This is a genomic window from [Clostridium] scindens (assembly GCF_019597925.1).
Taxonomy (GTDB): domain Bacteria; phylum Bacillota; class Clostridia; order Lachnospirales; family Lachnospiraceae; genus Clostridium_AP.
The window spans coordinates 3,518,770-3,576,440 of the sequence record NZ_CP080442.1; the positions used below are offsets into that span (position 1 = coordinate 3,518,770).

Here is a 57,671-nt window from a genome sequence, read left to right on the forward strand (position 1 = left end):
GATCTTCCACCTTCAGGACGGTGTCGCCGATCTTCGCATTCCTCTTCGGAAACATATCGGTCATCTCCCGTCCTACCATCAGGTTAACCAGCCTCTGCTTATCGAATCCCGACGTCTCCACTGTATCTACATAAGTACCATCCTTGAGAACCGTGATATGCTCGCTTAACTGAAAGATCTCTTCCAGACGGTGCGAAATATAGATCACGCTTACGCCCTGATCCTTTAGCTTATGGATGACTTCAAATAGTTTTTCTATCTCAGAAAATGTCAGAACTGCCGTTGGCTCGTCGAATACAAGTATTTTCGCGTCTCTGGTCAGACACTTGCAGATTTCGACCACTTGCTGGTATGCAACGCTCAGGCTGCCACATTTTGCATTCGGGTTAATATCGGAAAATCCTAGTTTTTCAAGCTGCTCCCTTGCATCCGCCCTTAACTTCTTCCAGTTAATCGTTGCCTTTCCTGCCGAGAGCTTATCTATAAAGATATTCTCCGCCACCGTCAAGTCCGGCGCGAGCATGAATTCCTGATAGATAATCGCAACGCCCAGATCCTTGGACTCTTTTGGATTTGTAATCTTGACTTCCCTGCCATCTATAAAAATCTGTCCGCTATCCCTCTGATATGCGCCAGACAAAATCTTCATCAGCGTAGATTTGCCGGCACCGTTCTCTCCTATAAGAGCATGAATCTCGCCAGGCTCAACTTTTAAAGAAACGTCTGTAAGAGCCTTAACTCCGCCAAAGCGTTTTGTGATATTTTTCATTTCAAGTCTATACTGCCCTTCCATACACTCACCTCCACACATGATCCAATGATTCAAAAAAAGTCCTCCTCGTTATAAGGAGGACTTAATGATTATTTAGAAGCCGTATTCATAACGCTCGTCAACATTGTCTTTGGTAACGCAGACAGCCTCTGTCATCGTTACTTCATCGTAGCTTTCCGGATCTTTTCCATCAACCAGGATTTCCTTTGCAATGTTTGTTGCCGTGATCGCTACCTGCCATGGAGAGTTCTCGCCTGTGCAGTAGTATTCGCCGGATTTGCACTCTGTTGTTCCATTTATGTAGTCATATGCTTCCAGCGCGCCATCCGCTGCCGCTACATAGTGGATGCCTGTAAGTCCCGCGTCATCTGCTGCCTGCATGCCGCCGAATAACATCTGGTCATTCTCTGCAAACATGGTGTTAAGCTTGTCCTTCGTCTTTACCACAAGGTCATTGGCATCGTTCAAAATATCATTTACTGTCCAGTTGCCCCAGCCCTGTCCAGCGATGGTGAATTTTGCTTCTTCGTTCGTGTAAGAGCCCTTATTCAGTAACTGGTCATCAGCGTCTTTCGTCAGCTTCCATGCTTCGTCTTCGGAGATTCCAAGCCTCTGCTCCAGAACGCCGCAGATCAGTCCCTGGCGTCTCTCTGTTCCTGCAACATTTCCTTTTTCGCCGGAAAGCATGATGGAGTAGATCTCCTCATCGCCCATAGATTCTGCAAATGATTTGCCGCAAAGACGTCCATTCTGCTTATTGTCAGAATATACGGTGGTCACGCAGTAACTTCCGTCATTCACGCCAGAGTCGATATTGATAACCGGAATTCCTGCATCATGAGCGGCCTGCTCATCTGCGATTACGTTGTCCGGGTCAATACAGTCGCAGAAGACCATATCATACTTCTGAGAAATAAATGTCTCGAAGTTTTCAGACTGTTTTGCAACATCCATATCCGCATTCAGCACGACTACATCAGAAGCCTTGTCAACAAGTCCGATCTCTGCGCATTTCTCCTGAACTGCTTTGGTCAATGTTACGAAGTAAGGACCATCCTGGGTCTTCATGGCAATGCCAATCTTGTACTTGCCACCTTTGTCGTCACTCTTCTTCGCATCTTTGGAATCGTCGGAGCCTTTATCTGATCCTCCGCATCCAACTGCCATCGACGCTACCATTGCTACACATAGCAGCACGCCCAATAACTTTTTCTTCATACTTTTTTTCCTCCTTTTTTGTTTTACGTATATATTTCTAACGTTGTTATATCATGATGTTATAACATTGCTTCATATTTGTCAACAACTTTTTCTCCATATAACGATCATTTTTTATGAAAAATAACGTTAATAAAAAGACAATCTTTTTTATTTTTTAGTTATTTTCACTGTTTTATTTTCTCATTGGTCGCATTTTATTGTGCAATATAGTCATTTTTTAATATTGTTTTGATTTTTCTAACTTTATAAAAAACAATGACGGGCACCTATACATTTCTGTACAGATGCCCGTTCCTTCTTTCTTCTTTTATACGCATGTAAAACATCCATCTACGATAATGTCCGTTCCTGATGTAAATGAGGCTGAATCAGACAGCAGGTAGATGACTGCTCCGCACAGTTCATCCGGCGTGCCATACCTTCCATATGGCGTAAGGTCCATCCAGCGCTCCTGCCAATCCGGATTCACATGGCATGTCAGTTCCGTGTACATATATCCAGGACTGATGCAGTTTACGCGGATTCCGTCCTTACAATATTCTACCGCGAGAGACTTGGTCATCTGAATGACCGCTGCTTTTGACGCATTATAAGATGCCTGCTCCTGAGGCCAGTTTACAATGTGGCCGGACATAGATGCCGTATTGCAGATGGCCCCCTTCTTTCCCTTCCCCTTCAGATACCTGGCAAATTCAGACGCCATATAATATTCTCCGTTCAGATTCACATTGATTACCTTGGCCCACTCTACCGGCGTTACGTCATAGGCAGACTTATGTAATACGATGCCCGCATTGTTAAACAGAAGATCCAGCCCGCCCATATCAGCATCCGCCTGCTCGATCGCGGCCTTTACCTGAACCGGATCCGTGACATCCACGCCATAGGCTGCCGTCTTCTTTCCTGTAGCCTCTGCAATTTCTTTTGCGGTCTTTCTGGCCTTTTCCTCCTGCATATCAAAGATGGCGATGTTGGCTCCGACTTCCGCCATGCGCATAGCAACCACGCTTCCGATCCCCTGCGCGCCTCCTGTAACAATTGCTGTCTTTCCTTCTAATGAAAATAATTTTTCCAGTGCGTTCATGTTTTCTCTCCTTTACTGTTTCTAGTTTCTAGTTGTTCACAATTTTATTATGTAGTTATGTTATAACATTATCTTCTATTTGTCAACATTCTCATTTGGCAAGATGGATATTGACATTTTTCTATAATCGCAATATAATGTTACTATGTAATGACATTGTTATGCAAGCACATTGCGAAGCGAGATTTACAACTACTAATTAATAAGAAAGGATGATTAATCCAATGGCAAATGTATATCAACCAGCAACTGCACCAACTCTATATTTTATCGGCGTTACCACTGGACAGTCTTCCATTATGAAAGTGTTCCCCAAATGGGCCGATGCACTTGGATTAAAGGATGCTGTCATCAAGGGGATTGATTTCGCCCCTCATTCTTCTGCAGAGGAGTACCGGGAAGCCGTCACTTTTATCAAAAATGATCCGCTCTCTCTTGGAGCGCTCGTCACCACTCATAAAATCGACTTGTTCAACACCTGCAAGGACTTATTTGAATATGTGGATCCTTATGCCGAGAGATTGGGAGAAGTCTCTTCCATTTCCAAAAAAGGCGGAAAACTCTGTGCTCATGCCAAAGATCCTATTTCCAGCGGAATGGCGCTTGAAAACTTTGTTCCAGCCAACTATTGGACCCAATACGACGGGGATGTGCTGCTGCTTGGAGCAGGCGGAAGCACTCTTGCTATGTCCGTATATTTTGCGCAGGAGCAGTTCGGCGCTAACGTTCCTAAGCGTATCATCATCGCTAACCGAAGCGTTCCGAGACTGGAGTCTGCACAAGCCATTCTCGACGGAATCAATCCAAAGATTCATTTTGAATACATACACAATCCTACGCCTGCGGATAACGACAAGACGCTGGCTTCCCTGAAGCCCCACTCTCTTATCGTCAACGCCACAGGATTAGGCAAGGACGGCCCAGGATCTCCCCTGACGGATGACTGCGTATTCCCGGAGGACAGCCTGGTATGGGAAATCAATTACCGCGGAGACTTGCTTTTCAAGCGCCAGGCCGAAGCGCAGGCACAATCCAGGCGGCTCCACGTGGAAGATGGCTGGATCTACTTCATTCACGGATGGACCCAGGTGATCTCCGAAGTATTTCAAATCGACATCAAGGGCGAACTGCTTGAGAAATTAAGCGAGATTGCCAAATCATAAGGAGGCATAAGACAATGAATCAATTTAATTGGGATACCAGTTTCCAGGTAGATTTCGACCTTGTGACAGGACTTTCAAAGACCGCCGAAACTACCAAACGATATCTTTCACAGATGAAGGATATGTACTATGACGCGGATGCCGTAAATGAGGTATTAAAAAGCGGCGATCCCCTGGTCTATGAGTTTCATGAACTGGGATGTCCGGAGCGGGCCGGGGATCTGGCATTTGGAACCACGATCCTCTACCCTGGAATCATCGGAAATGAATACTTTATGACCAAGGGACATTTCCACACCATCCTTGATACCGCGGAGGTATATTATACCCTGGATGGAGAGGGCTATATGGTTATGGAGAATCCGGAGGGAGATACCATGGAACTTCCTTTGAAAAAGGGCGAGGCTCTCTACGTGCCCAGGCGTTACGCGCACCGGTCAGTCAACACGGGAACTGTGCCGCTTGTAATGTTCTATACCTTTGCGGCGGATGCCGGACACGATTATGGCACCATCGAGACCAAAGGCTACCGCAAGTTAATTGTCCGGGACGCAGGCAAGCCATCCGTCATAGACAATCCTCATTGGAAATAGGGAAGATATTATGAAAGAAATTATCACCGTTACCGGGCGGATAGCCCCGGAAGAACTAGGCTTCTGCCAATGCCATGAGCATATCGCCATGAGCAAAGGCATATCCTATCAGATCAATCCAGCACTATGCATGGATGATATGGAAAAGAGCCTGGAAGAAGCAAAGCGTTTTCATCTGGCAGGAGGCCAGTCTTTCATAGAAGCCCAGCCATGCGGCGCAAACCGCATGGCTTTAGAACTTAGAAGACTTTCGGAGGACTCCGGCGTGCATATCATTGCCTCCACCGGCTTCCATAAACTGTGCTTCTATCCAAAAGAGCACTGGATCCGCACCCTGCCTCCTTCTGATCTGGAAGAAGTATTCGTGCGGGAGCTGACGGAAGGAATGTTTGTCGATGCCGACCAGGGAATGCCGCAGACTCCGTGCGATGCCAGGGCTGGCATCATCAAGACCGCTTATGACACGGAAGAATTAAGCCCGCGCTACAAGGAACTGTTCCGGGCCGCCGCCAGGGCCGCCCTGCGCACCCATCGCATCCTCATGATCCATGTGGAGCAAGGAACGAATCCAGTGCTGCTCCAGGATTACTTGCTGAACCTCGGCATCCGTCCACAGGATCTGATGTTCTGCCATATGGACCGCGCCTGCCCGAATCTGGAACTTCACAGACGTATCCTCTCCAAAGGCTCCTACCTGGAATTTGACACTATCGGACGCTTCAAGTATCACAGCGATGCGCATGAAATTCAGTTATTCAAGGCTCTGATAAACGCCGGATACGAAAGCCAGCTGCTGTATTCGCTGGATACCACCCGTACGAGGCTCAGATCCTATGTACCGGATGCCATAGGACTTGATTACATTCTTACCGTATTCAACCAGTTATTAAGAGATTCCGGCGTTTCCGCGGAAACCATCCATCTGATTTCCGTCGAAAACCCGAAACGTATATTAACCCAGTAATATGCGCCTGCATATTACATCCATTACAAGGAGCGAATCATTATGAGTGAAACAAATCTATTCGAACAAGTTGCCGCAAAAAAAATCATTCCCGTTGTCAAATTAGACCGCGTATCGGATGCAAAGCCTCTTGGGGAGGCATTGTGCAAAGGCGGGCTGCCTGTGGCGGAGGTCACCTTCCGTACCGGAGCCGCTGAAGAATCCATCCGCATTATGAGAAAGGAATTTCCTGACATGATGGTTGGCGCAGGCACAGTCCTGAATGTGGAACAAGCCAGACGCGCGCTGGACGCTGGCGCGACATTCCTGGTAGCCCCGGGATTTTGCCGGTCTGTCGTGGAATTTGCGATAGACAATCATCTTCCAGTCTTTCCAGGAACCTGCACCCCATCCGAAGTAATGGCCGCAATGGAGTATAATCTGCCGGTAGTAAAATTCTTCCCTGCCGTACAATGCGGAGGACTTGGAACGATCAAGGCGCTTGCAGCCCCATTTCCGTCCCTGAAGTTCATGCCAACCGGAGGAATCAACGCTTCGAATGTACTGGAATTCCTGGCTTTTGATAAGATTATCGCCTGCGGAGGCAGCTGGATGGTAAAAGACAGCCTTATTAACGAAGGAAACTTTGAAGAGATCGCGCGTCTGACCGCCGAGGCGGTCACGCTCGTATCCAGATAACGTATCCGCAAGCAACAATGACAGGAGGCACGCTTATTATGAGAATATTAGTTACGCCAACTTCTTTGCAGCCTGGCAAAGGCTCTAAGGCGTTGGAAACCTTAAAAGCATTTTCCGATGATCTTGTATTCAACGAACTCGGCCGTCCTCTTACAGAGGACGAGCTGATTCCCTTATTAAAAGACTGCGACGGATACGTTGCCGGGCTGGATTCTATCACCCAGAAGGTAATAGATGCCTGCGGCCATCTCAAGGTCATCTCCCGTTATGGCGCGGGTTATGACCGCGTGGATATTGCGGCCGCCAAGGCAAAAGGCATCCCGGTTGCAAACACGCCTGGCGTCAACGCCGAAGCCGTGGGAGAGCTTACATTTGCCCTGATCCTGGCCGTGGCAAGACGCATTCCCTATCTCAATGATTCCACCAGAAATGGGGAGTGGGTACGCAGCACCGGAATGGAACTGAAAGGAAAGACGATCGGAATCATGGGACTTGGCGCCATCGGCAAAGTAACCGCCCGCTGCGCCAAAGGATTCGAAATGAACGTCATTGCCTATGACCCCTTCATCAATGAGGCCTACTGCGCCGAACACGATATCGGCATACGCGCTTTTGATGAACTCGTGCAGCAGGCGGATGTCATCGCCCTTCACCTGCCCCTCATGGATTCAACCAGACATTTGATCAATAGAGAAGCCATTGCCAATATGAAGCCAGGCACGATCCTTATCAACGCTTCCAGAGGTGGCATCATCGATGAGGCTGCCGCTTACGAGGCACTAAAGTCAGGAAAACTTGGCGGCCTGGGACTCGACGCTTTTGAAATCGAGCCTCCTACAGGCTCCCCGCTGTTCGAGCTTAACAACGTGGTGGTAACGCCCCATACAGGCGCTCATACCCAGGAGGCCACCGATCATATGGCCAGCGGAGCAATCAAGAATCTGATTGATATCTTAAGCGGAAATGAATGCCCATATATTGTAAATAAGTAAAGTAAGACGTCCCGGAAGTAATTCTAATAACTTCCGGGACGTCTTACTTCATATATTCACATTTCAGGATTACAAATGTCTTGCCATCTTCTTAAATGCATCTTCCAGCGCAAAATAGCAGGTTTCAAAGGCCTCTTTCACGGATCCATACGCTTCTACTGCCCCGGAATCCGGAGTATGTACGGATTCAATATTGATGAATCTGTCGATAGCGGTAAAGTCTTTAAAGATCCCCCGTTCCCACGCCGCCGATCACCGCCGCGCCCATGGAACTGCCTTCTTCCAGGAGGGATGGAACCTTGATCCTGGCATTGTATATATCTGCCATGATCTGCCTCCACACAGCCCCCTTGGCTCCGCCCCCCACTACCGTGATCTCCTTGATATCCATCTGCGTCCTCAGAATATCAAGGCAGATGGAAAGGTTCATGGTGACGCCTTCCAGCACGCTTCTTAGCAAATCGCCCCTGATGGTTTCCGGCTTGATGCCGATCCAGGCGCCTTTCGCGTCCGGGTTCCAGCGAGGCGCGCGCTCTCCCAGCAGGTATGGCAGGAAGATGAGCCCGTTTGCTCCCACCGTGCTTTTTTCAATCTGTTCATTCATATAGGTATATGGAGAGGTTCCTTCTTCTTTTGCCTTATAGGATTCCATGCTGCAAACCGTATTCTTCAGCCAGTTATATGCCCCTCCCGCATACTGCATGGTTCCGTTTGGCGCGTACATACCCGGAATCACATGCGCCCAGGTTACCGTGCGCATCTGCGCATCAAAGATCGGCTTCTCTGCCGTCGTCGTAATCCATGCGGATGTGCCCATGCAGCAGTAGGTCTTGCCCGGCGATATGGATCCGCATCCGATATTCGCCACGACTCCGTCTCCTCCGCCCATAACGACCGGCGTTCCTTCTGCCAGGCCTGTCGCCCGTGCCGCTTCTTTTGTCACGCCGCCAGCCACGAAGGTGGAAGGCTTGATCTGCGGAAGCTTATCTGGGTCAATCCCTGTAATCTTCAATATTTCTTCCGACCACTGGAACGTTTTCAAGTCAAAGCACGCGACGCTGTTGGCATCGGAAGGCTCTGTGTAAAACTTCCCGGTCAGCTTAAATACGATATAATCCTTCGCATTGAGAGTCTTGTAGGTCTGCTCGTATATCTCAGGCTCGTTGTCCCGCACCCACATTAATTTCTGGATTCCGTAGGACGCTGTATTTCGGTGTCCTACGATATGGTAAAAATCCTGCTGGCTGATATGCTCTTCAATCTGTGCCACCTGCTTCTGCGCCCTCTGGTCCGCCCAGATAATCGAGGGGCGAAGCGGCGTTCCGTTTCGATCTACGCACAGGCATCCCATCATCTGGCCGCTGAAGCTGATCGCGCCGATCTCTCTGGGATCAACCCCTGTAGACTGGATCAGGCTGCTGCTTGTCCTGCATACTGCGTTCCACCAGTCATCCGCATTCTGCTCCACCCATGTATCATTAAAATAGTGGGCATCATACGAAAACACTTCGCTCTTTATCAACCGTCCGTCCTCTGAAAATAATGTGGCCTTGTTCCCTGAAGTCCCAAGGTCATGTGCCAAGATATACCTCAACCGTCTGTTCCTCCTTAACTTTTATTCTCCGGAAACACGGTTACCTCAAATTTATTACGGTCCCCGCGATATCTGGACAAGGTATATTCGATTGGCTTTCCAAATGCGTTATATCCAATGGAAACAAAATATTGAATGGGCTTTCCCCGCTTCATATCCAGCAATTTCACATCTTCTGCCTTAGCCTCTATGGCTTCCACCGTACGCTCGATCCTGAATATCCTTGTCTCGTCCTTCTGTGAAAGAATGCTGTATAACTGTTCTTTTACCAAGTCATGGCTTAATAAGAAATCACATTCTTTGTATGGAAGGTAGGTCTTCGTAGTTACGATGGGTTCGCCGTCTGCCATTCGTTTCCGGTACAAAAAGATGACGGAGTCGCTTTCCCTTAGTTCCAGCGCCTTCAGGACCGAATCCTCAGCCTCCGTCCCCTTAAGCGTCTTTAGTTCCAGCACTTCCGTACTCGGCGTCATGCCCGACCGGTACATCTGGTCATTAAAACTTTCAATCTTGCGTATGAATTCCTGGGTGATCTTTGGCTGGGCCACAAAAGTCCCTTTGCTCTTCACCCGGTACAGACGTCCTTCCTGAACCAGTTCTGTAATAGCCTGTCTTACCGTAGTCCGGCTGATCTGGAATGCGTCGCTGATTTCCTTCTCCGTGGGGATCAAGTCTCCGCTCTTATAACGTCCTTCTTTGATCTCCGCCAAAATCAGTTCCTTCAATTGAAAATATAATGGAATCGGAACCGACTTATCAATTCTATTTGTCTTGTCTAACATTGCAATATCCTCCTGATATTCGAATATATTTGATTAAGGATATTGTAACATATTGGAAATTCTCCCGCAAGCATATCGACCACTTTGTATAATCGTAACTATGTAATGATATTATAACATAATACAGGCGGAATTCAATGATTTTTTCAGTATTTTTTTCGTTTATAATGTTTTCCATCCTCTTGTCTTACCAAAAAGTACATGATATAATTATTGTTATAACATTACTATCTTGTAACCTGATAAAATAAGATTATGGAAAAGGAGTTATCAGCATGGCAAAAATGACACAGGCAATTATGACGGAACCAGGAAATATCATCTACCAGGAGGTGGATATCCCCGAGGTGAAGCCGGATCAGATCAAAGTAAAGATGAAGCGGATCGGAATCTGCGGATCCGATATACATGTCAATCACGGAAAGCACCCTTATACCAGCTATCCAGTCGTCCAGGGACACGAAGTCAGCGCAGAGGTGGTGGAGACGGGCAAGGATGTGACAAACTGCAAGGTAGGCGACAAAGTGACCATTCAGCCACAGGTGGTATGCGGCAAGTGCTATCCTTGCACGCACGGAATGTACAATGACTGCGAAGTACTGAAGGTCATGGGATTCCAGACTACCGGAATGGCCAGCGATTATTTTGTAGTAGATGCCAATAAGGCGCTGGTACTTCCAGAAGAGATGTCCTGGGATCATGGCGCGATGATCGAGCCGCTGGCTGTCGCTGTCCATGCCGTACGCCGCTATGCCGCTGACATGACCGGTAAAAAGGCTGTCGTGCTGGGCGGAGGACCAATCGGCAACCTCGTTGCACAGACCGCAAAAGCGCTGGGCGCAGAGGTCGTGCTTCTATCAGAACTCAGTGCTTATAGGCTTGATACCGCTAAGAAGTGCGGGATCGCCACGGTCAATCCGTCTGAGGAAGATCTGCTTGAAGCCATCATCGAAGCTTGCGGGGAAGACCGGGCTGATGTCATCTTCGAATGTATTGGAATCAACCCAACCATGAAGCAGGCGATCGCATATGCAAGAAAGGGAAGCCATATCGTAGTCGTAGGCGTATTTGGAGATCTGGCCACCGTAGATATGGCAGCCGTCCAGGATCACGAACTGACGCTTCTTGGAAGCGCGATGTACCGGGAAGAAGACTACATCAAGGCAATCGAGCTGGTGGCCGCCGGAAAGATCGAATTCGAGGCCTTGATCACCCACCGTTTTGGATTCCGGGAGTTCAAGAAAGGATATGATACCATCGACCTGGAAAAGGACAAGGCTATGAAGGTCATGATCAACATGGAAGCATAATTCTAAGAATGCCGCGCGTCAGGCCATGGGGCCTGCCACGCGGCATCTTTCGTCTATCTCTTGGCATCATTTACGTATTCAAAGGACGCATGGTTATCCACGATATCAAATATCTGGCTTCCCTTCTCCCAAAGTTGGTATCGGATCCTGCATACAGGGCTTTCTCTTATAATCCTCGTCATGCTGCCCTGCCGCGGCGCGCTCAGCCCATAGGACCGCTCTCCCAGCTTGGTCACCTTTAAGCACAGTTTTCCTTGTCTTACTACCGCTTCGCTGGCGCTAAGCCTTGTAACTTTCGCCCCCAGATAGGTGGCAAGCCGGTAGGTCCGTCCCGGAACCTCTATCTGGCAGATGCATCCTCGGAAGCACCACCTTCCAATCGGTACGTCAGCTACAGAAAGCATCAGGCTTCCTTTCTTTTTCTCCGTAAAGATACATTGCGTCCAGAGATACTCCTTTGGGAAAGAACTTCCCCAGTCTGTCTCTATATACCCCAGCCCCTCGTCCAGATCCACTTCCCTTCCATTTATCAGCAGCCCTCCTCTGGTTCTGTGCATCATGCTCAGAACGCCGTGATTGCATTCTAGAAACGGAACTCTTTTAAACGGCCCCATAATATCCTTCTTTAACTTGGCAAACGGGCCATAAGAGATATTTCCATAGACGGATACGTCTTTGTTCTTCAGATTGACCCAGATGCCTTTTTCCGTAAACAGGTTCTCCCCGATCATCACCCGGAAGCGTCTTCTCTCGATCGTACATTGGGAGGCGGGATAGGAAAAGCACCAGGAGCCTTCTTCTGTTATCATTTGTATAGATGCCGTCCATTTCCCCTGCTCATCCGCGTGGATCGCTGGGATGAAGGCAATCATCCTGCCCTCTGCCTGGTGCTTCAGGTACCACCCTTCAAAATATGGATATTTTTTCTTCTTTCCATGATAATATCTTGTCACCGTCTATCGCCTCCTTTACAGATTCCTTTTTGTGCCGGGCCATCCAGCAGATTCCCCCGGGCATCAAATCTTGAGCCATGGCACGGACAGTCATACGTCCCTTCTTCCGGATTTAAGGACAGCTGGCATCCCATATGGGAGCATCGGGTTGTCCTGATGTTTTCTTTCGCGTCCGCGGAAAGTTTTGACGTGCCGGCAAGATTAGCCGCCGCATGGGCGCCTTCTAAGGCCATGTTCCCCATTCCCTTAAGGCCAGGCATTCTCTGGGGGGAGAATACCTCTTCATAGGGGCTGATTCTTCCGCATATCTGCTCGGAGAGAATCATGGCAGCCACCATAGAGGAGGTCATTCCCCATTTCTTAAATCCTGTGGCCACGTACCAGTTTTTCCTGCTGCCGCTGTATCTCCCAATATACGGAATATCGTCCAGGGGCATGCAGTCCTGCGCCGACCATCGGTAGGCTTCTTTGCTTTCCGGCCAGTACTCGCCCGCCCTTTTGATTAGCCGCTCATACTCCCCGCCATTCGGGTTCTCTCCGGTCCTGTGTCCTTCCCCGCCCACTAGCAGCATTCCTCCCGCGCTTCGAACCGACAGGCTTCCCGGATCGATGCCAAGATACATTCCTTCGGTCAAAGGCGCATTTTCAAGGGCGATCACATAACTGCGTTCCTGATGCATCCGCATAAAATAATGTCCCGGGATGATCGGGAACGGATAGTGGCATGCAAACACAATGTTGGAAGCCTTTACATTTCCGCGGTCTGTCTGCACCCCGTCAGAAGTCGCCTTTTGCACCTTCGTATGTTCAAATACTTCCACTTCCTCTGAAACGGCCTTTAAAAACTTAAGCGGATGGAACCTTCCCTGCCCGTCAAACCGGAGGGCTCCCTGAATCGGGAAAGGCAGTTCTGTCTTTTCCGTCCATCTTGCCGCGATCCCAAGTCTTACAGCCGCCATGAATTCATTATGAAGCCTTTGCCCCTGGTCCTGCGTATACAGATACGATGAGCAGTCCTCCCAGTCGCACTCGATATTCATCTTATGAATGACTGATCTGTATTCCTCGATCGCTTTTTCATTTGCCTGCGCATATTGGCGGGCCTGCTTCTCTCCCTTGGCCTTGATCAGGTCCGCATAGATCAGATCATGCTGGGACGTGACTTTGGCCGTCGTGTTCCTGGTCTGTCCGCTTCCAATACGCCCGGCCTCCAGAACGATGCATTCCTTCCCTTTCTGCTTCAGGAAGTATGCAGTCAGGATTCCCGCCATTCCTCCGCCAATGATCACCGTATCAATATTCATATCTCCCGGAAGGCAATGCCGTTCCCTGATCGTTGCCGTATCCATCCAGTAGGACTTATTTGTCATAGTCTTCACCTCTCAGATAGGATGCGCAGCAGCTGGTAAATATATGCAGCCGAAGAATATTTGAATTGTTTAAGACATGAGGGCATGTTATAATTTAACATATTATCTGTTAGCAAAAGGGATGGCTTTGCCAATATCTTCGTTCTCATACTTCAAGCCTGTAATGGACATGGTCACCTCCTTCAAGAGATGCAGGGATGTATATCACCTGTATGTCTGTTTCTTTATATAATGAACCAGGAGGTAAATTCATGAAAAATCGCATTTTATTAAAAACAAATTTATTTGTGTGCTTCGTAATCATCGTCGGATTCCTTCTGACCGCGATACTCAGTTACGAGTCCAACTACAGCACATCAATTAAAAATATCGAGCAAGTATCCACCTTGACATCAGAAGGAATCTACTATCAGATAAACTCTATGTTTACGAAGCCGGTAAACATTTCCATGACTATGGCCAATGATAACCTGTTAAGAGAGTTCCTCTCCAAAGAAGAGGGCCATCTCGATGATCCGGCTTATCTGGATACGCTTCAAGGGTATTTAAACTCTTACCAGGAAAAGTACCACTATGATTCCGTGTTTCTCGTTTCCGCCGCCACCTCACGGTATTACAACTTCAATGGCCTGGACCGGGTACTGGAAAAAGGGGATCCGGAAAATGCATGGTACTATGACCGTATGCTAGGATCAGACGATGAATATGGCATAAATGTAGATAATGACGAGGTGGAAGGAGCCGGCAATGCAATTACCGTCTTCGTCAACTGCAAGATACACAGGAATGACGGAACCCTCCTTGGCGTAGTGGGCGTGGGAGTGAGGATTGATTCCCTGCAGCGCACGCTGAAGAAGTATCAGGATCAGTTCAATATGAGCGCCTATCTGATCAATGACTCCGGCAAGATCGAAGTATCCCCCCAATATTCCGGCTATGAAGAAGTGAACCTGTTTGACATGGTCTTCCACGAGAAGGATAACAAGGAGCGAATCCTGTCCTGGAAGGAAGAAGGCACTGCCTTTAAGGCATGGAACCTGGACAAAAACGGAGAGAAGCAGAATTACATCGTGGCAAGATATCTCCCGGAACTCCAATGGCATCTGGTCGTAGCGAGGGATACTTCGGAATTGATGGAGAAACTGAGCCGGCAATTCATCCTCACCGTAACCGTCATCCTCATCATCCTTTCTCTGATCCTGCTGCTGATCACCCGCGTGATCCGGCGCTTTAACACGCAGATCGTACAATTGACCCAATCGGTAGAGGAAGAGCGGCGCGCGGTGTTTGAAAAGGCCACCGGGCAGATGTTTGAAAATATCTACGAGCTGGACGTTAGCAATAACTGTCCGGCCAACCAGGCTACGGAAGCGTATTTTGAAAGCCTGGGGGCTCCCCACGGCACCTCTTTTGATGAGGCGCTGCGCATCATCGCGCAAAAGCAGATCAAGGAAGAGTTCCGCCAGGGCTACATTGATACCTTCCTCCCGGAAAATGTAATGAAGGCATATGAACAAGGCATCGAAGGCCTTCAATATGAATTTATGACTACGAAAGACGGGGAGCATTACTACTGGATGCGGATCACGGCCCGCATCGTAAAATGGGAACTAGACCAGTCCATCCACATGCTGGTATACCGGCAGAATATTGATGCTGAAAAGCGGCAGGAACAGAAGATGCTAAGGCTGGCCCAGACCGATGAGATGACCGGCCTTCTGACGAAGACGGCCACTCAGCGTCGGGCTATGCAAGAACTTGCCAGTTCCCCGAATGACTGCTTCGCTTTCTTCATCTTTGACATCGACAACTTCAAGCAGGCCAATGACCTGTATGGCCATGCTTTCGGCGATTCTGTCATCCTGGCATTCGCCGCCACCATCCGGGATAATTTCCGGAGCAATGACATCTTAGGAAGAATCGGAGGAGACGAATTTGTAGCCTTTTTGCGAATACAGGATTATGAATGGGCAAAGCAGAAAGCCAGTTCCCTATGCAAGGCGCTCAGCAGCGAGCATGCCTGGGGCTCCATGACCTGGCACGTATCCGCAAGCATTGGAGTCGCTTTTTCGCCGCAGCACGGCACGGATTATGACACGCTCTACCAGAACGCAGACGCCGCGCTGTATGAGACCAAGGAACGCGGGCGCGGAGGCTACACGGTTTATCAAGAAAAAGGCCTTTCTAAGGGATCAGACTATCCGCCAAGCATGTAGCATGCCCGTCCACACAAGGACAAAATAATTGGCCAGCGCTTAACGACGCTGGCCTTTACTTTGTCCCCAATAACCGTAAGACAGATGTATTATTTTTCTAAAGAAAAATCAAGTTTGTCCCGTTCTGCTCCGTTCACAATAATCGCAATGGAATGGATGCCCGGATAATGCCTTCTTGTACTCAGATCTTTGAAAGAATGTTTTTTCTCATAAGATCTTTCCTCGTTTTCTTTTAATGTCACTTCTGATATCTTGAATCGTTTCCTGGATCTTCTTCCATTCGATTTCACATAATCAATCCCATATTCCAGTCTGGCTTTTACTTCTTTTTCTGCTAATACCGAGAACGAAAAAGCTATGCTATCCCCAATCGAAATCGATGTCTTGTCTAACACGAATTCCAACAGTTTTACGGACGCTGTATCGTCGAATTCAAAAAACGCCATTGCTTCGCTATCCGCCTTTTTAAGCAGGGTACGGCAGCCGTGCTTTACTATCCAGTCGGTATGATCGGTCATTCCATACCACTTCCTAGCTATGCCCAGCACCAGATCCGGATGTGTTTTTGAGATATCGTTCAAATTATTCGCAACGCTCTTTCTAACATAGGCGGAGGAATCATTTTTTAACTGTTCTAATATGGGGATGATGGGCGTGGGATCCTTTTTAAAACTGTCCAGCACCTGTCCCCAGGGCAGCTGCGGACGGCAGCCCTCGCTCGCCAGCCTTCTTACGTGTTCGCTTTCATGCTTAGACCAGGCATACATCTGAGCCATCATGCGTGTTTCATCTTTTCGCAGAAATGCTCGCACCGCGAACTCGGCAGACCAATATTGCGTAGTTCTTTCCAGCGCATTGATCGATACTTCCCAGTCCTCCAGTCCGTATACTTCAATAAAATCAGGAAAGAAATAAGCGTATGAGAATCCGTGAACCGCTTGTTCAAGAATTTCCAGCGCCTTTTGATATTCCCGGGGCAACAGTACGCCCAAATTCGTGCTTATTTTTCTGCACCTTGCTTTTAATTGCAGATCATCCCACGTCTCATCTATCGTCATCTCTAAGAACTCGTCTGCCTGAAAGGAAGGATAGATCTCCTTGATGGCGATTGCAACTGCATTAAGCGACTCATAATCATACATGTTCTTCAATGGTTCCGACAATCTGATATCCTCCTTCCATATAAATTCCTGGATTGTTAAATATTATAGCCCTTTTCAGTTCCTAACGCAACAGAGGCCTATGCCATTCACTATGGAAAGAAGTTGACGGCAAATATTATTTTCTTTAGCGAATGAATTGTATTTTAAGCCTATTTTATATATAATGATCTTGGGTGAGCACCTACCGGCAGTCAGGCTATTTCTGGCTGCCGGTTTTGCTTTTTCCCTTTCCTCAATCATTCAGCATGAATCATCATAAGGAGGGTGCTTAAATTGAATCTATATGTTCCAATCTTTATCGTCGTTCTGTCAAATACCTTGTACCATATTTGCGCTAAGTCAACGCCAGATGGAATCAACACCTTTGCCTCGCTCTCTATCTCCTATACGGTTGGAGCCGTCGCTTCTGTGCTCATGTATTTTCTTACACAGAAAAACGCAGATTTGATCGCAGAATATCGGCACCTAAACTGGAGCAGTTTTGCCTTGGGGCTTTCTGTGGTGGGACTTGAAGCTGGTTTTATTCTGATGTATAAGGCCGGATGGAATATTAGCACGGCTCAAATCGTTCAAAGTGTTATTCTTGCGGTAGTACTCATTTTTGTGGGATGTCTTTTATATAAGGAAATAATCACCGTCCAAAAAATCGTCGGCATCCTTATCTGCCTGGGCGGCCTGTATCTAATTAATAAATAGGAATGCAGCAGGTCCTTTAGTCTCCGTTTTTCTTCTGCCAGCGCACGGTATCTTTCAGCGTCTCATACAGATCCCGTGGCTGGTATCCCAGATCCCGGACGGCCTTCTCATGGGAAAATTTGTCATTGCTTTTTAACGCATAGAGGGAGTAGCCGGTATAGAGCGGACGCTCCTTCCTGCGCCTTGCGTGCCACTGCATCAGAGGGGCTGCAAGATGCGCCATCCAGGACGGAATGACCGGGATTCTTCTGCCTCCCGCTATTCTTCGTACCATCTTCAATACCTCCTGGATCTCATAATGACGGTTTGATAGGATGTAGCATTCGCCGCTCTTTCCTTTTTCCGCGGCCATAAGGCAGCCATAAGCCACATCCCGGACATCGACAAGATCATATCCGCCCTTTACGCATACTGGAATCCGGCCGCCAAGATAATCGGTCACCAGCTGGACCAGATGATTGCCCGAATGATCGTAAGGGCCAATAATCCCGGACGGCTGGACGATTACCGCATCCAGCCCGCCTTGTACCGCCGCCAGCACTGCCTGCGTGGCTTCTGCCTTTGTTCTGGCATATCCTCCCACTACCTTCTCCGGAGAAAATTCTTTGATCTCTTTTAGGACTGACATGCTGTCCGTATCCGGAATCGCATGGACAGAACTGACGTATACCAGCCGCCGTACGCTATATTCCCGGCACAGCGCAATTACGTTCTTGGTTCCATTTACATTCACTTCATAGAGAAGCGGCGAGACTTTTTCGGATATGTCGACGATCCCTGCCGTATGGAAGACATATGCTTCTTTCCCTTCCAGATCTTCAAACAACGGCCGCAGAGACTCTATGTCGCGGATATCGCCTTTAACGTACCGGACCCGGCCATCGTCCTCTATCTCTTCTCCCGGCAAGATCAGGCCGCGGATATCCGCCTCCTGCTTTCTAAGCAGCCGGATCAAAGTGTTTCCCAGATGTCCATTGGCCCCGGTAACAATATAGATTTTCTTCATATCAAACACTTCTTTCACTTTTTGAACACAGTGTTGTTTATCTTCTATATCTGTATTATAATATTCCTAACAGTTTACTTCAATCGACAACTTATATAGGGTTTGGATGATAAACGACAGATCCTACATTCTCTGTACAGTCAGGAGGAAATCTCATGAGAAAAAACGACCAGCGCATAAGGCTTACTAAGATGCTGATCCGCCGGGCATTCTTGGATCTGCTGCGCACGAAGCCTATGCAGGGCATCTCCATCAAGGAACTATGCACGGCAGCGGGCATCAACAGGGGAACCTTCTATTCCCACTATACGGATATCTATGATTTGCTGGAGCAGATTGAAGACGATATGATGCATGATTTCCAGGAGGCGTTAAAGCCTTTGCTGGATTCCGGTGAAAAGGAACTGACCCCGCTAAAGATCACGACCGGCATCTTCCAGTGCCTGAAAGAAAACGCCGATATCTGCGCCGTCACCCTTGGCGCATACGGGGATAAAAATTTCGCGACCCAGTTATTAAACATAGGCCGCGAAAACTGTGTGGAAAGTTATGCAAAATATTTTGCCGGCGCCACTCCTAAACAGATCGAATACTACTATTCTTTCGTAAGTTCCGGCTGCATCGGACTGCTTGAAAAATGGCTTGCCGACGGCATGACTTGCAGCGCCGAAGAAATCGCTGAAATTGCGGAGAACATCATGATGAGCGGGATTCACTTCTTATCAGACAAACAGTAGTCTGACACAATTACTTATTTTCAATCTCCATAATCATGTCCACCCTCGTCTGATGGCGTCCGCCCTCAAACTCTGCATCCAGCCATGCCTTCACGATGTCCTTCGCCAGCTCCATCCCTACGATGCGGGCCCCGAAGGCCAGGATATTCGTATTGTTGTGCTGTCTGGATAGTCTTGCCGTTGCCGGCTCGGAACATACAGCCGCACGGATGCCCTTCACTTTGTTGGCAGCCAGAGAGATCCCCACTCCGGTTCCACAGATCAGAATTCCCAGATCTACTTCCTTCGATACTACTGCCCTGGCAACTGCCTCTCCGTATTCCGGATAGTTGCAGCTTTCCTTCTTATCGGTGCCGTAATTTACCACTTCATAGCCCAGTGATTTCAGATAATCTGCTACCTCAAACTTCATGTCCACCGCGGCATGGTCATTGCCGATTCCTATCTTCATTGCTGTACCCTCTCTTCCATTTGTCATCTTTTTATATTATAATGTGAAAGTGTTAAATTAGCAACACGCCAATATCTAATTTGAAGGAGAATCTATATGGTCAAATTAATCGCAAGCGATCTGGACGGTACCCTGCTAAAGAACGGGGCTCAGGAACTTCCTCCACAAGTCTGCGGCCTGATCCTTAAGTTAAAGGAGAAGGGCATCCATTTTGCCGCCGCCAGCGGAAGGCAGCTTCACAGCATAAAGAATCTCTTTGCCCCCGTCAAGGATCAGATCTCTTATATCACCGAGAATGGGTCCTTATGCATATCCGAAGACGGAACCGTCCTTTCAAAAGGATTGATCCAAAGAGAACTGGGACTTGAGATATTCCGGGCCGCGAAGGAATATGGAGACTGCCATTGTCTCCTGTCCTGCGAGTCCAAATGCTACACGGATTCTGCCGACAAGGCATTTCTTGATTATCTAATCAATGATATGCACAACGATATGGGAATCGTCGATGATCTAAGTAGTATAACGGAGCCCTTTCTGAAGGTTGCCGTCTGCGACTTCGAAGGCACCAAGAATCTTATGCCTTACTTCAAGGAACGGTTTGATGGGGAGATCAAAGTGGTGACTTCCGGTAATCTCTGGGTGGACTTTATCGCTCCTAACGCCAACAAAGGCACTGCCTTAAAAGATCTGGCAGAGTACATGCATATCAAGCCGGAGGAAATCATTGCTTTCGGTGATCAGTATAACGACACCGAGATGCTGCAGTTTGCAGGCATCAGTTATGCTATGTCCGGGGGCGCGCCGGGCATCTCCTACTACTCTACCTATGTAACGGACTCTGTAGAAGAAGTGCTGGCAGACCTTGCTGCTTCAGTATAATATGCTGCGGGACGGCTGAAATCATTCAGCCGTCCCGCAGCATATTTGTCTTTCAATCTTTCATCAGCGGGGCCACCGCTTCTCTTTTGGCAGCAGTTCCCGGAACTTGTTATGAGGCTCTTCCTGATACCAGTAGGCAACGCTGGAGAGATCATCCTGTCTCTCGAACAGCCCTTTATGTCCCACCCCGATCTGCTGGACCGTGACTTTCAGGTCTTCCTCAAAGAAGATGGGGTCTGCCACATGCCACCGGTAAAATCCGCGCATGGGCGGGCAGTCGTCATTGTGGTACGGATTGTGGATCAGATCGTCATGGCGGGAGTAGTAAGGATATCCCAGGTAGGGCGTGCTGTAAGTATGCTCCACCGTCCTCCCTCCTTCCTGGGAGGCAAAACTCCAGGAGCCGCCGAAGTAATCTTCCATCCCCGTACCGCAGATCGTGGGATACTCCTGATCTTTGTCGATGTAGAACTTGACTTCCCCCTCGCCCCACCAGTATCTCTGGAGGGTGGACAGGGCGATATAGGTGCCCGCGTAATGTCCCGGCCCTTGAATCCCGTCTATGATCACATAGTCTTTCCCGATTTCCGTCAGTGCCTGTCTTCGGAAGCTTGCATGGAAGTAAGCGGCATTCTCCGGCAGTTCCTCGTACAGGCAATAGTCAATCTGGTAGAAAAAGGCCGGAATCGGGTTCGCATGCTGGTTCTCCAGGGTAATTCTTGCCTTCTTCCGAAAAGGCATCTGGAAATAAGTATTCAGGCCCCTGGATGGAACCACCGTCACCGCGCTTGAATTGACCAGGCACTCTTTTCCAAACCCGCAGCAGAAGAAGTCTCCCAGAGGCACTTCCACTGATGGGTTCTCTTCTTCGTCCCAGTACATCCGAAGCACCAGGTCTCTCAGCACGAAGCAGTCCCCTTCCGAAGTCTGATTATCCACTGTTATCCATATATGGGTAATGATTCCGGGGCCTTCCATCTCTCCCAGCAAGGCAGTCTCCCCAGGCCTGATGTCCTTAAGGCAAGGGCTTCCCTTCCGGGAAGGGCCAAGCGGGCTTGCGGCCATTCCGCCCCGCCCCTTCTCTCCATATCTGTTTTCCGCGTTGATGGCCCTGCTCCTTCCCCTGGTCAGGTAGGGAAGCGCGCCCAGGCCTTCCGGCAATTGCAGATGCATCCTATCATATCCTTTCATTCTTTATACCTATCCCTTCGTCGCTCCCATGGTCATTCCTGCCGTCACCCATTTATTCAAGGCAAAATAGATGACAAGCGGCGGAAGAATGGAGATCGCGATCGCTGCAAAAGTAGACCCCCAGTCCACGTTGCCAAACGCGCCTACATAGTCCTTGAGGCCCAGAGCGACCGTCTTTGCCTCCGTGTCGCTGATGAACGTGTTAGCAAATATAAAGTCATTCCAGATCAGGATGCTGTACATGGACGCGATGGTGATGACCGTATTTCTCGCAAGCGGGAATACAATCTGCAGGAATGTCCGGTAAGGCGAGCAGCCATCGACGATGGACGCCTCGATCAGCTCGTTCGGCACGAAGTCATAGAAGTTTACGAACATCATGACCGAAAGCGGAAGCGCGAATCCTACTTGTGGAAGGATCAGCGAAAAACTGGTATTTAAGATTCCCATGTCGCTGTAGAAAATGAACAGAGGAATCAGCGTGATCTGTACGGGAACCATAATGCCGAAGGTAAAGAAAGAATAGATCTTCTTCGTCCCCCTTACCTTGAACTTAGATAAGGCATATCCAGCCGTAGCGCTCAGTACCACGATCAGAAGAAGGGAGATGCCCGTCACCTTCAAGCTGTTCCACATATAGGTTCCGATCTTCCCGTCGGAGAGCACCTTGACAAAGTTCTCAAAGGTGACCGACTTTGGCAGGGCAAACGGCGCGGAGGCCAGTTCCACCGACGGCTTCACGCTGGCTATGAACAGCCAGATGACCGGATAGATCTGTATGATCAGAAAGAGTATGATGAAAACAGCGAATACAATCTTTACAATCTTTTTCTTCATCTTCTGCTCCTCCTTAGCCTGGCCCGTTCCTTCTGGAGCCGTTTTTCTTCCTTCTCTTCTTTTGACGTAAATAGTTTCCGCAAGGTAAATACTACCAGGATGCTTTCAATAATAATGAATACCGCCAGGGCGCTTCCGTATCCGTACTGGTTGCTGGAAAACGCCTTCTTATACATGTAGGTGGACATCAGTTCGCTGGCATTTCCTGGTCCCCCGCTGGTCAGAAGGAATGGTATGTCGAACCCTCTAAGCGCGCCGGTCAGGCACATGGTCAGCGTCAGCAGGATGATATCCTTGATCAGCGGCAGCTTGATCCGAAACAGGATCTGCATCTCGGACGCGCCGTCCACTTTGGCCGCCTCATATACGGATGGATCCAGAGACACCAGGGCCGCATAGAAGATTACCATGTACATGCCCGTGAATCTCCATCCTTCCGGCACGGAGACTGCTGCCAGGGCCGTCCCCACATTCGCCAGCCAGGAAGTCACCATATGATCAAGTCCTATGAACTGCAGAAACTGGTTCAGAAGTCCCATGGGCTCTGTAGAATAAACGCTTCTGAAAAGCTGGGCAATGGCTACCGTCGTAATAATGCAAGGCACGTAGTACAGCGTCTTGACCAGGGTCACCCGCTTCGTCATATATGTAAGCAGGATTGCAAAAAGCAAGCCTATGGATAACTGCATGACAACCACGATCACTAAATAGATCAGATTGTTGAAAAATGACGTGAAGAATACCTTGTCATGGAACATATCAATATAGTTGGACAGGCCCACGAACTCTTTGTCCCCGATGCCGTTCCACTTCATGAAGCTCATCCGTATGGATTCTTCAATCGGGTAGAATACAGCCAGTATATAAAACAAAAGGCCTGGCAGCAAAAATGCAAAAAAAGCCTTCTTATTCCTAATAATTCCCATCTCGCCCTCCTATCGTGCAAGAAATGCTGTCCGGGGGTTTTTCACTCCCCGGACAACTAATTATATGTCTATTTCGCGTTTGCGGCAATGGAATCATCTACCAGCTTGCAGAATTCATCCACAGTAATATCGCCGGACGCCAAGAGCAGCAGATTGTCCTGTATAATTGTGTTTGTGTCGGAATCCAGATACGTATCCCAAGGCTTCAGGAAGTTCTCTCCTGTGCTCTGCATATCTTCCTGAATCCGCAGGTATAAGTCGGAATAGTCCACGTCTTCGGAAAGTTCTGCCTTGATTGGAGACATCTGCTGTTTTGCGGCATATAGTTCTCCGTAGTTGTCGATGACATACAGAACGAAATCTTTCGTCTTCTCATCAAAGGTCTCCGCATTGAATGCCATGCCGATTCCAGAGTTTACGCAGAACTCATTTGCCTGCGTCTTGGCTCCGTCCACGGTCGGAAGATAGAAGTAGTCAATCTTGCCCTGATCGTATGCTTCCTGCATTGCCTCGATTTCCCAGTCGCCGATATAGTACATTGCTGACTTTCCATCCAGGAACATGGACTGTGCCGTTGCATAGTCGGTAGCCGCAAAGCCGTCGTTAAAGTACTGTCCGATCTCTGCTACGAACTCGGCGCCTTCCTTGCCGATCTCGCTGTCCATCTTTTCTTTGCCGTCTCTTAAGCCGATGATGAAGTCATTTGCGCTGGCCCGAAATGGCATCATAGCCAGATATCTCTGAACCGGCCATCTGTCCACGCCGTCTACGGAGATCGGCGTCACGCCGTTATCCTTCAATGTCTTGCACACGTTCAGCCACTCATCCATCGTCGTCGGAGGAGTCAGGTTGTATTTCTCAAAGATCTCCTTATTGTACCAGGTCATTTCCACATGGTATTCCAGCGGCAGCGTATACATGGTGCCGTCTGTGAACTCCTGGTACTTAAGCGCTGTTGGGTAGAATGCGTCATACTTGTCATTCTCTGTCAGGAATTCCTTCACATCCACCAGTTTTCCGGCATCCACCAGTTCCTTGCAGTATGGGTCGGCATCAATATCGATGATGTCCGGCATATTTCCTCCGGCGATCAATGTCTTTAATTTCTGGAGATAGGATGGCCTGTCGGCTGTGGTCTCAATCTCAATCTTCCATTTTCCGCCCTTTTCCTTGCTGTACTGCTCTGAAATCTCCCGCATTACCTGGTCGATGGCTCCGTCTACCGGTCTGGAAGTCAGCCATTTTACCGTGGTGACTCCGTCCTTGCTTTCTGATTCCTTCTTTTCTCCCTTGCCGCATCCTGCTGCCAGGGCCGCTACCATGCTGACAGCCAGCAATACGCTTACTACTTTCTTTTTCATACTCTTTCTCCTTTATCTTGTTTTTACTACATAGTTGCTCATTTTCACATTCCCCTGTATCACGTAGATTCCGGCATATCCGCCCTTATGGTCGTACATGCGGGTCGACAGGGCTACCTCATCATTGATATACACGATACAGATATCCTCTTCCCGGACGATCAGGATGTGGTAGTCTTTGGTTCTTGGCAGCATCCTGGCGGTCTCCACCTGATAAGGAACATCTCCCTTGATCTGCCACTGGTATGCCCCCTGCTCTGATCTGGGCCACATATCCCAGGCCACTTCGCCTCTGCGCTCGTTCATCTTCAGGAAATACCCCCGCTCCATCTTGGAGTCCACATGCAGGGCCACGCCAAATTCAAAGGCTTCTTCCACATGGATGTCCATCTCCACCGAGAAGCAGTCCTTGGGAATCTCATAGAGTGCAGCCCCAAGCGTCTCGCTTGCCAGGCTGACCGCGTTCTCTTTCTCTTCTGCCTTGCCGTTATAGATGGTGACAGGACGCCGCGGAAACTCTCTGGAATAGAACTCTCTAAGTGCCGGAACCGCCCGGACTTTCAGTTCCCCTGTGCCTTCCTCCTGGACCAGTTCGTGGAACACCATGGTTCCGCCCCATTCCCACGGGCCGAAGTCCCGGTTTCCATACTTGCTGGCGATCCATCCAAAAGCATATCTTCTCGTCCCGTCAGAGGCAGTCTTGATCGCATAGTCGGCTCTGGTATCAAACACATCGTCATCCGGAATCCTCCAGGGCCCCTTAAGGCTCTTGCTGATCCGGTAATGCGTGGTGAATCGGTCTGAGAACGTGGAATATACCAGGTACCAGTAATCTCCCATCCGGAATACTTCCGGGCACTCCATGGTCACATACATATCCGGAGCATAGAATGGCTCTTCATAAGTCCAGTGCGTCAGATCCTCTGACTTGCACAGGGCAACGCACCCTCCTCTTAACTGGCCTCCATCCTTTTGCCTGGCCGCCAGCAGCATGTAATAGCAGCCTTCCTCCTCATTCCAGAATACATAAGGATCCCTCCAGTCGAATTCCTCATACCTTACGCCGTCCGCGACAAAGAGGAAGTCCTCCATCGTCTCCAGATGCAAGGGATCCGTTCCCGTTGCCTGCATCACGGACTGCACGCTTTTGCCGTTTATCTTGATGTCCGCGTTAAAGGCTGTGTAAAACGCATGGTAGATGCCGTCCTTATCCTTAATGACTGAGCCTGTGTAAATATTCTTATTCGGCTTATCGTCTCCTCCTCTCTCTATCGCTTCCCCTTTGTATTCCAGGTTCACGAAGTCTTTCGTCGTAACAAGATGCCAGGTAGTCTCTTCCGCATATTCTTTGTCCTTTATGCGTGGGTCATGCAGATAAAATCCGTAAAATATGCCGTCTTCCCAATAGGGGATCAGATCTCCCACCCAGGCATGCTCTGGCTTATAAAATAATTTTTCCATAGTCACCCTTTCTTCCATAAAACATTTTGCACGAATTAATTCTTTCATTTATTCGTGCTTTTTATGTTACAATCTTACCATGTGCACACTTATTTTTCAATTAAATTTGTGCATTTCTATTCTTTTCCATTTTTTATACATAAAGAAAAACGCCGTTTTATGCAACATTTACATTTATCCAAACGACTTTTGTGCATTTCGTGCATTTTTGCTTTTTCTTTAGTTTTTACTTTCCATACCGTGCATAAAATGTTACAATACAATCAGGAGGTGTAGATATGAAATGCACGATTAAGCAATTGGCCGAAGAATTGGAACTGTCAAGGAACACGGTATCAAAGGCCTTGAAGAACAGCAGCGAGGTATCTTCCAAGACAAAGCAGACTGTCTTGAGCAAAGCCCGGGAACTGGGCTATAAGAATATAGATGAATCACTTCTGAATTCTGAAGCTGAGGATAACGAAGAATCTCCAGCCATCGTCAACAATGGCTCCATTCTCTTTCTCACCCGGACCTACGCGCCGGATTCAGAATTCTGGACCACCGTGCTGGCAGGCATCGAGTCTATTTTATCCGCCGCACACTACCATCTGATTATCGGGATTATGTCGGAGAGCGACTTGAAGCATCTGGAATTTCCCGCTTCTTTACAGAATCCTTCCGTGAAGGGAGTGATCATTGTGGATATCTGTGACGAACTGGTTTGCGACGCGCTGCTTCAGTATCATCTGCCGATCGTCACGGTTGACATGCCAAAAAATGACACGGATGCCTTGAGGCATATCGATGTGATCACGATGGAAAATAAATCCAACATTCACCGTATGGTGACTCAATTAATCGAAAAGGGCGCGGAACGTTTCAGTTTTGTCGGGGACATCTATTCAAGCAATGTAGGCCGGGGATTCCAGGAACGTTACGAAGCGCTCCTGGAATGCCTGGATGAGAAGCATCTGGAACTGGATGCCAAATGCTGCCTGCTCCATGATACGGCCGAGGACTTCCGGGATTTCCAATTCGTGGTGAAGAAGCTGCAGGTTATGCCATCCCTGCCGGACGTCTTTATTTGCGGAAACGACTGGATGGCAATCCAGCTGATGTATGCGCTTCAGTTCCTTGGCTATCAGATTCCCAAGGACGTAAGCGTGGTGGGCTTCGATGACATCCCCGCTTCCGAGCGTATCACGCCCGCGCTGACTACCATCCATACGCCAAAGAAATACTTAGGGATCGCGGCCGCAAGACAGATGCTGGAACGCATCCAGTATCCGGATTCCCCCCGCGTCTATTCGGAATACGCTACGGAATTGATCATCCGCGACTCCACAAGGTAGTCCCGCAGAAAGGAGCGTTGATTTGGAACATCACAATCTTATGGACAGCCGCTTCTTTTCCTTTTTTACCAGGCTGGCTGACCTGATCCTGTTAAACTTTATATTTCTCCTGACCTGCCTGCCCATCGTCACCATCGGGGCTTCTTTTGCAGCGCTTTACCAGGTTGGCGCCGCCATGGCGGATGGCCGGGAATCCTATATCGTCCGCAGCTATCTTGCAGAGTGGAAGAAAAACTTTAAGCAGGGAACCATGGTATGGGCGCTCTGCGCGGCCCTGCTTCTCTTGTGCCGTGTAAACCTCTCTATACTGCCCTCCATGCCGCCGGGCTTTGTAAAGATTTTTCTGGCCTGCTTCCAGTTCTGCACCTTGTTCTTTCTGTATGGAATTGCTTTGTATTCCTTTTCCATGCCTCCTATCTATAAGGCTTCATTAGGAAGCATGCTTAAGAACGCGCTGGTGCTGCTGTTTAAATATCTGCCCTGCACGCTTCTGTGCCTGTGCATCCAGGCCTTGCCATTTGCCGTGTCCCTGCTGGCTCCCAGGTGGGCCGGTCTGGTTCTTTCTATTCAAATGGCCGCAGGCTTTTCTACGATCGCCTATATCCAGTCCCTGATCCTGCTCCATGTATATAAAAAGCAGGCATAATTTTCTATCGTAATGCAAAAAGGACGAGGCACATTGCCCCGTCCTTTTTCTAAAGACTTTCTTTATGCTGCTTTTTCTTTTCTCTGGCTTATGAGAGTCTTGACTCCGTCAATTGCCAGGATGACAGCCAGCACGATCAGAAGTGCTGACAGGATGGTACGTACGTAGCACCAGCCAACTCCTGCCGCTCCTGCCGCAATTCCCGCAATATTAGACTTCAGAGTAAATATGAGTGATGTAATTGTTACCACCAGCATGAATGCCATTGGGAACAGGAACATCTTGTTGTTCTTCCCTGCCTTTCCAAGCCAGGTTGCAACCGCCAGAAGTCCAAGCGCCGCAAGCAGCTGGTTGGCCGCGCCGAATAATGGCCAGATGTTGGCATATCCGGTAAGTCCAAGGCCGATTCCAAGGATGACGGTGATAATCGTAGCAACATAAGGATTGGTCAGGACCTTCTTATAACCGGTAACATCCTTGATGTCCTCTCCTGGATTCAGCCAGAATTCCTGGAACATATAACGAGCAAGACGCGTCGCGGTATCCAGGGATGTCAGGCAGAATACGGATACGGTCAATACAAGCAAGGTATAGGCAACCTTTTCCGTCGCCGCAAGGCCAGGGATGGTGCTGAGCATCTTGGAAATGCCTGTCGCGAATACAACGGTAGGTGTTACCGTCTCGCCGGATGCATAGTTTGCCCAGATGTATCCTACTGCGCACAGGGAGATGATTGCCAGCGCGCACTCGATCAACATTCCGCCGTAAGCGATCGGCTGCGCGTCCTTCTCGCTGTTGAGCTGTTTTGCCGTCGTACCGGAACCAACCAATGAATGGAATCCTGAGATAGCCCCGCACGCGATCGTTACGAACAATGCCGGGAACATATATCCAAGGGATGTTCCTGTAGGCATCAAAGTATCTTTAAACCCTGTGAACGCCGGAATATCCATAGTGGCTCCACCTGAGATGCCGCAGCCAACGATTCCGACAACCGCTACGATCATCATGAAGTAAAGCAAGAATGAACTTAAGTAGTCACGCGGCTGTAGCAGGATCCATACCGGAGCTACGGACGCAACTAGAATATAGATGCCCACGATGATCATCCATGCCGTGTTGCTCAGATACAGCGGATGCCAGTTCAGGCCGATCACCATGCACACTACGATGGCAGCCACGCCGATGATCGTTGATACGCCAAGTCCGGCGTTGCGGCGGTATACCAGGAATCCGAACGCAACAGCGATCACGATAAACAGAATGGAAATCATAGCGGTCGTTGCATTGGCCGCGCTTGCTGCCATGTCTACCGCTCCGCTCTCCGTATAAGTTGCCATGAATGTATTTGCCACGATAGAGGCGAACGCTGCCACTACCAGGATTAATGTAAGGTAAGAGAAGATCAGGAACAACTTCTTTGCCTTGCCTCCCATTGCATCGGCAATAACCTCGCCGATAGACTGTCCTTTATGGCGGATAGAAGCAAACAGCGCTCCAAAATCATGTACCGCACCGAAGAAAATTCCTCCGATCAGTACCCATAAGAGCACTGGCACCCATCCGAATACAGCAGCCTGGATAGGTCCGTTGATCGGGCCGGCTCCTGCGATAGATGAGAAATGATGTCCCATCAGCACCGGAGCTTTTGCGGGAACATAATCCACGCCGTCCTCTTCCGTGTGTGAAGGAGTTTCTCTTGATGGATCAATTCCCCACTGTTTTGCAAGCCATTTGCCGTATGTAAGATATGCAACGGCCAGGATCGCAATACCAATAACTAGTACTAGAATACCATTCATACTTAATTCCTCCTCATTCCTTCGTTTTGTATGGTATGCTAAAAAGGTCAGATAATTCCGGCCTTTGTATAGCCTTTCACAAGGTCTTTTGCCGCCCGGTTGCCGAATACTTTATGATTCTCAAGATCAAAGACAAGAAGTCTTGCCTCGCTGTATCCCCGGATGGCAAACCGATAGTTCTTCACATATCCGAAACTTTTCACTATCTTCTTTACTTGATCCGACACCCCATGGCCGGCGATGAACACGCCTGTCATATAAGTGTACATATGGTCTTTTTCCGGACATTTCTTCTCGCCCCGCACCAGCGTTGGCTCTATGTATGTCACGATCTGCCGGCGGAATCTCTCGATATCCTGAACCGTCAGTTCCTCAAGCACGCGGAAAAACACATGCTCGAAACAATTCGCCCGCCAAAGTTCAGCCTTCTTAATGAGGACATACTTGGCGCTGGTTACATTGAAGCTGGCATGTGCGTCATAGATGTCCCCGTCGACATCATAGGCTCGGTCTATATCGTAGCTGGACTGATACGAATCAAGCAGTTTTTCTAATAGATTTACGCCTGTCATATTTAATTTTCTCCTTAGTATCACTTTACTGCGATAAACTATTTATTAAAATCCTATAAAATAATAGCACTTTTCTCAAAAAAATGCAACACTTTTAGAGCGCACTCTTTAATTTGTTTGAGCATCAAATAAAGTTTTACAATACAAAAAGAGCGGCCGATGATAGCATCAGCCGCTCTTCTTAAAATTATGGATTCACTTTATATTTACAGTCTCCTGTCGTCAGCACGTCAACCACGTTCTGCGCCGCCATCAGGCTCATCTTGCTGCTGGCCTCTTTCGTTGCCGCTCCTGCGTGGGGCGTAAGAATACAGTTGGGGAGCGTCATAAGCGGGCTGTCATAAGGCGGCTCATCTACCGTCGCGTCCAGTCCCGCGCCCCGGATGCTGCCGGACTTCAGCGCTTCGTACAGCGCCTCTTCATTGATGATTCCGCCGCGGGCCGTGTTGACGATCACCGCGTCATTCTTCATCATGTCAAATTCCCTGGCGCCAATCATATCTTTTGTCTCCGGCGTCAGCGGAGAATGGATGGTGATGAAATCGGATTCCTTAAGCAGGGTAGAAAGATCCACGTACTTGGCATTGCATTCTTTCTTAAATGCCTCGTTCTCGTAGATATCATAACAGAGAATCTTCATATCGAATCCCCTGCACCTTCTGGCTACCCCCTGGCCAATCCTTCCGGTTCCGATCACGCCCAAGGTTTTCTGCCACATCTCGACTCCCTGGGGGCGCGCCTGGGCCCTGCCCTTCATAGCCGCATCCATAGCCGCCACATTGCGGGCCGCGTCCAGCATCAAAGTTACCGCCAGGTCTGCCACAGAGTCTCCGTTGGCTCCCGGGGTTATCGTAACCAGGATCCCTTTCCTGTTCGCAGCCTCTACATCTACCTTGTCATATCCTACCCCGTAACGGGAGATGACCTTCAGTCTTTCGGCCGAGTCGATCAATTCCCCGGAATACGCATCCAGCCCTGCGATCACCGCATCTGCCGCCATGATTTCCTTTTTTATCTGTTCGTCAAATGCGGCATCTCCTGCCGCAAGCCTTACGACATCGCATCCATGCTCCTCTAAAAGCCTCAACGCCTGATCGTCCGCCTTTCCAAACGACCTGGCTGTTACAATTACTTTATACTTGCCCATGTTCTTCCTCCGCTATTACTTGCCTATTGTCTGCCATTCTGTATGGAAGTGCCCTTCCTGATCCTTCCGCATATACGTGTGGGCGCCGAAACAGTCCCGCAGCGCCTGGACGAATCTGACCGGCATATCCTTCCTACGGTAATAATCATAATAATGAAGCGCGGCCGCAAACCCTGTCGGCGCCATTCCCGCGGCTTCCGCCTTCACCACTACATCGCGAAGCGATGGCTCCAGCTTCCGCAGGCTTTTAAATGCCTCAGATAAGATCAGAGGCGCGGCCGTTTCCTTTGCCGCCTCTTTGATATCTCCCAGCAGGCTGCTTCGTATGATGCACCCTGCCTTCCAAAGATCCGCGAGGGCGGCCAGATCGATCTCCCAGCCATTGTCATCGGATGCCTTGCGGATCAATTCCATCCCCTGGCTATATGACAGCGCTATGGCGAGAAGAAGCGCGTCTCCTAACGTCTCTTCTGCCTGATCAAGTTCCATCTTACTGGCTGACGCATTCAGGATAGCCGCGCCGGCAAGGCGCTCTTCCTTCTTTGCCGAAAAACTGCGCGCAAGGACAGACTCATAGATGCCCGGCGTATATACGCCTCTTTCTATGGCCTCGCAAAGCGTCCACTTCCCGGTGCCTTTCTGTTCCGCTACATCCAGAATCCTGTCAATCAGCGGCACGCCGTCCTCCTCGTATTGTTCCATCACCTGAACGCTGATGTCGATCAGGTAAGAATCCAGCCGCGTCCGCTGCCAGGCTTTGAATACTGCAAGGACCGCCTCATGGGTCATGGAAAGTCCGCTTCGCATAAGCATGTAGGCCTCCGCAATCAGTTCCAGGATGGCATACTCGATTCCGTTATGCACCATCTTCACATAATGGCCGCTTCCCCCCCCCTGGCCGACATAGGCGCAGCAAGGCTTTCCATCTGCCGTTGCCGCGATTGCCCTCAGAATCTTCTCGCCTGCACGGTAGCCTTCATAACTTCCGCCGGGCATAATGCTGGGGCCGTACAATGCTCCAAGCCTTCCGCCTGATATGCCGCATCCCACATAGCGAATTCCTTTCTCTTCCAAGGCGTGGCACCGTCTGTCGGTGTCCTTATAATAGGAATTGCCTCCATCAAAGATCACATCCCCTGGCTCAAGCGACGGAACCAGCGAAGAGAGCACGGCATCCACCGGACTTCCGGCGGTGATCATCAGAAAAATCTTTCTTGGCCGGGCAAGGGACTGGATCAGTTCCGCCTCCGTGTCGCATACCTTGCACGTTTCCTCATATCCATCCGTCTCGAACCTCTTGCGTTCTTCTTCGGACACGCTGTATACCGCGGTTCTAACCCCATGGTCCAGCATATTCCTCGCTATGCCTGCCCCCATGACGCCCAGCCCATATACGCCTATCTCATACTGCATCATCTTTTTCTCCTTATCTGACCAGGTATCCGCCATCTACAGGGATAATGGCGCCATTCAGGTAATCGGATGCCTCAGAAGCCAGGAATACGCAGGGGCCTTTCATATCATCCCCGGTTCCCCATTTTTTTGCGGGAATCCGCTCCGTGATAGACTGGTATCTTGGGTTGGCAGGATCCATCAGCGCCGTATTCATCTCGGTCGCCATATAGCCTGGTGCCAGGGCATTGACGTTGATCCCTTTTTCCGCCCACTCGTTGCAGAATGCTTTGGTCAGCTGAGCCACAGCGCCCTTGGAAGCCGCATAGGCAGGTACTGTATAGCCGCCGAAGAAGGACAGCATGGACGCGATATTGATGATCTTTCCCTTGCTGTTCTGTGCCATGAACTGCTTAGCTGCCAACTGGCACATGTAGAATACCGCATTCAGGTTCACGTTCATTACAAAGTCCCAGTCCTCCTTGGGGAATTCCTCGCTCTTATGCCTGCGCTGCACGCCCGCTCCGTTTACCAGGATATCCAGGCGGCCGCCCAGCATTTCTACAGCCTGGCTGAATTTTACCTTCCGGTCCTCTTCCTCTGTGAGATTGGCAATTACCGCATGGCAGTCATAGCCCTGGGCGCATTTCTCCTTTGCAACTTCTTCTGCCTTTGGATTGACGTCGATGATGCAGACCTTAGCTCCTGCCTCCATCAGCCCTTCTGCCATGCCAAGGCTTAAGCCCTGGGCCGCTCCTGTAACGATTGCATTCTTGCCTGTCAGATCTGTATAATTCTTCATAATTCTTCTTCCTCTTTTCTGCTTATTTTACAAGTTTTACTGCCTCTTCGGTTAATTCCCTGATCTTATCAAATTCCCCGGCATTGATGTAGGCGTCTTTTACCATCCAGCTGCCTCCGCATGCCACAATCTTGTCAAATCCAAGATACTCCTGAATATTGCCCGCATTGATCCCTCCGGTAGGCATGAAGCGCATGGACGGGAATGGCGCCGCAAGCGCTTTGATCGTGTCAAGGCCTCCATACTGCTTCGCCGGGAAGAACTTCACCACCGGAAGCTGGTATTCCATAGCCATCATGACTTCCGTCGGGGTGCAGGTACCGGGAAATACCGCAAGGCCTTTCTCCAGGGCATATTCGACTACCGCCCTGCTCATTCCGGGAGAGACTATGAACTGGGCTCCCGCTTCCACCGCGCGCGCAGCCTGGTCAAGATTCGTAACCGTTCCTGCCCCGACAAGCATCTCCGGGAATTCCTTTCTCATAATCCGGATGGATTCCTCTGCGGCATCCGTCCTGAACGTAACTTCCGCTACCGGAAGCCCTCCGGCACACAGCGCCTCAGCCAGCGGCCTGGCATCCTCTGCCCGATCCAGCTTCACAACAGGTACGATCTTTAATTCCTCTACTTTTTTCATTACATCCATGTTCATTCTCTCCTTCTTACTCTGTTACTCTATAAGTTACATAAACGCATTCGGTATCAGCATTGATATCGCCGGTATAAACGTGATCAGCATCAGGCAGATCAGCATGACTACCATGAATCTCATAATGCCGCTGGTAACCGTCTCAAGCGGCTCCCGCCCGACTCTGGCCGCCACGAACAGGTTGATTCCAAGAGGCGGCGTGATGAATCCGATCGCAAGGTTTACGACCATGATGACTCCGAAATGGATCGGGTTCATTCCGATGCTAAGCGCAATCGGAAGCAGGATCGGAGACAGTACCATCATCGCCGGCGTGGTATCCATGAAGCAGCCCACAATCAGAAGCAGCAGATTGATCAACAGCAGGATCAGCACATAGTTGGTGGTCAGCCCGCTGATTCCCTTTGTGATCATGTCCGGAATCCGCTGGATGGTCAAAATCTTCGTAAATGCCGTTGCACATCCGATAATGACCATGGTCGTTCCGGTGGTAGAGCAGGATGCGGCGATCAGATCAAAAATATTCTTAATATTCAGTTCCCTATGGATGAATGTACCGCATATAAACGCGTATACCGCCGCAACTGCCGCCGCTTCCGTAGGCGTGAAGATTCCTGCATAGATTCCTCCCAGGATGATGACCGGATTGATCAGCGCCCACTTGGCATCCCAGATGGCTGCCAGTTTCTCCTTGGCCGTGTAGCGACGGTCATCCCCCTTCCAGCCTTGCTTCTTGCAGTAGAAGTAGCAGCAGATGATCAGGCCGATTCCAATCAGGATGCCCGGCAGGAATCCTGCCATAAACATGCCGCTGATGGACGTGCTGGTAGACACGCCGTAGATGACCATCGGAATGCTGGGCGGTATTACGACGCCTATGCTTCCCGCCGTTGCAATCAGCGCCAGCGTGAAACTCTTACTGTATCCTTTTTCAAGCATGGTCGGCACTACCATGGAGCCTACCGCTGCTACGGTTGCCGGCCCGGAACCGGACACCGCCGCAAAGAACATGCATACAATGACGGTTACAATGGCAAGGCCGCCCGTGATCCTTCCAAAGAACACATTGCAGACATTCAATATTCTCTTAGATACCCCTCCGGCGCTCATCAGCTCGCCTGCCAGGATAAACAGCGGAATTGCCATCAGCGGAAATGAATCCGCGCTCGTCACCAGCTGCTGCACAATATAAGTGGAACTTAATCTCCCATCTGCCAGCACCGCTGCCAGGGAAGATACTCCGATGGCAATTCCCACAGGGACATTTACCACCAGCGCAATAATCAACACGATAAAAAGTACTGCACATACCATCCTTACTCACCATCCTTTCCTAATTGCCCGACCCTGTAGAATATGGTCTGTATCTGCCTGATCGCCGCCAGGAAGAATCCTGCCACCGGCGCCGCGTTCACAAACTGAAGCGGCAGTCCAAGCGCGGGCGACGTCTTTCCAAGCTGCGCCTGGAACACGGTCAGTTCCCATCCGGTGATCACGATATACACGGCAAATGCCAGCACGCACAGATCCCCGAATAGCACTACATATGGCCGTATCTTTTCCGGAAACAGTTTTAAGGCGGCATCAATTTTGATGTGCTTCATAATCTTGCATCCATAGCTGATCCCAAGATAGATCAGCCAGATAAAACAGTATCTTGCAAATTCTTCCGACCAGGTCAGAGAATTATGGAAAACATAACGCATTACAACCTGCACGAATATTACAACCGTCATGACTGACATCAATGCCACGCACAGAGAAATCTCCAGGTATTCATCCAGCCAGTGAATTAATTTTTTCATTCTGCGTTCCCCCTATATTCTTCTAATTCTGTCTGCATCTCATCAAAGTACTCTGGATGAGTCATCTTGCCTTTCGCGAAATCAAATATCTCATTTTCTTCTACGATCTTCTGGAAAGCCTGCTTCTCCTCATCCGACAGCGTGATGATCTCGCAGCCGTATTCTTCCATATCCTTTAGCGCTTTCTCCTCGTCTTCCTGGGAGAGTTTGATCTGATACTCGGTGGCTTCTTTCATCGCTTTATCCACCGCCTCTTTCTGCTGGTCTGTCAGGGAATCATATTTCCTTGGGTTCATGACCACGCAGTACGGAGTATATACATGCTGCGTCAGGGAGATATATTTCTGTACTTCGTAGAACCGGTTGCTCTGGATAATACCGATCGGGTTCTCTTCTCCGTCTACGGTTCCCTGCTGCATTGCTGTAAACAATTCAGAGAAGGCCATGGGCGTCGGATTGGCTCCGATCGCGGACCATGCCTTCAGATGGATGTCATTTTCCATGGTGCGGATCTTCTGCCCTTTTACGTCTTCTGGCTTGCTTACGGGAATCTTGTCATTGGTATAATTGCGGAATCCATTCTCCCACATTGCCATTCCGCGCAGTCCTACGTCTTCCACGCCTTCCATGATCTTCTCTCCTGCCTCTCCTCCAAAGCCGATATCGTAGACTTCGTCGGAATTCAGGAACAGGTATGGCGTGTCAAACAGGTAATAATCCTTATACATTGTAGAAAGCGAGCTGGTCGATGACACTGCGATATCAATGTCGCCCACCTGTACTCCTTCCACCGAGGTCTTATCATCCCCCAGCTGGTTATCCTGGAATACATCCACGGTTACCGTTCCGTCGGAATATTCCTCTACCAATTCTTTAAACTTCAGTCCCGCCTCTTTCGCGGAAGAGGATGTAACATTGGACAGGATAAGATTGACCTTTTCTTCCTGCTTGAATTTTCCTCCAACCGCAGTGAACGTTGCGCCCAATACTATTGCAGCCACAACCGCCGCCGAGGCGATGATTTTTTTCTTCTCCATTTTCTTCCTCCTATTCTTGCTCCATGCTTCTATACATCTGCAAATACCTCTCAAACTGCTTCCTATACCGTTCATTCCTTGCCATATCCGGCCTCACGGTAGTCTTTACGCTCGGCTCATAGTCGGAAATATCCTTAAGATCCCCTATGATTTCCCGTGCCAGTATGACCGCGCCCATCAGGGAGCTTTGCTTGGATTGATCTATCTCCATCTCTTTTCCAAAGATATCGGCGCACATCTGCGTCCATACCCTGGAATGGAGAATCCCCCCTGATAGTTTTATCTTCTCAGGCTCCCCTGCCACTTCCGTAAGAAGCCTGTAGCAATGATAGAGATTAAATAAGATTCCCTGCTGTACGCCCCTGTACATATCCTTAATGTCATGGCCGGCCTTAAGTCCGGCAAATCCGCCGCCTCTTTTGTCATTCCATCCGGGACATCGCTCCCCAAAGAGGAACGGAAGGAATATGGGCGTATCCAGAATCTCGTCTTCCCCTTGCTCCAGCTGGCTATAGTCCGTCTTGCCAGCTGCCACGTGTTCCACAAACCAGTCAATACAGTTGCAGCACCCTGCCGTTGCGGCCCCGCTAAGCCAGCCCTTAGGCGACAGGTAGCACCAGGTGGATGGCGATTTGGGAATCATCGGCTTGGCGGTACTGATCCGCATGGCTCCGCTGGTTCCCACGGAGAAGGTCATCACATTCTCCTTGATCGCGCCAACGCCGATCTGGTTTAAGCCTCCGTCAGAATTGGCCACAATCACCGGAATCCCCGGGCGTAGCCCCAGAATCCTTGCTCCTTCTTCGGATAATGGCTGCGTATGATTGCTTTCTGTAAGCCGGGACAGCTGGCTTCTGGCGATTCCCGCCATCTTAAGAATCTCATCATCGTATTCCCTGGTATGTATATTCATAAGCCCTGTCCCGGATATCATGCATCGAGAGGCCACCCGCTCCCCGGTCAGCCGGTAGGTGTTATAGGTTCCCTGCCCCATGATATAGTAGTCTTTCAGATCATATCCTTGCTCCCTGAGAAAAAGAAGCTTGAAAAATGGATAGGTGGCATTCACCATGCAGCCTGTCTTCTGGTAATAGTCTTCCACAAAACTGGCATCTTCCCTAAGCCGGCCGCAAAGCGGGGCCGCACCGGTATAGGACCAGGGATAGACCGGTGTCGCCGGCCGCATCCTACGGTCGCAGAGCAGGACGCTGTGCCATGTTCCGCTTAAGGAAATAATGGAAATCTCCCGGCCCCCGGCCAGCTCTCTTCCAATCTTCGCCATGCAGTCAAACACCTTGTCTGCGTCGTGAAGCACTTCCTCATCATACATTTTCCCATATGCTTTTATCTTCTCTTCATACGTTCTGCTCTTTGTATCGTAGAGCATGGCTTTCGCCGATGTCGTACTTGCCTCCAGGGCTAATATCCGCATAACTTTGTCTTCCTTCCGTCTTTCTATCTGTCCTTCTATTTGTCCTGGCAGTCCACGATCACCTTGATCGTGCCGCACGATTCATCCGCGATCATGTCGAATACCTTCTCGCTGTCTTTTAGCGGTACCACATGGGTCACTACCTGCTCCAGCTGTTCTTCCAGGAGCCTGGATAACTCCACCGCCTCCTTGAATTCTTCTCTGGTGTAGACCCTGGTTCCAACAATATGCTGCTCCTTGAAATTCACGTCCCGAAGCATGACCTCATGAGGCGCTTTATGTACCGATACGATGCAGATATTGCCGCTTACCCTTGTAATATCCGTCATCTGCATGGCAGCTGCGGCCGCGCCGCTGCATTCGAAGAGGGTATCGCATCCTTCCCCGTCCGTGGCATCTTTTACGACTTGTTCCAGGTCTTCCTTGGCTGCGTTCACCGGAATCAGGCCGAACGCCCTTGCCTGATCCAGTCTTTTTGCAGCCACATCCGAGATAAATACCTTGGAAGCGCCTGCAAACTTCAGCACGATTCCTGTCAGCATGCCGATGGGACCCGCTCCGATCACGACGCAGGTGTCCATCGCCTTAAAGCCGGATTGGTGGATCGCTCTTACGATCACCGCCAAAGGCTCGATGACTGCCGCCGCCTTATCGCTGACCCCATCCGGAACCTTGTACAGCACGTCCTCATCCACATAGATCCGTTCGCATACGCCGCCGTCCTTATCAATGCCGATCAGTCCCAGGGTATTGCATACATGCTCGTTCCCTGTCCTGCAGGCTCTGCATTGTCCGCAGGATAGCAGCGGAAACGGTACTACCCGGTCGCCTTTCTTGAACTTCTGTCCGTCTTCTGCCACAATCCCCAGAAATTCATGCCCGAAAACCAGCGGCGCCTTGGCTCTGGGATGCGTCCCAAGATAGATTCCAATATCAGATCCGCATATTCCACAGTACTTTATATCCAGTTTTACCGCGCCTTCCTTCTTCTTTGGCTCTTTTACATCCTCCAGCACGGCCTTTTTGGCTCCTTCATACACTAATGCTTTCATAATTTCCTCCATGAACTTTAGATTTTTTTCTTTCTAAAAAAGATTTTTTCTGTATCTAATTATATATTTTATTGTCAATCGCGTCAATCAGCCAATTCTCCTATAATTAGACAAGTAAATTTGTGCAATATTACAACAGCCCATCAGACAGCAGCAAAAAAACCGGCGGAAAACGCAATTTGCTTCTTGCGTCTTCCGCCGGTTCTGTACTTCGTTATTACAGCATCTTATCAATCTTAATGATCATGCTGATCGCCTTTACCGCATTATTAATATGCTCTTTCAGGCATTCCCTGAGCCGCTCTTCATCCTCGTCAAAGATTGCCTGGATAATCTTCCTGTGTTCTTCCACTCCTGCAAAATCTTTCTCCTTAGATTGTTTCCGGAAAATATAATTGCTGTATATGAAAGGATTCACGCTATGGTATAATTCTACCAGTTTCCTGTTCCCCGAGCATTTCAGATACAATTCATGGAATTTGGCGTCATGGATATAATTTTCCATATATTTTTCTACCGTATTCTCATTCTCATACTTCTTCATGATCTCATAATGCTCATTCACATTATTCTCAAGCGCTTCCCTGAGCGTATTGTTCGTATGTACGGCCTCGATGATCTCCTTGGTATAATAAAGATCCATCATCAGCCTCAGGCTGAATATTTCCTTAGCCTCTTCCTCGTCTATCGACTTTATCTTCATTCCATGGCGGGGGAAATTCTCCACGATCTGCTCGGACAGAAGCCGGTTTAAGGCTATCTTTACCGGCGTCTCGCTGGTCCCATACCTGGCCGCCAGTTCTTTTACATTGATCTTCTGTCCTGGCCTTAACTCATGGGCAATAATATCCCTGCGTATATTTCTGCATATGGTATCAACCATGGTTTCTTTCGTCTCTTGCTCTTTCGACTTCTTTTCGTTCATAACACTCCTCCAGATCTTACGCCTCTTCCCTGTCATTCGTTAATTTTAATTTGTCAAGGATATAGAATACCAGGCTCAGCGCCATTCCTACTACGCAGGCCAGCACCATGCCTGTCAGCTGAATATTTCCAAACTTCACCGAGATTCCGGACAGTCCGGTTACAAATACCACGCTTGTCAGCGTCAGGTTCCTGGAACGTCCATAGTCCACCTTGGAATCCACCAGGATACGGATGCCAGATGCGCCAATCATACCGTACAGGAGGAAGGATATGCCCCCGATGACAGGCCCCGGGATCGTCTGGATCAAAGTAGAAAGCTTCCCTACGAAGGAACAGATAATGGAAAGGACGGCAGCGCCTGCGATCACCCTTACGCTATATACCTTGGTGACAGCCATCACCCCAATATTCTCGCCGTAAGTCGTGGTGGGCACGGAGCCGATACATCCGGATATCATGGTAGAAAGGTTGTCCCCCAGCAAAGACCGGTGAAGTCCCGGATCTTTCAGAAGATCCCGCCCTACAATCTTGCTTGTTACCACCTGATGTCCAATGTGTTCCGATGTAATCACCAGCAGTACCGGAAGGATGATCAGGATTGCCTCCATGCTGAACTTCGGCATCTGAAAATTGGGCATGGCAAAGATGGATGCCTTGGACACTTCCGTAAAATCAACGATGCCGCAGCAAAGCGCAGCCACATACCCCGCGATGACCGCAATCAGTATCGGTATCACAGAAAGGAAGCCGCGGAAAAGGATGTTGCCGAATATCGCCACTCCCAGCGTCACCACAAATACGATCACGTTCTTTGGATCCACCGTCTTCTCCAGCAGTCCCGCGTTGCTGGCGGCGCTCCCGGACAATTCCAGCCCGATCAGCGCAACGACCGGTCCCATAGCGGCCGGAGGCAGCACCACGTCAATCCAGTCGGAGCCGAACTTATAGATGATCAGCGCAAGGAGGCAGCCGCAGAATCCCACGGCGACAAATCCGCCCAGCGCGTACGGATATCCCATCTCGCTGATAACGATTCCCGCTGGCGCAAGAAAGGCAAAACTGGAACCTAGGTAAGCCGGCGCCCTTCCCTTCGTGATCAAGATGAACAGCAACGTTCCCACGCCATTCATGAACAGCACGATGGCCGGGCTGATTCCAAACAGGAACGGCACCAGCACGGATGCCCCGAACATGGCAAACATATGCTGGATGCTTAACGGAACCAGCAGCCGGAAAGGAACCTTGTCCTCTATCTGGATGATTTTTCGACTTTCCATTTTATTTCCTCCTCTTGTTCTTCACTCTCAAAACCTACATTCTTCTATATTTTATCATAAGGAAGTGGGGAATGGAATTAGGAATTTAGGGGAATTGGGGGAATTGGGAGGATTGGCGAACCGCCTGAGGGGAGGGGGCGTGGTTTGCTCCGATGCTTTGGCGCCTCCATCTCTTGCACGGATACGTAAGGCTGCCAGAGAGTCGCCGATAGCGGCTCTTCTCTGGCAGTCTAACGTATCCGGCAAGGATATTCCGGACGCCGCCGCTTACCCTGCGCAAGCCACGCCCCCTCCCCTCAGGCTCCCGGCAATTTGCTGGCAATTCCGACGTCAGTGCGGGCGATAAGGTACGCCTTTTGGCAGGATATATTATATAATATCCACTTTTAGAAATTATTCCCCCGGATTATTGTACATGGATTGTAAACTTTTCTTCCTTTCTCACTAGCGCCCTTTATGAAAGTGGCGTACCCTATCGCCTGCACTCACCTAAGAATTACCAGCGTATTGCCGGGAGCCGGGGAAGGGCGGGTGTGGATCGCGCAGGCAAGCGGAGTCGTCCGAAGGATCCTTCCCCAAACTGTAAGAGTCTGAGGCAGGAGGCCTTAAGCCGACTGTCTCAGACTCTTACAGTTTGGTGGAATAGCCGGAGGCGGCGAAGCATCGGAGCAATCCGCCCCCGCCCTTCCCCGGCGTCCTCAATCCGCTAAAATTCTCTTAGTACAATTCCTTCACCGTAGGATATATCCGCCTAAACTTCTGATACCTTTCCTCATATTTTGCCACCAGTTCCGGATCCGGCTCTACCGTATCTACTACTTTTACTAGTTTTTTGGCGATCGTCTCCACATCCGGGTAGGCTTTGCAACCTACTGCCGCCAGCATGGCTGCGCCAAGCGCCGGCCCTTCCTCGCTCTCGATCACATCTACCTTCATGTTCATTACATTTGCGATGATCTTCTTCCACAGCGGGCTTTTTGCCCCGCCTCCGCAGATCTTCGTGCGCTCGATCTGGATGCCAAGACTTCTTGCAACTTCCAGGGAATCCCGAAGCCCGAATGTAACCCCTTCCAGCACGGCCTGGGTCATATCCTCCCTTGTGGTATCCATGGACATGCCGATGAACATCGCGCGGGCATCCGGGTTATTATGCGGAGAACGCTCTCCCATCAGGTAAGGAAGGTAGAATACGTGATTCTCCCCAAGCCTGGTAATGCCCGACTGTTCTGCGGCAAAGTCCTTGGACTTTAAGATTTCCTCGCTCCACCATTTGTTGCAGGCGGCCGCGCTCAGCATACAGCCCATCAGATGGTAATTGCCGTCCGCGTGGGCAAAGGAATGCAGTGCATTGTGCTCATCCACGCCGAATTTCTTGCTGGAGATGAAGATGGTCCCTGAGGTTCCAAGGGAAATATTGCATCTTCCTTCTCCCACCGTGCCTGTTCCGACGGCTGCCGCCGCATTGTCCCCGGCGCCTGCGATTACTTTTACCGACTTTGGCAGCCCCAGTTCTTCGGCAATCCCGGGTCTCAGCGTGCCCACCACTTCGTAACTTTCGTGCAGCGTAGGCAGCTGTGCTTCTGTAATGCCGCAGATATCCAGCATTTCCCCGGACCAGCATCTGTTCTTTACATCCATCAGCAGCATCCCTGACGCGTCGGATACATCCGTGCAGAAAGAGCCGGACAGCTTGTAGGCCAGATAGTCCTTGGGAAGCATGATTTTGCTGATTTTCCCAAAATTCTCCGGCTCATGCTTCTTCATCCAGAGGATCTTCGGCGCGGTAAATCCCGCAAATGCAATGTTCGCCGTATATGCGGACAGCCGTTCCTTGCCGATCGTCTGATTCAGGTAATCCGTCTCTTCCCCTGTTCGTCCGTCATTCCACAGTATCGCCGGGCGGATAACATTATCATCCTTATCCAGCGCCACCAGCCCATGCATCTGTCCGCCGAAGCTGATGCCTGCGACCTCTTCTTTGTCACACTCTGCGGTCAGTTCCCGGATCCCTTCCATGGACTGTTCGAACCAGTCCTGCGGCCTCTGCTCCGACCAGCCCGGGTGCGGGAAGAACAAGGGATATTCTTTGGAAACGATATTGCGTATTTTGCCTTCTTCATCCATCAGCAGCAGTTTTACCGCTGAAGTTCCCAGATCCACTCCTATATATAGCATCTTTTTTCCTCCTTTTATTCCATTTCAACTCTGTTTCTGCTCATAATCTTGCACATACGGCTTTCTATGCCATTCTATCCGCCATTCCTTCCGTCTTACCGCCAGGGATTTTCCGTCGGATATCTGACGGTGGCAGGCTGATTATAGCCAATCTCTTCCACCGGCACGCCGATATACTTGAACACCTCGAACAAGGCCTTTCCGTGGTGGCCGAACGCAACAGCGCCATGGTGCGGATATCCTCCTTCGATCAATACGTGGCGGTAGAACCTTCCCATCTCGGGAATTGCAAATACTCCAATTCCGCCAAAGGAGCGGGTTGCGACAGGCAGCACCTCTCCGTGGGCAATGTAGGCTCTCAGACGGCTGTCCGCAGTACTCTGCAGCCGGAAGAAGGTAATGTCTCCCGGAATGATATCTCCTTCCAGTGTTCCCTGCGTCACCTCCTGTGGAAGCGCCCTTGCCATGATCTTCTGATACTTCATCTCACAGAATGCCAGTTTGGATGAGGCCGTATTGCCGCAGTGGAATCCCATGAACGTATCCTGTCTGGTATAATTGAATCTGCCCTTGATATCCTCTTCAAACATATCTTCCGGCACGGAATTGTTGATGTCAAGCAGGGTTACCGTATCGCCGCTCACGACAGTTCCGATGAATTCGCTCAGCGCTCCGTAGATATCCACCTCGCAGGATACCGGAATGCCCTGGGCGGTCAGGCGGCTGTTCACGTAACAAGGCACGAAGCCGAACTGGGTCTGGAACGCTGGCCAGCACTTGCCAGCGATCGCTACGTATTTGCGGTATCCCTTATGTTCCTCTACCCAGTCTTTCAGCGTCAGTTCGTACTGTGCCAGTTTCGCAAGAATCTCCGGCTTCTTATTGCCCTCTCCCAATTCCTCTTCCATCTCCCTGACAATGCCGGGAATCCGCTCATCCTCGTCATGCCTATGGAAGGCCTCGAACAGATCCAGCTCCGAATTCTCCTCGATCTCCACCCCCAGATTATACAGCTGCTTGATGGGGGCATTGCAGGCAAGGAAATTCAGAGGCCTTGGCCCGAAACTGATGATCTTCAGATTGCTCAATCCTATGATAGCCCGGGCAATGGGCAGGAATTCATGAATCATATCCGCACATTCTCCTGCGTCCCCCACCGGATATTCCGGTATGTAAGCGTTTATGTTCCGCAGTTTCAGGTTATAGCTGGCATTGAGCATTCCGCAATAGGCATCTCCGCGGCCATCCAGCAAACTGCTGCCCGTCTCCTCTGCTGCTGCCAGGAACATCTTTGGCCCGTCAAAATGCTTTGCAAGCAGGGTCTCCGCTATCTCCGGCCCGAAGTTGCCAAGATAGACCGCCAATGCATTGCATCCGGCTTTCTGTATATCCTCCAGTGCCTGCACCATATGGATCTCGCTCTCTACAATACAGATCGGACATTCATAGATTCCTTCCTCCCCGTATTTTTCTTGATAGGCCTTCATCAGATTCTCTCTTCTCGTCACGGACAGACTCTCCGGGAAGCAGTCGCGGCTGACAGCCACAACCCCAATCTTCACTTCTGGCATGTTACTCATAATCATTGTACCTCCTTCTCCTATTTCGTCAAGTAATTATAGCGTAATATTTTCTCCTTTTAACCCGCAGAAAGCGCCTTCGATCGCGGCCTCCTTATGGGCGATCAGCCATTTGTTCCTGGCCGCCAGAAGCCGGTCCTCTCCATCCTTTCCAGGCTTAAAGCCCAGGTCTGTATTGGTATCTTTCGGCAGTACGATGACGCATCTAAACCCATTTCCCTGCGCTGTACAAGGCGCATAATGAAGCGTCGTGGCATATAGTTCCACCGCCGTCCCGGCCGGAACATAATATGCCTGCGCCCTTTCCGTATCATAGGTGTAATCCGCCTCTATATCCTGCTGCCGTCCCAGAAGCAGAATCAGATCGCTGGCCGCAATGTCTATCTCCGAGGAACGATGGTACTCCAGCGCATTCAGCTTATGATTATTGCCATTGCAATAGCCAATCTGGATGGGCAGGCCTCCGTATGCCCGCTCTTTCAGTTTCGCCGCCACAGGCAGCCCTTCCAGTTCCTCCACGGACGCCATATAGATGACGCCGTCATCTGGTACCGGCGTGTGTCCCATCTCTTTTAGCATCCGGTCAAAGCCATAACCTTTCAGCACCTTTCCATATACTCCAAAAGACGGATCTGTAACCTTGCGAATCTCCATGTTTTCTTCCTCCTTTTGCCTTCGTTTGCTATAAGGTCATTATATCAACTTATTCTTTCTGCCTCGACCAATTATTCGCCCTGTTTATGGCAAATTCTTGCCTTTTTGTTCAAAAGGGGACAGGGCAGATGCCAAGTGGGGACGTAACACTTTTGAAAAGTGTTACGTCCCCACTTAAGTCCCCGCTTGATTCTCTGCCTGACGCTTTCTGTATTCGCTTGGCAGCATGCCATATTTTCTTTTGAATACCTTTGCAAAAGCCTTGCTGTTGGCAAAGCCGTTATTACTGGCGATCTCGCCAATCGCATCGGATGTGTTCACCAGATCCTTGTATGCATATTCCAGCCTGATATGATCCAGATAAGTCTTATAATTGGTCCTGGCATACTTCTGAAACATCCTGGACAGATACGTCGGCGAATAGCCGAAGATCTTCGCCAGGCTCTCCAGGGATAAGTCCTTGGTATAGTGTTCCTTCATGTATGCCGTGATAGCGGAAAGCTTATTCAGCTTCTTATTCCGGCGCACCAATTCCATGCTGACCTCCATCTCACGGTATTTGGCCACCAGAAGATACACCAGCAGGTAGAACTGGCCCAGGACCTTCAATTCATAGCCGCAGTCCCGGCGGGCATATGTCTCGTACATATCTTCGATGAGGCGCATCACTTCCTCGTCCTGAAGTCTGGAACTATGGGAGAAGTAGATGAAACGTTCCTCCGTATAGTAATTTTCGAACGTGGCCAGCGGTATCTGAAGCACAATGGTCCGGTTGGCCTTTGGGGACTGGATGGAATGAATCTCATTGGAATTGACCAGCATGAATTCTCCGGGCTTAAGCGGGTATTCCTTCTCATTCAGGAAGAATCTTAATTCTCCCTCAAACAGCGCAAATATTTCTACCGACCGATGCCAGTGCTTCTCCCTGACGTAGTTGCCATCCTTGCCTTCGAAGATGAACATCTTAAATGGGATATCATCATTGGGCATGATGAACTCATGTGAATATTCCATATCTGCTTATCCTCCATTTTCACAGGGTTTGTCTGAAGCGCCGGCCTGTATCCACCCGGTCGCTCCCAGTACCTGGACCGCCATGGCTCCGCATGCATTTGCGTATTCGGCGCATTCCCGCAGTTCCCTGCCTTCCGATAATGCGTAGATAAACCCGGCGGCAAAACTGTCTCCGGCTCCGGTGGTATCGATGCATCTTACCCCCGGCTTCGCCATCACCCTGTAGCATTCCCTTCTGTTCCTTACCAGGCATCCTCTGGCCCCGCATTTGATGACGACATTCTTCACGCCTGCCTCAAGCAGGCGCTCTGCTGCCTCTTCGGCCGTGTCCTTCCCGGTCACCAGGCATGCCTCCTCCTCATTTGGCAGAATGTAATCTACATATTCCAGCGCCTCTTTGATATCCTCCACCGTCTCGCCGTGCTTCCTTTTGGTCATATCCGCGCACACCATCATCCCCTGGCTCTTTGCCTGGGCAAATATCTTCGTAAGGCTCCTGCAGTCAATCTCAGGAAACACGAAGATGCTGGCAAAGCTAAGAATCTTTGCCCCTTCCGGGAAAGGCATCCTGACATCCTCTATTTTAAGCCTCCTGAGGCTTCCGTTGGCATTGGTTAGGAAACTGCGTTCCCCGCCTTCCTTGATCAGGACCACGTTGATTCCCGTGGATATCTCAGGGCGGATCTGCCGTGGATCTACCGCGATCCCCTCTTCCATGCACATCTCCCGGATTATCCGGCCTGCATGGTCATCCCCAAGTACCGTCTCCAGGCGGACCTTTTTCCCCATTCTAGCCAAGATCACAGCCTCGTTAAATGCGTCTCCCCCGGTGGACATGCAGATATCCTCCATGGGACTTGAGCCCGTACGAAACACCGCTTCGTCCGCCGGCCTCGCCAGCACGTCCATAATTGCCGCTCCTATCACCACTATTTCCGGCATTCCTCTTCTAGTCCTTTCTCTCTTTGCCTTTTTCATGCTTCTTCTGATACATCCGCGTATCTGCCTGTTCTACCAGATTGTAGATGGATATCTTCTCATCTCCGTCATGGATCGCATATCCTGCGGAAAATGAAGTCTCTGGCTCAAAGTCCTGCATCTTCCTTTCAAAGGCTGATTGAATCCTGTTGATCAGCTCTTCCATCTTATCCTTTGAAGCATTTGCCATCATCACTACGAATTCATCTCCTCCGGTACGGTATGCCCACGCGTCCCTGGCTAGGCCTTCTCTTATCGCTTCTGCGGAGCGCTTGATATACTCGTCTCCGAAAATGTGTCCGTAATGATCATTTACTGCCTTCAGATAATCCAGATCAATGACGCCTACGCCGATATTCTTTAACTTCTTTTCAGCCTCCAGATTCCCCATATCAATGTCAAACGCGTTCCGGTTCTTCATCTGCGTCAGCATATCCGTATTATACATATCCTTGCTCAAAGGATTGGAGAGCCTTCGAAATCGGAACTTTGCAATCGTTCCAGCTAATATGCACATAGCAATGATAATGATCGGAGATATAATTTCCAGCCTCCGGTAAGCATTGTACTGCTCCTCCGCGTCAAACTCCACTCCCATCACGCCTATAACAGGACTGTCCTTCGCATCTCCCTTATGGATTGGATAATAGGCAAGAAATATCTTCCCCCAGGAAGTCTCCAATATCTTGTCCGGAAGCACTACCTCTCCCTGGTACGCACGCTCGATGTCCGCAATAATCTCTTTCTCAATAGGATCCCCCGGATTCCGGAAATCTGGCGACGATTCTTCCAGCCCATCCACCACATAAATATATTTCCCGTCCGTATTCTTCTTCGCTGTGTAGAGATAGCGCACGCCTGTAGCCTTCCTTATCTCCCCCAGCAGTTTCTTATCTCTCTGATAGGCCAAAGAGTCCACGTCCTGGATCGTATTTACAGCATCAAAATCTTCTTCCACCAGCACCTGTTCCAGATACTGGTGAATAGATTCTGTACGCATCTCAAGCGTTTTTATCATCTCATTGTATGTCGTTTTGTAATAAAACCCATAGATAAATACGGAAGAACAGATGGTGAGCGCCACCGCAAGCAGCGCCGCCTGTACATCTACTCTCCCAAGTCCTTTATGGAGCTTTTTTCTTATCGTATCCATCCGGCATTTCCTTCCTGGCTATAGCCACACGCCCGGCAATCTGCCAGCTTCTTTTAATAGTGTACTACGCCAGGCTTGCATACGCAATTACTAAAACCGTAATTGTTATTGCACTTTTCCATAGCACTGGGTAATGGTCACCGAACTGGTATCCTCATCCTCGATTTCCGCTTCAGCATACGTCTGTCCATCGACAGGATGCAGGATTGGCTGGATCGCCAGGTCTTCCGGGACCAGCTTCCCCCGCCACGCTTCCAGATCCTCTTCCTCCTGGTAGAACCTGACGCCTGTATTCCCGGTTCTCTGCCCTGCGCCGGATGGGATATTCTTAATTTTTAATCCCACGATCTTATAATCTTCCAACTGTTTCCCCACTTCTGCCCCATGCTCTCTTAGGAAAGCGCAGGTTTGCCCGAAGAATGGATAGATGGCGGCTCTCATATCTTTGGCGCTGACTTCGGATTCCAATTCTATGTAGCCGGCCGGAAGCGATTCCTTCAGATCCGCAAGTTTCAGGCTGCCAACATCCGCTTTATACGCAGCCAGAAAGTCTTTTTTCTCCTGGGCTGACAGCCGAAGCGTCTGTTCAAGCACGCCGTCCGACCAGACCAGTCTTTCCTGATCCGCCTCCTCAATCTCCGTCAGCGGGTAGGCCTTCTCTTTATATTCCCTGCTCTCATACACGCCGGCAAACGTATCCAAACTCTCTTCATCCACCGGATAGGCCCGGTATTTCTCTGCCCCGTTTTTCATCTCATAGCATACGGTAACCGTCGTAACTCTGCCGGATTCTTTTTCTGAACCATCTCTGGCGTTCGTCTTCCCATTCCATGCATTTCCCTGCTGGCAAACCTCCCTTAGCCAGGCAAGCCCTTCTTCCATTCCGTTCTCGTACAAAGAATACTGCGCAAGCCTAGCGTCTATCAGATAATGGTCCCTTCCCGCTTCAATCTCTTCAAATTGGGCCTGGCCGATATCCACCCCATTCATGAAGATGGAAAGTCCCTTGATCTGGTCCGGCTGCGGGTAGAAGCCATCGAAGGAATCACAGCCTCCGAGAAAGGCAAGTGCTGCCGTGCATACGACGATGCATTCTGCCACCAGCTGTCCCTTCCTGCGTCCTATCTTTCTTAAGGGCGCCCGAACCAGCCCCTCCATCAGCAGATGGGCGGCCAGCGTGCCGGCAGCGCCAGCCATCAGAAGGCACAGCACGTCTTTTAAGCCTCCTTCCCCCATTGTTTGGAAGACCTTTAGGATCAAGGTACAGACGCATAAGCCAGCAAGCAGAGATAGCAGGAACTCTGTCACGCGTTCCGCCAACCGGCTCGCAAAGCCCCTTCCTGTCATCTCCGTCTTTCTTCTTCCCAATACCAGCAGAATTGCTATGCCCAGAAGCAATATCCATGCAAATGCAGCGCACATCTGCCCACCATTCGGGAAGTACTCCAGTACCTCCCGCCTCTCATACAGGAAGGTTCCTGCCAAAACTTCCGCAAGCCTTGCAGGCGCCAGCATTCTGCCGGCCTCTTCCAAGAGCGGGATGCGGTAAAACGTATGGAAGACCTCTTGGGACATTCCAAGCAGGACGTACTGTATCAGGATCTCGAAATAAAACAGCAGAACGGCCAGCACCGCCACCGCAAAAGCCACTCTGCCCGATACCGCGGCAGCCAAAAGCCCCATATGGTAGAACAGCAGAAAAACCAGCAAAAAGACGATCACGCTGCGCACGGTATACCCACTGGCATAAGAAGCAAACACAGTATCACGGCTTGCCTGATACAGGGCGCATGCCGCCTGGGTGATTAAAAACGGAAAGGCAAAATGCAGCAGCCCATGGAAATAATGCGTCCAGAATATCGTGCTTCTCTTTACCGGAAGACTAAAGTAGAAGTCCTGCTTTTTCGCCTGGAACAGATAGCCGAATTCTGAAAACGCCAATAAAATTCCAAGTCCCATACACAGATAAGATAATTCCGCGCTTCCAATTCCGGAAAACGCAAAGTCAGTATCTATAGAAAGCGACATGACTTTGAATATCAGATACAGCGCAAACCCTCCCCAGGCAAGGATCGCGCTGATATGCCCCCGCCCGGCTTCTTTCAGCCAATTACTGTAATACTTTGCGGATGTCATAACCATTTTCCTCCATCTCTGTCATAAATATCTCTTCCAGCGTCATCGGCACCTCCTTGTAGAAGATGGGATTCCTCTGCCGGATATTCTCCAGGGCCTCCTCTTTCTTTCCTCTGGCGATCACCGTAGTAAAGCAGCCGTCCCGATGGCAGCGCACAATCGACGGATGCTCCGCCATCAGCGGTTCGTCCTGCTCGAATACGCACTGAATCTTGGTCATCGTTCCTGCCTTCTCCCTCATATCGCCGGCCAGCAAAAGGCCTCCTTTGTGCAGGATCCCAATCTCATTGCAGAAGTCCTCCAGATCCTGTAATTTGTGGGCTGCCACCACAACGGTAAGCACGCGCTCCTGGATTTCTTTTCCAAACAGGTTCTTCATCGCCTCCGTCACCACCGGATCCAGTCCGTCAAATACTTCGTCGCACAGCAGGTAGTCTGTATTGGCGCACAAGGCCAGGATCAGAAACGCCTGCCTCTTCATTCCCTTGGAAAATGTACGCAGCGGCCGCCGGATATCCAGTTCCAGCCGATCCGCCATATACCGCACGCCGTTTCGGTCCATGGCAGAATACTGCTTCTGATAGAATCTGGCCATATCTTCCATGGTGGCTGTTGGGAAATAATAAGGGTCGTCCGGCAGATAGAAGAAGCGTTCTTTTGCCCCGGGATTCTCATATGCGTCCTCTCCATCAATCCTGACCGTCCCGGCGTCAGCCTTAAGAATTCCTGCCATCACCCGAAGAAGCGTGCTTTTCCCGGCTCCGTTGGTTCCCAGCAATCCAAATACTTTTCCTTCAGGTATTCGAAAGGAGACTTGGCTTAACGCCGCAGTGTCGTCAAAATGCTTGCTTATGTTCTCAATCTCTATCATCTGAACCCTCTTTTCGCCCTATACTTTTGTTTTATATGTTACAACAACTTAATAAATTGTAACATATTTGTAATATATTAGCAAGTTTTCAGGATTGCCGCACCTCTGCATGCTTCTGCCATCCTGCTGGCGGCTTTCTCTCATTTCAGGAGAAAGACCCCCGGGGAATTGATTTCTATTCCCCGGGGGTCTTCTTTATTCAATATCTAATTCTGGCGGCACATCCAGTTCGTGCGGTACAGGCCTGCCGTTCTTCTTTCTCTGTCTTACGCATTCCGTCAAGAGATATTCTATCTGGCCGTTGACAGAACGGAAGTCGTCCTCTGCCCAGGCGGCGATCGCATCGTAGAGTTTGGCTGAGAGCCGGAGCGGGACCTGCTTTTTCCCTTTATCTGCCATATCAGTAAAGTGTTCCTGAATTTACGATCGGCTGTGCATCATGATTTCCACAAAGCACTACCAGCAGATTGGATACCATTGCCGCCTTTCTCTCTTCATCCAATTCTACCACCTGATTCTCATTCAGCCGTTCCAAAGCCATCTCAACCATCCCCACTGCACCGTCTACGATCATTTTCCTGGCATCAATGATAGCAGATGCCTGCTGTCTCTGCAGCATAGCCGCCGCAATCTCAGGCGCATAAGCCAGATAGGTAATACGTGCCTCGACGATCTCAAGGCCTGCCTCTTCCACCTTTGTCTGGATCTCTTCCCGGATTCTGGAAGCCACCACCTCGCTGGAGCCTCTCAGGCTTCCGTCGTCGGCAATCCCATCTCCCGTGGTGTCCACGTTGGGAGCCACATCATAAGGATACAGTCGCACGATGTTCCTCAGAGCGCTGTCGCACTGGAGGGACAGATATTCCTTGTAGTTATCCACATTGAAAACTGCCTTTGCCGTGTCAACTACCCGCCATGTCACCGCGATTCCGATCTCAACGGGGTTGCCCAGACAGTCATTGATCTTCTGCCGGTTATTATTCAAAGTCATAATCTTTAAGGAGATCTTCTTATTTCCGGCCTCCGCGCCTGCACTCTGACCGGATTCCTTTCTCTTGCCTCCGTCCACATCGCCGCTCTGGCTAAGCCTTGTCTTAGATGCCGGGTTGACGCTTGTGCAGAATGGATTCACATAATAGAACCCATTATCCTTCAGCGTGCCGATATATTTACCGAACAGCGTAAGCACCAGTGCCTCCTGCGGCCTTAAGACCTTCAGGCCCAGGAATGGAATCCAGCCGATACAAACCCATATGCCTGCTAAAATTCCTACTGCCACATGCTCCCCGGCCACTCCATAGATCAGGCCTGCCGTTGCTGCTCCGTATAGGACAAGAAGTAACAGAAGCATAGCCATGCCATACCGTTTGCCCTTAAAAACCTTTTCTTTCATAATTCATACCGCCCTTCTATCTTTTGATGTTTTAATGATATCATTTTGATATCAGTTTGTCAACAACTACCTTCGCATGAATTATAAACTCTTTTCAGATTTATACGGTATATCCGGAAAAGCAAAAAAAGGACCTTCCGATTTCTCGGAAAGCCCTTTTGAATTCAAATAATCCAATATTATTCGATGATTGTAGCAACTCTTCCTGATCCTACTGTACGTCCGCCTTCACGGATAGCGAAACGAAGTCCCTGCTCCATAGCAACTGGGTGAATCAGTTCGATTGACATCTCTACGTTATCTCCAGGCATGCACATCTCAACGCCTTCTGGCAGGTTGCAGACACCTGTAACGTCTGTTGTTCTGAAGTAGAACTGTGGACGATAGTTGTTGAAGAATGGAGTATGACGTCCACCTTCATCTTTTGTCAGAACGTAAACCTGAGCTGTAAACTTGCTGTGGCATGTTACAGAACCTGGTTTAACAAGAACCTGTCCTCTTTCGATCTCTGTTCTCTGAACACCACGAAGCAGAGCTCCAATGTTGTCTCCAGCCTGACCTTCGTCAAGAAGCTTACGGAACATCTCGATACCTGTTACAACAGTCTTTCTTGTCTCTTCCTTGATACCAACGATTTCAACTTCGTCGTTTACATGAAGAACACCACGCTCTACTCTACCTGTAGCAACTGTACCACGTCCTGTGATCGTGAATACGTCCTCTACTGGCATCAGGAATGGCTGGTCTGTTGCACGCTGTGGATCTGGGATGTAAGAATCTACTGCATCCATCAGTTCCATGATCTTGTCGCCCCATTCTCCTGAAGGATCTTCAAGAGCCTTAAGAGCAGAACCCTGGATGATTGGTGTATCATCGCCCGGGAACTCATATTCATCAAGCAGTTCGCGAATTTCCATTTCTACTAATTCAAGAAGTTCTTCATCGTCTACCATGTCGCATTTGTTCATGAATACAACGATGTAAGGAACGCCTACCTGACGAGAAAGCAGGATATGCTCTCTTGTCTGAGCCATAACACCGTCAGTAGCAGCTACAACGAGGATAGCGCCGTCCATCTGAGCAGCACCAGTGATCATGTTCTTAACGTAGTCAGCATGTCCTGGGCAGTCAACGTGTGCATAGTGACGCTTCTCTGTCTCATACTCAACGTGAGCTGTAGAGATTGTGATACCACGCTCTCTCTCTTCTGGAGCCTTGTCGATGTTTTCGAAATCTACAGCAGCGTTACCAGCAACTCTTTCAGAAAGAGTCTTTGTGATAGCAGCTGTTAAAGTTGTTTTGCCGTGGTCAACGTGACCGATTGTACCAATATTACAATGTGGTTTGTTTCTTTCAAATTTAGCTTTTGCCATTTTGAATATCCTCCTTAAATACAGCGCCTTTTCGGCATTTATAATTTTTTACGTTTGCTCGGCTATCTCTGATTATATTTCAAATCTATTTGTTTTTCAAGCCTTTTTACCATTTAATTAATCATTTTTAACGGATAATACTTTTTCCTGTACAGATTTCGGAACTGGCTCATATTTCTCAAAGAACATTGAGTAATTTCCACGTCCCTGTGTTCTGGAACGCAGGTCTGTAGAGTATCCGAACATCTCTGACAGCGGCACGTAAGCACGTACGATCTTTCCGCCGCCCAGGTCATCCATACCTTCCACGCGTCCACGGCGAGAGTTGATATCGCCGATAACATCGCCCATATATTCTTCCGGCATCGTTACCTCAACCTTCATGATAGGCTCAAGAAGTACTGGAGCGGACTTCTTCATTGCATCCTTGAACGCTAATGATCCGGCAATGTGGAATGCCATTTCACTGGAATCGACTTCATGGTAAGAACCATCGTATACGTTAGCCTTAACTCCAACTACCGGGAATCCTCCCAGGATACCGGACTTCATAGCCTCTTCGATACCTTCGCCTACTGCCGGGATATATTCCTTCGGAATCGCTCCGCCGACAACAGTAGATTCAAACTTGTAGGTCTCTTCTCCGTTAACGTCCATTGGCTCGAACTTAACTTTACAGTGTCCGTACTGTCCACGTCCGCCTGACTGTTTCGCGTACTTGCTGTCCACGTCAACCGGCTTGGTGAATGCTTCTTTGTATGCAACCTGAGGAGCTCCGACATTAGCCTCTACCTTGAATTCACGCAGAAGTCTGTCTACGATGATCTCCAGGTGAAGTTCTCCCATACCAGCGATGATCGTCTGTCCTGTCTCATGATCCGTATGAGCACGGAATGTCGGGTCTTCTTCTGCAAGTTTTGCAAGAGATTCTCCAAGTTTTCCCTGGGATGCCTTTGTCTTTGGCTCGATAGCCAGCTCGATAACCGGCTCCGGGAATTCCATGGACTCTAAGATAACCGGATGTCTCTCATCACAGATGGTATCTCCTGTAGTCGTAAACTTGAATCCGATCGCTGCGGCGATATCGCCAGCGTATACCTTCTCAAGTTCTTCCCTCTTATTGGCATGCATCTGAAGGATACGTCCAACACGTTCCTTCTTGCCTTTTGTCGCATTCAGCACGTAAGATCCTGAATTGATAGATCCTGAATAAACTCTGAAGTATGCCAGTTTTCCTACGAATGGGTCTGTCATAATCTTGAATGCCAGAGCAGAGAATGGCTCTTCATCAGAAGAATGTCTCTCTACTTCATTGCCATCCTCATCCGTACCTGTGATGGCAGGGATGTCTGTAGGTGCAGGCATGTATTCAACGACTGCATCCAGAAGTTTCTGAACGCCTTTATTTCTATATGCGGTTCCGCAGCATACCGGAACTGCCGTACACTCGCAAGTTGCTTTTCTGAGTGCTTTCTTCAAGTCGTCAACAGATGGCTCGTTTCCTTCCAGATATTCCATCATAAGATCATCATCAAGATCGCAGATCTTCTCTACCAGTTCTGTACGGTAAAGTTCTGCGTCATCCTGCATGTCTTCCGGAATATCTACAACGGAGATATCCTCGCCCTTCTCATCATTGTAGATATAGGCTTTCATCTCCATCAGGTCGATGATTCCCTTGAAATCATCTTCCTTGCCGATTGGCAGCTGAAGGCAGATCGCATTCTTTCCAAGTCTTGTCTTAATCTGTTCTACAGCGTTGTAGAAATCTGCACCCAGAATGTCCATCTTGTTGATAAATGCCATTCTTGGTACATTGTATGTGTCAGCCTGACGCCATACGTTTTCTGACTGCGGCTCAACGCCGCCCTTAGCACAGAATACGCCTACAGCGCCATCCAATACACGAAGTGAACGCTCAACCTCTACAGTGAAGTCAACGTGTCCCGGGGTATCAATAATATTGATACGGTGCTCAAGAGCGCCTTTTTTCGGCTTTGTCTGCTCTTCCAGCGTCCAGTGGCATGTCGTAGCTGCAGAAGTGATCGTGATACCTCTTTCCTGTTCCTG

The 57,671-nt window shown here is 49.5% G+C and carries 52 protein-coding genes (2 of these 52 only partly in view); 12 read left to right on the forward strand and 40 right to left on the reverse strand.

Translation table 11 applies throughout. The features are described from left to right. The 3 genes from K0036_RS16935 to K0036_RS16945 all read right to left on the reverse strand — a co-directional run. Positions 1-793: the 5' portion of a sugar ABC transporter ATP-binding protein gene (locus K0036_RS16935; protein WP_025641842.1), read on the reverse strand. 698 nt of this gene lie to the left of the window's left edge; only the first 793 of its 1,491 coding nucleotides appear in the window; the start codon lies at positions 791-793; its stop codon lies beyond the left edge, outside the window. Positions 794-865: 72 nt separating this feature from the next. Then, entirely contained in the window at positions 866-1,990 is a 1,125-nt protein-coding gene (locus tag K0036_RS16940) for a substrate-binding domain-containing protein (protein WP_025641840.1), read from the reverse strand. A gap of 310 nt (positions 1,991-2,300) precedes the next feature. Next, the gene (locus K0036_RS16945) at positions 2,301-3,077 is read right to left on the reverse strand and encodes a glucose 1-dehydrogenase (RefSeq protein ID WP_025641838.1); all 777 of its coding nucleotides are present in this window, start codon (positions 3,075-3,077) and stop codon (positions 2,301-2,303) included. Between the two features lie 224 nt (positions 3,078-3,301). Between K0036_RS16945 and K0036_RS16950 the strand changes: the two genes are divergently transcribed. From K0036_RS16950 to K0036_RS16970, 5 genes are read left to right on the forward strand one after another with little or no spacing between them, the layout of a single operon-like run. Further along, positions 3,302-4,240, forward strand: coding sequence for a shikimate dehydrogenase family protein (locus tag K0036_RS16950; protein ID WP_025641835.1), 939 nt, complete (start codon positions 3,302-3,304; stop codon positions 4,238-4,240). A gap of 14 nt (positions 4,241-4,254) precedes the next feature. After that, a complete protein-coding gene (locus tag K0036_RS16955) occupies positions 4,255-4,833 on the forward strand; it encodes a glucose-6-phosphate isomerase family protein (RefSeq protein ID WP_025641834.1) in 579 nt (192 codons plus the stop codon). Between the two features lie 10 nt (positions 4,834-4,843). Beyond that, positions 4,844-5,797 carry a phosphotriesterase family protein gene (locus K0036_RS16960; RefSeq protein ID WP_173694159.1) on the forward strand — a complete coding sequence of 318 codons (954 nt, stop codon included), beginning with the start codon at positions 4,844-4,846 and terminating at the stop codon, positions 5,795-5,797. A gap of 42 nt (positions 5,798-5,839) precedes the next feature. Continuing rightward, a complete protein-coding gene (eda, locus tag K0036_RS16965; RefSeq protein WP_025641829.1) occupies positions 5,840-6,475 on the forward strand; it encodes a bifunctional 4-hydroxy-2-oxoglutarate aldolase/2-dehydro-3-deoxy-phosphogluconate aldolase in 636 nt (211 codons plus the stop codon). A gap of 38 nt (positions 6,476-6,513) precedes the next feature. Further along, positions 6,514-7,467 (forward strand): phosphoglycerate dehydrogenase, encoded by a 954-nt coding sequence (locus tag K0036_RS16970; RefSeq protein ID WP_220430240.1) that lies wholly within the window; start codon positions 6,514-6,516, stop codon positions 7,465-7,467. Positions 7,468-7,690: 223 nt separating this feature from the next. On the opposite strand, the gene xylB (K0036_RS16975) is transcribed toward K0036_RS16970, so the two are convergent. Together xylB (K0036_RS16975) and K0036_RS16980 are read right to left on the reverse strand one after the other, a co-directional pair. Then, positions 7,691-9,061 carry a xylulokinase gene (gene xylB / locus K0036_RS16975; RefSeq protein ID WP_259283340.1) on the reverse strand — a complete coding sequence of 457 codons (1,371 nt, stop codon included), beginning with the start codon at positions 9,059-9,061 and terminating at the stop codon, positions 7,691-7,693. A 14-nt stretch (positions 9,062-9,075) separates the two neighbouring features. Beyond that, a complete protein-coding gene (locus K0036_RS16980; RefSeq protein ID WP_025641822.1) occupies positions 9,076-9,843 on the reverse strand; it encodes a GntR family transcriptional regulator in 768 nt (255 codons plus the stop codon). A 284-nt stretch (positions 9,844-10,127) separates the two neighbouring features. Between K0036_RS16980 and K0036_RS16985 the strand changes: the two genes are divergently transcribed. Continuing rightward, a complete protein-coding gene (locus K0036_RS16985) occupies positions 10,128-11,153 on the forward strand; it encodes a zinc-dependent alcohol dehydrogenase (protein WP_220431340.1) in 1,026 nt (341 codons plus the stop codon). Positions 11,154-11,206: 53 nt separating this feature from the next. Here K0036_RS16985 and K0036_RS16990 read toward each other — a convergent pair whose 3' ends face one another. Both K0036_RS16990 and K0036_RS16995 read right to left on the reverse strand, forming a co-directional pair. Then, the gene (locus K0036_RS16990) at positions 11,207-12,106 is read right to left on the reverse strand and encodes a tocopherol cyclase family protein (protein WP_220430241.1); all 900 of its coding nucleotides are present in this window, start codon (positions 12,104-12,106) and stop codon (positions 11,207-11,209) included. Continuing rightward, a complete protein-coding gene (locus tag K0036_RS16995) occupies positions 12,103-13,476 on the reverse strand; it encodes an FAD-dependent oxidoreductase (protein ID WP_220430242.1) in 1,374 nt (457 codons plus the stop codon). The genes K0036_RS16990 and K0036_RS16995 overlap by 4 nt, the downstream gene beginning before the upstream one ends. Positions 13,477-13,727: 251 nt before the next feature. Here K0036_RS16995 and K0036_RS17000 point away from each other — a divergent pair, with 251 nt between their 5' ends. Further along, complete coding sequence (locus K0036_RS17000; RefSeq protein WP_220430243.1) at positions 13,728-15,692, forward strand: sensor domain-containing diguanylate cyclase; 1,965 nt, start codon at positions 13,728-13,730, stop codon at positions 15,690-15,692. Positions 15,693-15,781: 89 nt separating this feature from the next. On the opposite strand, the gene K0036_RS17005 is transcribed toward K0036_RS17000, so the two are convergent. Continuing rightward, on the reverse strand, positions 15,782-16,855 hold the full coding sequence (locus tag K0036_RS17005; protein ID WP_220430244.1) for a DNA alkylation repair protein: 1,074 nt from the start codon (positions 16,853-16,855) through the stop codon (positions 15,782-15,784). A 273-nt stretch (positions 16,856-17,128) separates the two neighbouring features. Here K0036_RS17005 and K0036_RS17010 point away from each other — a divergent pair, with 273 nt between their 5' ends. Then, positions 17,129-17,551: an EamA family transporter gene (locus K0036_RS17010; protein WP_025641818.1), complete on the forward strand. Its 423-nt coding sequence runs from the start codon at positions 17,129-17,131 to the stop codon at positions 17,549-17,551. A gap of 16 nt (positions 17,552-17,567) precedes the next feature. On the opposite strand, the gene K0036_RS17015 is transcribed toward K0036_RS17010, so the two are convergent. Next, positions 17,568-18,557: an NAD-dependent epimerase/dehydratase family protein gene (locus K0036_RS17015; RefSeq protein WP_220430245.1), complete on the reverse strand. Its 990-nt coding sequence runs from the start codon at positions 18,555-18,557 to the stop codon at positions 17,568-17,570. Positions 18,558-18,712: 155 nt separating this feature from the next. On the opposite strand from K0036_RS17015, the gene K0036_RS17020 reads away from it, so the two are divergent. Further along, positions 18,713-19,294, forward strand: coding sequence for a TetR/AcrR family transcriptional regulator (locus K0036_RS17020; protein ID WP_025641816.1), 582 nt, complete (start codon positions 18,713-18,715; stop codon positions 19,292-19,294). A 10-nt stretch (positions 19,295-19,304) separates the two neighbouring features. Here the strand turns inward: K0036_RS17020 and rpiB are convergent, their stop codons facing one another. Then, a complete protein-coding gene (gene rpiB / locus K0036_RS17025) occupies positions 19,305-19,745 on the reverse strand; it encodes a ribose 5-phosphate isomerase B (RefSeq protein ID WP_173694151.1) in 441 nt (146 codons plus the stop codon). A gap of 96 nt (positions 19,746-19,841) precedes the next feature. Here rpiB and K0036_RS17030 point away from each other — a divergent pair, with 96 nt between their 5' ends. Beyond that, a complete protein-coding gene (locus tag K0036_RS17030) occupies positions 19,842-20,624 on the forward strand; it encodes a Cof-type HAD-IIB family hydrolase (protein ID WP_025641815.1) in 783 nt (260 codons plus the stop codon). Positions 20,625-20,687: 63 nt separating this feature from the next. On the opposite strand, the gene K0036_RS17035 is transcribed toward K0036_RS17030, so the two are convergent. The 5 genes from K0036_RS17035 to K0036_RS17055 all read right to left on the reverse strand — a co-directional run bounded on the left by K0036_RS17035 (position 20,688) and on the right by K0036_RS17055 (position 26,400). Beyond that, a complete protein-coding gene (locus tag K0036_RS17035) occupies positions 20,688-21,797 on the reverse strand; it encodes a glycoside hydrolase family 172 protein (RefSeq protein WP_220430246.1) in 1,110 nt (369 codons plus the stop codon). A gap of 27 nt (positions 21,798-21,824) precedes the next feature. Then, complete coding sequence (locus K0036_RS17040) at positions 21,825-22,652, reverse strand: carbohydrate ABC transporter permease (protein ID WP_025641813.1); 828 nt, start codon at positions 22,650-22,652, stop codon at positions 21,825-21,827. Further along, positions 22,649-23,578: a carbohydrate ABC transporter permease gene (locus tag K0036_RS17045; RefSeq protein ID WP_025641812.1), complete on the reverse strand. Its 930-nt coding sequence runs from the start codon at positions 23,576-23,578 to the stop codon at positions 22,649-22,651. The genes K0036_RS17040 and K0036_RS17045 overlap by 4 nt, the downstream gene beginning before the upstream one ends. A 68-nt stretch (positions 23,579-23,646) precedes the next feature. After that, a complete protein-coding gene (locus tag K0036_RS17050) occupies positions 23,647-24,939 on the reverse strand; it encodes an ABC transporter substrate-binding protein (RefSeq protein WP_220430247.1) in 1,293 nt (430 codons plus the stop codon). A gap of 12 nt (positions 24,940-24,951) precedes the next feature. Next, positions 24,952-26,400, reverse strand: a complete 1,449-nt coding sequence (locus K0036_RS17055; RefSeq protein ID WP_220430248.1) for a glycoside hydrolase family 32 protein — start codon at positions 26,398-26,400, stop codon at positions 24,952-24,954. A gap of 278 nt (positions 26,401-26,678) precedes the next feature. Here K0036_RS17055 and K0036_RS17060 point away from each other — a divergent pair, with 278 nt between their 5' ends. Together K0036_RS17060 and K0036_RS17065 are read left to right on the forward strand one after the other, a co-directional pair. Further along, the gene (locus K0036_RS17060) at positions 26,679-27,734 is read left to right on the forward strand and encodes a LacI family DNA-binding transcriptional regulator (RefSeq protein ID WP_220430249.1); all 1,056 of its coding nucleotides are present in this window, start codon (positions 26,679-26,681) and stop codon (positions 27,732-27,734) included. A gap of 22 nt (positions 27,735-27,756) precedes the next feature. Further along, complete coding sequence (locus K0036_RS17065) at positions 27,757-28,380, forward strand: YesL family protein (protein WP_220430250.1); 624 nt, start codon at positions 27,757-27,759, stop codon at positions 28,378-28,380. Between the two features lie 62 nt (positions 28,381-28,442). Here K0036_RS17065 and K0036_RS17070 read toward each other — a convergent pair whose 3' ends face one another. The 25 genes from K0036_RS17070 to fusA form a co-directional block, all read right to left on the reverse strand. Continuing rightward, positions 28,443-30,182 carry a carbon starvation protein A gene (locus tag K0036_RS17070; RefSeq protein ID WP_220430251.1) on the reverse strand — a complete coding sequence of 580 codons (1,740 nt, stop codon included), beginning with the start codon at positions 30,180-30,182 and terminating at the stop codon, positions 28,443-28,445. A gap of 47 nt (positions 30,183-30,229) precedes the next feature. Beyond that, positions 30,230-30,754, reverse strand: coding sequence for a hypothetical protein (locus K0036_RS17075; RefSeq protein WP_220430252.1), 525 nt, complete (start codon positions 30,752-30,754; stop codon positions 30,230-30,232). A 187-nt stretch (positions 30,755-30,941) separates the two neighbouring features. Further along, positions 30,942-31,901, reverse strand: a complete 960-nt coding sequence (locus tag K0036_RS17080; RefSeq protein WP_220430253.1) for a phosphoglycerate dehydrogenase — start codon at positions 31,899-31,901, stop codon at positions 30,942-30,944. Between the two features lie 15 nt (positions 31,902-31,916). Then, positions 31,917-33,317, reverse strand: coding sequence for an NADP-dependent phosphogluconate dehydrogenase (gndA, locus tag K0036_RS17085; protein WP_259283341.1), 1,401 nt, complete (start codon positions 33,315-33,317; stop codon positions 31,917-31,919). A 10-nt stretch (positions 33,318-33,327) separates the two neighbouring features. After that, complete coding sequence (locus tag K0036_RS17090; RefSeq protein WP_025641804.1) at positions 33,328-34,095, reverse strand: SDR family oxidoreductase; 768 nt, start codon at positions 34,093-34,095, stop codon at positions 33,328-33,330. A gap of 22 nt (positions 34,096-34,117) precedes the next feature. Continuing rightward, on the reverse strand, positions 34,118-34,741 hold the full coding sequence (locus K0036_RS17095; protein ID WP_259283342.1) for a bifunctional 4-hydroxy-2-oxoglutarate aldolase/2-dehydro-3-deoxy-phosphogluconate aldolase: 624 nt from the start codon (positions 34,739-34,741) through the stop codon (positions 34,118-34,120). Between the two features lie 36 nt (positions 34,742-34,777). Continuing rightward, positions 34,778-36,058, reverse strand: a complete 1,281-nt coding sequence (locus K0036_RS17100) for a TRAP transporter large permease (protein ID WP_220430255.1) — start codon at positions 36,056-36,058, stop codon at positions 34,778-34,780. A gap of 2 nt (positions 36,059-36,060) precedes the next feature. Next, positions 36,061-36,549: a TRAP transporter small permease gene (locus K0036_RS17105; RefSeq protein ID WP_173694139.1), complete on the reverse strand. Its 489-nt coding sequence runs from the start codon at positions 36,547-36,549 to the stop codon at positions 36,061-36,063. After that, positions 36,546-37,586, reverse strand: a complete 1,041-nt coding sequence (locus K0036_RS17110) for a DctP family TRAP transporter solute-binding subunit (protein ID WP_025641800.1) — start codon at positions 37,584-37,586, stop codon at positions 36,546-36,548. The genes K0036_RS17105 and K0036_RS17110 overlap by 4 nt, the downstream gene beginning before the upstream one ends. 10 nt (positions 37,587-37,596) lie before the next feature. Continuing rightward, on the reverse strand, positions 37,597-39,018 hold the full coding sequence (locus K0036_RS17115; protein ID WP_220430256.1) for a gluconokinase: 1,422 nt from the start codon (positions 39,016-39,018) through the stop codon (positions 37,597-37,599). Positions 39,019-39,053: 35 nt separating this feature from the next. Next, positions 39,054-40,070, reverse strand: a complete 1,017-nt coding sequence (locus tag K0036_RS17120; protein ID WP_220430257.1) for a zinc-dependent alcohol dehydrogenase — start codon at positions 40,068-40,070, stop codon at positions 39,054-39,056. A gap of 217 nt (positions 40,071-40,287) precedes the next feature. Further along, positions 40,288-40,995: a GntR family transcriptional regulator gene (locus K0036_RS17125; RefSeq protein WP_259283343.1), complete on the reverse strand. Its 708-nt coding sequence runs from the start codon at positions 40,993-40,995 to the stop codon at positions 40,288-40,290. Positions 40,996-41,011: 16 nt separating this feature from the next. Then, positions 41,012-42,274 carry a uracil permease gene (gene uraA, locus K0036_RS17130; protein WP_025641793.1) on the reverse strand — a complete coding sequence of 421 codons (1,263 nt, stop codon included), beginning with the start codon at positions 42,272-42,274 and terminating at the stop codon, positions 41,012-41,014. Positions 42,275-42,991: 717 nt separating this feature from the next. Next, entirely contained in the window at positions 42,992-44,449 is a 1,458-nt protein-coding gene (gene xylB, locus K0036_RS17135; RefSeq protein ID WP_173694136.1) for a xylulokinase, read from the reverse strand. 95 nt (positions 44,450-44,544) lie between these two features. After that, a complete protein-coding gene (locus K0036_RS17140; protein WP_025641788.1) occupies positions 44,545-46,029 on the reverse strand; it encodes an L-fucose/L-arabinose isomerase family protein in 1,485 nt (494 codons plus the stop codon). 36 nt (positions 46,030-46,065) lie between these two features. Beyond that, positions 46,066-46,683 (reverse strand): DUF4867 family protein, encoded by a 618-nt coding sequence (locus K0036_RS17145; RefSeq protein ID WP_025641787.1) that lies wholly within the window; start codon positions 46,681-46,683, stop codon positions 46,066-46,068. Positions 46,684-46,857: 174 nt separating this feature from the next. Beyond that, the gene (locus K0036_RS17150) at positions 46,858-47,697 is read right to left on the reverse strand and encodes an AraC family transcriptional regulator (protein ID WP_025641786.1); all 840 of its coding nucleotides are present in this window, start codon (positions 47,695-47,697) and stop codon (positions 46,858-46,860) included. A gap of 6 nt (positions 47,698-47,703) precedes the next feature. Next, positions 47,704-48,639 carry a carbohydrate kinase family protein gene (locus K0036_RS17155; protein ID WP_025641783.1) on the reverse strand — a complete coding sequence of 312 codons (936 nt, stop codon included), beginning with the start codon at positions 48,637-48,639 and terminating at the stop codon, positions 47,704-47,706. Between the two features lie 7 nt (positions 48,640-48,646). Further along, positions 48,647-49,828: a GGDEF domain-containing protein gene (locus tag K0036_RS17160; protein ID WP_220430259.1), complete on the reverse strand. Its 1,182-nt coding sequence runs from the start codon at positions 49,826-49,828 to the stop codon at positions 48,647-48,649. Positions 49,829-49,933: 105 nt separating this feature from the next. Continuing rightward, on the reverse strand, positions 49,934-51,964 hold the full coding sequence (locus tag K0036_RS17165; RefSeq protein WP_259283344.1) for a DUF6449 domain-containing protein: 2,031 nt from the start codon (positions 51,962-51,964) through the stop codon (positions 49,934-49,936). Continuing rightward, entirely contained in the window at positions 51,939-52,835 is an 897-nt protein-coding gene (locus tag K0036_RS17170) for an ABC transporter ATP-binding protein (protein ID WP_220430261.1), read from the reverse strand. Before K0036_RS17170 ends, K0036_RS17165 begins: the two co-directional genes overlap by 26 nt. Positions 52,836-53,030: 195 nt before the next feature. After that, positions 53,031-53,234: a hypothetical protein gene (locus tag K0036_RS17175; RefSeq protein WP_004607449.1), complete on the reverse strand. Its 204-nt coding sequence runs from the start codon at positions 53,232-53,234 to the stop codon at positions 53,031-53,033. A gap of 1 nt (position 53,235) precedes the next feature. Continuing rightward, positions 53,236-54,228 carry an SPFH domain-containing protein gene (locus tag K0036_RS17180; RefSeq protein ID WP_173694132.1) on the reverse strand — a complete coding sequence of 331 codons (993 nt, stop codon included), beginning with the start codon at positions 54,226-54,228 and terminating at the stop codon, positions 53,236-53,238. A gap of 179 nt (positions 54,229-54,407) precedes the next feature. After that, complete coding sequence (gene tuf / locus K0036_RS17185) at positions 54,408-55,601, reverse strand: elongation factor Tu (RefSeq protein ID WP_025641770.1); 1,194 nt, start codon at positions 55,599-55,601, stop codon at positions 54,408-54,410. 117 nt (positions 55,602-55,718) lie between these two features. Further along, a protein-coding gene (gene fusA, locus K0036_RS17190; RefSeq protein ID WP_025641768.1) for an elongation factor G crosses the window boundary here: on the reverse strand, positions 55,719-57,671 show its 3' portion. Its footprint extends 165 nt past the window's final position; 1,953 of the gene's 2,118 nt are visible here — the last part of the coding sequence; the start codon falls outside the window, past its right edge; the stop codon is at positions 55,719-55,721.

Excerpts from the sequence above, each read along its gene's own strand:
- K0036_RS17140 (WP_025641788.1), bottom strand. The coding sequence starts at position 46,029 with ATGAGTAACATGCCAGAAGTGAAGATTGGGGTTGTGGCTGTCAGCCGC.
- K0036_RS16980 (WP_025641822.1), bottom strand. The coding sequence starts at position 9,843 with ATGTTAGACAAGACAAATAGAATTGATAAGTCGGTTCCGATTCCATTA.
- K0036_RS17050 (WP_220430247.1), bottom strand. The coding sequence starts at position 24,939 with ATGAAAAAGAAAGTAGTAAGCGTATTGCTGGCTGTCAGCATGGTAGCG.
- K0036_RS16955 (WP_025641834.1), top strand. The coding sequence starts at position 4,255 with ATGAATCAATTTAATTGGGATACCAGTTTCCAGGTAGATTTCGACCTT.
- K0036_RS17045 (WP_025641812.1), bottom strand. The coding sequence starts at position 23,578 with ATGGGAATTATTAGGAATAAGAAGGCTTTTTTTGCATTTTTGCTGCCA.
- K0036_RS17030 (WP_025641815.1), top strand. The coding sequence starts at position 19,842 with ATGGTCAAATTAATCGCAAGCGATCTGGACGGTACCCTGCTAAAGAAC.
- K0036_RS17000 (WP_220430243.1), top strand. The coding sequence starts at position 13,728 with ATGAAAAATCGCATTTTATTAAAAACAAATTTATTTGTGTGCTTCGTA.
- K0036_RS17170 (WP_220430261.1), bottom strand. The coding sequence starts at position 52,835 with ATGATAGAGATTGAGAACATAAGCAAGCATTTTGACGACACTGCGGCG.
- K0036_RS17015 (WP_220430245.1), bottom strand. The coding sequence starts at position 18,557 with ATGAAGAAAATCTATATTGTTACCGGGGCCAATGGACATCTGGGAAAC.
- K0036_RS17145 (WP_025641787.1), bottom strand. The coding sequence starts at position 46,683 with ATGGAGATTCGCAAGGTTACAGATCCGTCTTTTGGAGTATATGGAAAG.
- K0036_RS16940 (WP_025641840.1), bottom strand. The coding sequence starts at position 1,990 with ATGAAGAAAAAGTTATTGGGCGTGCTGCTATGTGTAGCAATGGTAGCG.
- K0036_RS16945 (WP_025641838.1), bottom strand. The coding sequence starts at position 3,077 with ATGAACGCACTGGAAAAATTATTTTCATTAGAAGGAAAGACAGCAATT.
- K0036_RS17080 (WP_220430253.1), bottom strand. The coding sequence starts at position 31,901 with ATGGGCAAGTATAAAGTAATTGTAACAGCCAGGTCGTTTGGAAAGGCG.
- xylB (WP_173694136.1), bottom strand. The coding sequence starts at position 44,449 with ATGCTATATATAGGAGTGGATCTGGGAACTTCAGCGGTAAAACTGCTG.
- rpiB (WP_173694151.1), bottom strand. The coding sequence starts at position 19,745 with ATGAAGATAGGAATCGGCAATGACCATGCCGCGGTGGACATGAAGTTT.
- eda (WP_025641829.1), top strand. The coding sequence starts at position 5,840 with ATGAGTGAAACAAATCTATTCGAACAAGTTGCCGCAAAAAAAATCATT.
- K0036_RS17120 (WP_220430257.1), bottom strand. The coding sequence starts at position 40,070 with ATGAAAGCATTAGTGTATGAAGGAGCCAAAAAGGCCGTGCTGGAGGAT.
- K0036_RS16995 (WP_220430242.1), bottom strand. The coding sequence starts at position 13,476 with ATGACAAATAAGTCCTACTGGATGGATACGGCAACGATCAGGGAACGG.
- K0036_RS16970 (WP_220430240.1), top strand. The coding sequence starts at position 6,514 with ATGAGAATATTAGTTACGCCAACTTCTTTGCAGCCTGGCAAAGGCTCT.
- K0036_RS17035 (WP_220430246.1), bottom strand. The coding sequence starts at position 21,797 with ATGCATCTGCAATTGCCGGAAGGCCTGGGCGCGCTTCCCTACCTGACC.
- K0036_RS17100 (WP_220430255.1), bottom strand. The coding sequence starts at position 36,058 with ATGGTATGTGCAGTACTTTTTATCGTGTTGATTATTGCGCTGGTGGTA.
- tuf (WP_025641770.1), bottom strand. The coding sequence starts at position 55,601 with ATGGCAAAAGCTAAATTTGAAAGAAACAAACCACATTGTAATATTGGT.
- K0036_RS17075 (WP_220430252.1), bottom strand. The coding sequence starts at position 30,754 with ATGACAGGCGTAAATCTATTAGAAAAACTGCTTGATTCGTATCAGTCC.
- K0036_RS17175 (WP_004607449.1), bottom strand. The coding sequence starts at position 53,234 with ATGGCAGATAAAGGGAAAAAGCAGGTCCCGCTCCGGCTCTCAGCCAAA.
- K0036_RS17060 (WP_220430249.1), top strand. The coding sequence starts at position 26,679 with ATGAAATGCACGATTAAGCAATTGGCCGAAGAATTGGAACTGTCAAGG.
- K0036_RS17040 (WP_025641813.1), bottom strand. The coding sequence starts at position 22,652 with ATGAAGAAAAAGATTGTAAAGATTGTATTCGCTGTTTTCATCATACTC.
- K0036_RS17110 (WP_025641800.1), bottom strand. The coding sequence starts at position 37,586 with ATGGAGAAGAAAAAAATCATCGCCTCGGCGGCGGTTGTGGCTGCAATA.
- K0036_RS17070 (WP_220430251.1), bottom strand. The coding sequence starts at position 30,182 with ATGAATGGTATTCTAGTACTAGTTATTGGTATTGCGATCCTGGCCGTT.
- K0036_RS17155 (WP_025641783.1), bottom strand. The coding sequence starts at position 48,639 with ATGCCGGAAATAGTGGTGATAGGAGCGGCAATTATGGACGTGCTGGCG.
- K0036_RS17115 (WP_220430256.1), bottom strand. The coding sequence starts at position 39,018 with ATGCGGATATTAGCCCTGGAGGCAAGTACGACATCGGCGAAAGCCATG.
- K0036_RS17095 (WP_259283342.1), bottom strand. The coding sequence starts at position 34,741 with ATGGATGTAATGAAAAAAGTAGAGGAATTAAAGATCGTACCTGTTGTG.
- gndA (WP_259283341.1), bottom strand. The coding sequence starts at position 33,317 with ATGATGCAGTATGAGATAGGCGTATATGGGCTGGGCGTCATGGGGGCA.
- K0036_RS17020 (WP_025641816.1), top strand. The coding sequence starts at position 18,713 with ATGAGAAAAAACGACCAGCGCATAAGGCTTACTAAGATGCTGATCCGC.
- K0036_RS17150 (WP_025641786.1), bottom strand. The coding sequence starts at position 47,697 with ATGGAATATTCACATGAGTTCATCATGCCCAATGATGATATCCCATTT.
- K0036_RS17105 (WP_173694139.1), bottom strand. The coding sequence starts at position 36,549 with ATGAAAAAATTAATTCACTGGCTGGATGAATACCTGGAGATTTCTCTG.
- K0036_RS17125 (WP_259283343.1), bottom strand. The coding sequence starts at position 40,995 with ATGAACGAAAAGAAGTCGAAAGAGCAAGAGACGAAAGAAACCATGGTT.
- K0036_RS17090 (WP_025641804.1), bottom strand. The coding sequence starts at position 34,095 with ATGAAGAATTATACAGATCTGACAGGCAAGAATGCAATCGTTACAGGA.
- K0036_RS16960 (WP_173694159.1), top strand. The coding sequence starts at position 4,844 with ATGAAAGAAATTATCACCGTTACCGGGCGGATAGCCCCGGAAGAACTA.
- uraA (WP_025641793.1), bottom strand. The coding sequence starts at position 42,274 with ATGGAAAGTCGAAAAATCATCCAGATAGAGGACAAGGTTCCTTTCCGG.
- K0036_RS16985 (WP_220431340.1), top strand. The coding sequence starts at position 10,128 with ATGACACAGGCAATTATGACGGAACCAGGAAATATCATCTACCAGGAG.
- K0036_RS17160 (WP_220430259.1), bottom strand. The coding sequence starts at position 49,828 with ATGGATACGATAAGAAAAAAGCTCCATAAAGGACTTGGGAGAGTAGAT.
- K0036_RS17055 (WP_220430248.1), bottom strand. The coding sequence starts at position 26,400 with ATGGAAAAATTATTTTATAAGCCAGAGCATGCCTGGGTGGGAGATCTG.
- K0036_RS17165 (WP_259283344.1), bottom strand. The coding sequence starts at position 51,964 with ATGACATCCGCAAAGTATTACAGTAATTGGCTGAAAGAAGCCGGGCGG.
- K0036_RS17180 (WP_173694132.1), bottom strand. The coding sequence starts at position 54,228 with ATGAAAGAAAAGGTTTTTAAGGGCAAACGGTATGGCATGGCTATGCTT.
- K0036_RS16950 (WP_025641835.1), top strand. The coding sequence starts at position 3,302 with ATGGCAAATGTATATCAACCAGCAACTGCACCAACTCTATATTTTATC.